At 52.0% G+C, this 57,671-nt stretch carries 45 protein-coding genes and 3 pseudogenes; 22 read left to right on the plus strand and 26 right to left on the minus strand.

Going from position 1 to position 57,671, the window contains the following annotated elements:
* Positions 1–807 (plus strand): RNA-guided endonuclease TnpB family protein (locus G6M89_RS20620; protein WP_165163791.1); only part of this gene is annotated, 807 nt, incomplete at its 5' end.
* A 364-nt stretch (positions 808–1,171) separates the two neighbouring features.
* Here G6M89_RS20620 and G6M89_RS20625 read toward each other — a convergent pair.
* Complete coding sequence (locus G6M89_RS20625; RefSeq protein WP_165163792.1) at positions 1,172–1,432, minus strand: AbrB/MazE/SpoVT family DNA-binding domain-containing protein; 261 nt, start codon at positions 1,430–1,432, stop codon at positions 1,172–1,174.
* A gap of 171 nt (positions 1,433–1,603) precedes the next feature.
* Here G6M89_RS20625 and G6M89_RS20630 point away from each other — a divergent pair, with 171 nt between their 5' ends.
* Positions 1,604–4,636 carry a CFI-box-CTERM domain-containing protein gene (locus tag G6M89_RS20630; RefSeq protein WP_165163793.1) on the plus strand — a complete coding sequence of 1,011 codons (3,033 nt, stop codon included), beginning with the start codon at positions 1,604–1,606 and terminating at the stop codon, positions 4,634–4,636.
* 410 nt (positions 4,637–5,046) lie between these two features.
* On the opposite strand, the gene G6M89_RS20635 is transcribed toward G6M89_RS20630, so the two are convergent.
* Entirely contained in the window at positions 5,047–5,577 is a 531-nt protein-coding gene (locus G6M89_RS20635) for a hypothetical protein (RefSeq protein WP_165163794.1), read from the minus strand.
* A gap of 285 nt (positions 5,578–5,862) precedes the next feature.
* Here G6M89_RS20635 and G6M89_RS20640 point away from each other — a divergent pair, with 285 nt between their 5' ends.
* On the plus strand, positions 5,863–6,177 hold the full coding sequence (locus G6M89_RS20640) for a hypothetical protein (RefSeq protein ID WP_241175484.1): 315 nt from the start codon (positions 5,863–5,865) through the stop codon (positions 6,175–6,177).
* 459 nt (positions 6,178–6,636) lie between these two features.
* Here the strand turns inward: G6M89_RS20640 and G6M89_RS20645 are convergent, their stop codons facing one another.
* The 6 genes from G6M89_RS20645 to G6M89_RS20665 form a co-directional block, all read right to left on the minus strand.
* Positions 6,637–7,032 (minus strand): hypothetical protein, encoded by a 396-nt coding sequence (locus G6M89_RS20645; RefSeq protein WP_165163795.1) that lies wholly within the window; start codon positions 7,030–7,032, stop codon positions 6,637–6,639.
* The gene (locus G6M89_RS20650) at positions 7,025–7,294 is read right to left on the minus strand and encodes a hypothetical protein (protein ID WP_241175486.1); all 270 of its coding nucleotides are present in this window, start codon (positions 7,292–7,294) and stop codon (positions 7,025–7,027) included. Before G6M89_RS20650 ends, G6M89_RS20645 begins: the two co-directional genes overlap by 8 nt.
* Positions 7,295–7,398: 104 nt before the next feature.
* On the minus strand, positions 7,399–7,752 hold the full coding sequence (locus tag G6M89_RS20655; RefSeq protein WP_165163796.1) for a winged helix-turn-helix domain-containing protein: 354 nt from the start codon (positions 7,750–7,752) through the stop codon (positions 7,399–7,401).
* Between the two features lie 112 nt (positions 7,753–7,864).
* Positions 7,865–7,996, minus strand: a complete 132-nt coding sequence (locus tag G6M89_RS22650; protein WP_255488589.1) for a hypothetical protein — start codon at positions 7,994–7,996, stop codon at positions 7,865–7,867.
* 46 nt (positions 7,997–8,042) lie between these two features.
* A complete protein-coding gene (locus G6M89_RS20660; protein WP_165163797.1) occupies positions 8,043–9,380 on the minus strand; it encodes an RNA-guided endonuclease TnpB family protein in 1,338 nt (445 codons plus the stop codon).
* A gap of 255 nt (positions 9,381–9,635) precedes the next feature.
* Entirely contained in the window at positions 9,636–10,034 is a 399-nt protein-coding gene (locus G6M89_RS20665; RefSeq protein ID WP_165163798.1) for a hypothetical protein, read from the minus strand.
* Positions 10,035–10,313: 279 nt separating this feature from the next.
* Here G6M89_RS20665 and G6M89_RS20670 point away from each other — a divergent pair, with 279 nt between their 5' ends.
* Positions 10,314–11,480 (plus strand): ISH3 family transposase, encoded by a 1,167-nt coding sequence (locus G6M89_RS20670; RefSeq protein ID WP_165163799.1) that lies wholly within the window; start codon positions 10,314–10,316, stop codon positions 11,478–11,480.
* Positions 11,481–11,627: 147 nt separating this feature from the next.
* Here G6M89_RS20670 and G6M89_RS22655 read toward each other — a convergent pair whose 3' ends face one another.
* Together G6M89_RS22655 and G6M89_RS20675 are read right to left on the minus strand one after the other, a co-directional pair.
* Positions 11,628–11,762: a hypothetical protein gene (locus G6M89_RS22655; protein WP_255488593.1), complete on the minus strand. Its 135-nt coding sequence runs from the start codon at positions 11,760–11,762 to the stop codon at positions 11,628–11,630.
* Between the two features lie 2,549 nt (positions 11,763–14,311).
* The gene (locus G6M89_RS20675) at positions 14,312–18,052 is read right to left on the minus strand and encodes a hypothetical protein (protein WP_206335656.1); all 3,741 of its coding nucleotides are present in this window, start codon (positions 18,050–18,052) and stop codon (positions 14,312–14,314) included.
* A 467-nt stretch (positions 18,053–18,519) separates the two neighbouring features.
* Between G6M89_RS20675 and G6M89_RS22830 the strand changes: the two are divergent.
* Positions 18,520–18,750, plus strand: a pseudogene (locus tag G6M89_RS22830) (RNA-guided endonuclease TnpB family protein); the annotation flags it as partial.
* Positions 18,751–18,983: 233 nt separating this feature from the next.
* On the opposite strand, the gene G6M89_RS20685 reads toward G6M89_RS22830, so the two are convergent.
* Positions 18,984–20,150, minus strand: coding sequence for a sensor histidine kinase KdpD (locus G6M89_RS20685; protein ID WP_165163800.1), 1,167 nt, complete (start codon positions 20,148–20,150; stop codon positions 18,984–18,986).
* Between the two features lie 131 nt (positions 20,151–20,281).
* On the opposite strand from G6M89_RS20685, the pseudogene G6M89_RS20690 reads away from it, so the two are divergent.
* Positions 20,282–20,650, plus strand: a pseudogene (locus G6M89_RS20690) (zinc ribbon domain-containing protein); the annotation flags it as partial.
* Positions 20,651–20,681: 31 nt separating this feature from the next.
* Here the strand turns inward: G6M89_RS20690 and G6M89_RS20695 are convergent.
* The 3 genes from G6M89_RS20695 to G6M89_RS20705 all read right to left on the minus strand — a co-directional run bounded on the left by G6M89_RS20695 (position 20,682) and on the right by G6M89_RS20705 (position 24,708).
* Positions 20,682–22,619, minus strand: coding sequence for a hypothetical protein (locus tag G6M89_RS20695; RefSeq protein WP_165163801.1), 1,938 nt, complete (start codon positions 22,617–22,619; stop codon positions 20,682–20,684).
* A gap of 1,025 nt (positions 22,620–23,644) precedes the next feature.
* A complete protein-coding gene (locus G6M89_RS20700; RefSeq protein ID WP_165163802.1) occupies positions 23,645–24,154 on the minus strand; it encodes a metal-dependent hydrolase in 510 nt (169 codons plus the stop codon).
* The gene (locus tag G6M89_RS20705; protein ID WP_165163803.1) at positions 24,154–24,708 is read right to left on the minus strand and encodes a hypothetical protein; all 555 of its coding nucleotides are present in this window, start codon (positions 24,706–24,708) and stop codon (positions 24,154–24,156) included. The genes G6M89_RS20700 and G6M89_RS20705 overlap by 1 nt, the downstream gene beginning before the upstream one ends.
* Before the next feature lie 465 nt (positions 24,709–25,173).
* Here G6M89_RS20705 and G6M89_RS20710 point away from each other — a divergent pair, with 465 nt between their 5' ends.
* The gene (locus G6M89_RS20710) at positions 25,174–25,860 is read left to right on the plus strand and encodes a hypothetical protein (RefSeq protein ID WP_165163804.1); all 687 of its coding nucleotides are present in this window, start codon (positions 25,174–25,176) and stop codon (positions 25,858–25,860) included.
* Between the two features lie 235 nt (positions 25,861–26,095).
* Positions 26,096–27,394, plus strand: a complete 1,299-nt coding sequence (locus tag G6M89_RS20715) for a DUF4365 domain-containing protein (RefSeq protein WP_165163805.1) — start codon at positions 26,096–26,098, stop codon at positions 27,392–27,394.
* Between the two features lie 242 nt (positions 27,395–27,636).
* Here G6M89_RS20715 and G6M89_RS20720 read toward each other — a convergent pair whose 3' ends face one another.
* The 3 genes from G6M89_RS20720 to G6M89_RS20730 all read right to left on the minus strand — a co-directional run bounded on the left by G6M89_RS20720 (position 27,637) and on the right by G6M89_RS20730 (position 29,409).
* On the minus strand, positions 27,637–28,011 hold the full coding sequence (locus tag G6M89_RS20720; protein WP_165163806.1) for a hypothetical protein: 375 nt from the start codon (positions 28,009–28,011) through the stop codon (positions 27,637–27,639).
* Positions 28,012–28,324: 313 nt separating this feature from the next.
* Positions 28,325–28,843: a metal-dependent hydrolase gene (locus G6M89_RS20725; protein WP_165163807.1), complete on the minus strand. Its 519-nt coding sequence runs from the start codon at positions 28,841–28,843 to the stop codon at positions 28,325–28,327.
* Complete coding sequence (locus G6M89_RS20730; RefSeq protein ID WP_165163808.1) at positions 28,843–29,409, minus strand: hypothetical protein; 567 nt, start codon at positions 29,407–29,409, stop codon at positions 28,843–28,845. The genes G6M89_RS20725 and G6M89_RS20730 overlap by 1 nt, the downstream gene beginning before the upstream one ends.
* A 267-nt stretch (positions 29,410–29,676) precedes the next feature.
* Between G6M89_RS20730 and G6M89_RS20735 the strand changes: the two genes are divergently transcribed.
* Positions 29,677–30,894: an RNA-guided endonuclease TnpB family protein gene (locus G6M89_RS20735; RefSeq protein WP_165163809.1), complete on the plus strand. Its 1,218-nt coding sequence runs from the start codon at positions 29,677–29,679 to the stop codon at positions 30,892–30,894.
* Positions 30,895–31,227: 333 nt separating this feature from the next.
* On the opposite strand, the gene aglM is transcribed toward G6M89_RS20735, so the two are convergent.
* Entirely contained in the window at positions 31,228–32,514 is a 1,287-nt protein-coding gene (gene aglM, locus G6M89_RS20740; protein WP_165163810.1) for a UDP-glucose 6-dehydrogenase AglM, read from the minus strand.
* Positions 32,515–32,616: 102 nt separating this feature from the next.
* Here aglM and aglF point away from each other — a divergent pair, with 102 nt between their 5' ends.
* Both aglF and G6M89_RS20750 read left to right on the plus strand, forming a co-directional pair.
* Complete coding sequence (aglF, locus tag G6M89_RS20745; protein WP_165163811.1) at positions 32,617–33,369, plus strand: UTP--glucose-1-phosphate uridylyltransferase AglF; 753 nt, start codon at positions 32,617–32,619, stop codon at positions 33,367–33,369.
* A 375-nt stretch (positions 33,370–33,744) separates the two neighbouring features.
* A complete protein-coding gene (locus G6M89_RS20750; protein WP_165163812.1) occupies positions 33,745–34,716 on the plus strand; it encodes a sugar phosphate nucleotidyltransferase in 972 nt (323 codons plus the stop codon).
* Between the two features lie 89 nt (positions 34,717–34,805).
* Here G6M89_RS20750 and G6M89_RS20755 read toward each other — a convergent pair whose 3' ends face one another.
* Both G6M89_RS20755 and G6M89_RS20760 read right to left on the minus strand, forming a co-directional pair.
* Complete coding sequence (locus tag G6M89_RS20755) at positions 34,806–35,744, minus strand: NAD-dependent epimerase/dehydratase family protein (protein ID WP_165163813.1); 939 nt, start codon at positions 35,742–35,744, stop codon at positions 34,806–34,808.
* Positions 35,745–35,859: 115 nt separating this feature from the next.
* On the minus strand, positions 35,860–37,122 hold the full coding sequence (locus G6M89_RS20760) for an ABC transporter permease (protein WP_165163814.1): 1,263 nt from the start codon (positions 37,120–37,122) through the stop codon (positions 35,860–35,862).
* Positions 37,123–37,467: 345 nt separating this feature from the next.
* On the opposite strand from G6M89_RS20760, the gene G6M89_RS20765 reads away from it, so the two are divergent.
* Entirely contained in the window at positions 37,468–38,655 is a 1,188-nt protein-coding gene (locus G6M89_RS20765; RefSeq protein ID WP_165163815.1) for a sugar phosphate nucleotidyltransferase, read from the plus strand.
* A 44-nt stretch (positions 38,656–38,699) separates the two neighbouring features.
* Here G6M89_RS20765 and G6M89_RS20770 read toward each other — a convergent pair whose 3' ends face one another.
* The gene (locus tag G6M89_RS20770; protein WP_165163816.1) at positions 38,700–39,617 is read right to left on the minus strand and encodes an NAD-dependent epimerase/dehydratase family protein; all 918 of its coding nucleotides are present in this window, start codon (positions 39,615–39,617) and stop codon (positions 38,700–38,702) included.
* Between the two features lie 202 nt (positions 39,618–39,819).
* A complete protein-coding gene (locus tag G6M89_RS22695) occupies positions 39,820–39,987 on the minus strand; it encodes an HVO_A0556 family zinc finger protein (RefSeq protein ID WP_305080117.1) in 168 nt (55 codons plus the stop codon).
* Positions 39,988–40,182: 195 nt separating this feature from the next.
* Here G6M89_RS22695 and G6M89_RS20775 point away from each other — a divergent pair, with 195 nt between their 5' ends.
* Complete coding sequence (locus G6M89_RS20775) at positions 40,183–41,412, plus strand: glycosyltransferase family 2 protein (protein WP_165163817.1); 1,230 nt, start codon at positions 40,183–40,185, stop codon at positions 41,410–41,412.
* A 232-nt stretch (positions 41,413–41,644) separates the two neighbouring features.
* Here the strand turns inward: G6M89_RS20775 and G6M89_RS20780 are convergent, their stop codons facing one another.
* A complete protein-coding gene (locus G6M89_RS20780; RefSeq protein ID WP_165163818.1) occupies positions 41,645–42,631 on the minus strand; it encodes a GDP-mannose 4,6-dehydratase in 987 nt (328 codons plus the stop codon).
* Positions 42,632–42,991: 360 nt separating this feature from the next.
* Here G6M89_RS20780 and G6M89_RS20785 point away from each other — a divergent pair, with 360 nt between their 5' ends.
* Entirely contained in the window at positions 42,992–43,171 is a 180-nt protein-coding gene (locus tag G6M89_RS20785; RefSeq protein WP_165163819.1) for a hypothetical protein, read from the plus strand.
* 258 nt (positions 43,172–43,429) lie between these two features.
* Here G6M89_RS20785 and G6M89_RS20790 read toward each other — a convergent pair whose 3' ends face one another.
* The gene (locus G6M89_RS20790) at positions 43,430–45,304 is read right to left on the minus strand and encodes a hypothetical protein (RefSeq protein ID WP_165163820.1); all 1,875 of its coding nucleotides are present in this window, start codon (positions 45,302–45,304) and stop codon (positions 43,430–43,432) included.
* 516 nt (positions 45,305–45,820) lie between these two features.
* On the opposite strand from G6M89_RS20790, the gene G6M89_RS20795 reads away from it, so the two are divergent.
* The 5 genes and pseudogenes from G6M89_RS20795 (at position 45,821) to G6M89_RS20815 (ending at position 52,235) form a co-directional block, all read left to right on the plus strand.
* Positions 45,821–47,260, plus strand: a complete 1,440-nt coding sequence (locus tag G6M89_RS20795; protein ID WP_165163821.1) for an oligosaccharide flippase family protein — start codon at positions 45,821–45,823, stop codon at positions 47,258–47,260.
* A gap of 159 nt (positions 47,261–47,419) precedes the next feature.
* Positions 47,420–48,288, plus strand: a pseudogene (locus G6M89_RS20800) (IS1595 family transposase).
* A gap of 97 nt (positions 48,289–48,385) precedes the next feature.
* Entirely contained in the window at positions 48,386–49,585 is a 1,200-nt protein-coding gene (locus tag G6M89_RS20805; protein WP_165163822.1) for a glycosyltransferase family 4 protein, read from the plus strand.
* 74 nt (positions 49,586–49,659) lie between these two features.
* Complete coding sequence (locus G6M89_RS20810; RefSeq protein ID WP_165163823.1) at positions 49,660–50,616, plus strand: FkbM family methyltransferase; 957 nt, start codon at positions 49,660–49,662, stop codon at positions 50,614–50,616.
* Between the two features lie 5 nt (positions 50,617–50,621).
* Positions 50,622–52,235: an alkaline phosphatase family protein gene (locus G6M89_RS20815; protein ID WP_165163824.1), complete on the plus strand. Its 1,614-nt coding sequence runs from the start codon at positions 50,622–50,624 to the stop codon at positions 52,233–52,235.
* Between the two features lie 9 nt (positions 52,236–52,244).
* Here G6M89_RS20815 and G6M89_RS20820 read toward each other — a convergent pair whose 3' ends face one another.
* Both G6M89_RS20820 and G6M89_RS20825 read right to left on the minus strand, forming a co-directional pair.
* The gene (locus tag G6M89_RS20820) at positions 52,245–53,375 is read right to left on the minus strand and encodes a glycosyltransferase family 4 protein (protein WP_165163825.1); all 1,131 of its coding nucleotides are present in this window, start codon (positions 53,373–53,375) and stop codon (positions 52,245–52,247) included.
* 4 nt (positions 53,376–53,379) lie between these two features.
* Positions 53,380–54,645 (minus strand): sulfatase, encoded by a 1,266-nt coding sequence (locus G6M89_RS20825; protein WP_165163826.1) that lies wholly within the window; start codon positions 54,643–54,645, stop codon positions 53,380–53,382.
* A gap of 204 nt (positions 54,646–54,849) precedes the next feature.
* Here G6M89_RS20825 and G6M89_RS22660 point away from each other — a divergent pair, with 204 nt between their 5' ends.
* The 3 genes from G6M89_RS22660 (at position 54,850) to G6M89_RS20840 (ending at position 57,460) form a co-directional block, all read left to right on the plus strand.
* Entirely contained in the window at positions 54,850–55,986 is a 1,137-nt protein-coding gene (locus G6M89_RS22660; protein ID WP_165163827.1) for a glycosyltransferase family 4 protein, read from the plus strand.
* A 212-nt stretch (positions 55,987–56,198) separates the two neighbouring features.
* On the plus strand, positions 56,199–56,807 hold the full coding sequence (locus G6M89_RS20835; protein WP_165163828.1) for a hypothetical protein: 609 nt from the start codon (positions 56,199–56,201) through the stop codon (positions 56,805–56,807).
* Between the two features lie 65 nt (positions 56,808–56,872).
* A complete protein-coding gene (locus G6M89_RS20840; protein ID WP_165163829.1) occupies positions 56,873–57,460 on the plus strand; it encodes a metal-dependent hydrolase in 588 nt (195 codons plus the stop codon).
* Positions 57,461–57,671: the final 211 nt, after the last annotated feature.

Genomic DNA, 57,671 nt, shown 5'->3' on the forward strand with positions numbered 1-57,671 from the left:
GTTCTCTCCGAGGATTACGAGTTCCGCGAGAGTACGCTTCGGTACGACGCGGCCACCGACGAGTTTTACCTCAACATCTCGACTCGGCGGACAAACGGCAACGACGCAGGGGTTTCGGAAGATACCGGGCACCCCGACCAAACGGTCCTCGGTATCGACCTCGGCGTCAACTCGTTGGCTGTCTCCTCAACCGGCACGTTTTGGCAGGGAGACGACTACAACCATTGGTGTCGTGAGTTCGAGAAGCGTCGGGGTGAGTTGCAACAGCGCGGCACGCAAGCCGCGCACAACGCTGTGCTTCGACTCGGGAAGCGCGAAGAAGCATGGCGAAAACAGTACATCCACACCGTCGCTAACGAACTTGTGGGGGAAGCCGTCGAACACGACTCTGATGTTATCGCGTTCGAGGACTTGACCGATATTCGAGAGCGGCTTCCGCACGCGAAGTGGCATCACGTCTGGGCGTTTCGACGCCTGTTCGAGTACGTCGGGTACAAAGCGCCCGAGCAGGGCGTCTCCGTGGAGCAAGTCGAGCCCAACCATACGTCCCAACGCTGTTCGCGGACGGACTGTGGGTTCACGCATGAGGACAACCGCCACGGAGAACACTTTGAGTGCCAGAAGTGCGGCTACGAGGTGAACGCGGATTACAACGCCGCGAAGAACATCGGGCTACGCTATGCTCGGAAGCGGACACACAGACTCCGTTCCTCGCCCACGTCGAGGAGCGGAGACGCACAAGTAGACGTGCGTATAACTGGTGGGACGCTGAACGGCGAGAGTCACCAGCCTATTGCTGGCGACTAATCGCCGGGAGTCCACATCAAAGCCCCATCCTCAAGGACCGAGGCGCGTATGCGCCGAGGGAGTAGGGTGGGGTAGTTTACCGAGTTGTTTTGACTGCTTGTATATACAACTACCCCATCACGAAAGGCTACGCCAGCGTCTCGAGGCGGTCGCCACGCTCGAGGACTGGTTGGACGATGTTGGCGCCTCGAGTCTCTGACGGGAACCTGTATCACCAATCGCCGCCCGAAGAATGTTGACACCCCCAACTCAGGAGTCGAACCACGTTCAATCGACGAGATACTGTCGCCTAAACGGCACGGCGATTGTGGTCGGCGTGTTTTTGTTCCCGACGTCGTTTTATCACCGCGATGTACGTGCATGGTCAGTGCTCCCAGGCGGGTGCGTCACCCAGTGTGGAATCGGCTTCCTGCGATATATCCTCCATTTCCGCAGTGAGTTCCCGGTCACGATCGGCGCGTCGTCGATACCCCTCTGCAAGTTCCTCACGTGATGTGGGTTTCTCGATCACGATTTTATTGCCCTCCTCGCGAATCGTCACTTCGTCACCGCCCGAGATACCGAAGTCTTCACGCAGGTGTTTCGGCAGTGTAACCTGGCCACGCCCTCCCGCTTTCCGTGTCATAGCATATACATACCGAAAACGTTGTTGCCGGGCTTTCTCAGGCAAATTGACATGCGTGCTGGTTTCGCTCCCAGCGGCGAGTGCTTTCATTGAGTGTTGGAAACAATCACATTTAAGTTATAATTCAGAATATATGATAAATCTTATTAACTTTCACTATTTGGTATCGGCATGGTCGATATCGAGGACAGTAGTTTTGCGGAAGTTCGTCAGTCGGGGAAGAAACGAGTCACCACAAGTAGGCGGAACGTATTAAAAACCACGGGGGTGGGCGTACTCGGTGCAACCGGCCTTGGTGCGACCGGCGGGACCATGTCGGTTGCGGCGTCCTCCGACCACGAGATCGAAATTACGGAACGACCCGATCCAGGTGACGAGTCCATTGAAGTAGAGGTCGATGTGCCGTCGGACGAGGATCCGGTAGACGTCCGCGTGTTCCACTGGTTGGGGGACGATTTGACGGATGAAGTCATCACTGTCGAGTCTGGAGAGACCGACACCGAAACCGTCGAACTGATCCAGCCGCTCGAGAGAGGGGATAGCTTGGATATCGCCATCCTTGAAGAAGGGGCTACTGACCGTGATGAGGCGCTCAGTATGGCTGGCATAACAGTAGACGCCACATACATCGATTTCTACGCGTCTCCATCTACAAGCGACACCGACGTCGAATTCTTTGCATCGTCCTCTGAGGACCACGTGGACGAGCACGAAGGCGGCATTGAGGCACGCGTTGTGAATGAGGCAGACGAGGAACTGTCCGATGGGCCGGTTGATATTAGTCTGTTCTTCAGCGGGGGGATCGACCTGACTGATCCCCTCGCCGAAGAGGATGAGATATCCGTTATCCTGCAACCTGAGAGCGACACATACGATCCCGATGAAGTGATAGCTTCGGCAAGTACCACTGCCACTGCGGATCTAGGTATCGCGGTCACGGAACGTCCAGACATCGAGGACGAAGAGGTCGAAGTAGAGGTCTTCGTTCCGTCGGACGAGAATTCAGTAGACGTCCGCGCATTTCATTGGGATGAGGGCGATATAACAGATGATGTCATCACTGTCGAGTCTGGAGAGTCCGTCACCGAAACCGTCGAACTGACAGAACCCCTCAAGAAAGGGGACAGACTAGATATTGTTCTCCTTGAACAGGGAGTCACAGACCCCGGTGAGGTTCTTCGTGAGACTAACACGGTAGTGGACGCAACTCACATCGAGTTCCACGCGTCTCCGTCTGCAGGCGACGATGTCATCGAAATTTTTGCGGTAGTCTCTGAGGAACACTGGGACGAGCACCAAGGGGACATCGAGGCACGCGTTGTAGATGGCACAGACGAGGAACTGACCGACGCGGCGGTTGAGATTTTCCGGGCTGACGGCAGGCCGATCGACCTGACTGAGTCCCTCACCGAGGGAGAAGAAATATCCGTCATCCTCCAGCCAGAGGGCGATAAATACGATCCCGATGAGGAATTGACTTCGGCAAGTGCCACCGCTAGTGTCGATCTAAGTATAGAGGCCCCACAACGTCCAGACGCCGAGGACGAGGACGTAGAGGTAGAGGTCACCGTTCCGTCAGACCATGATCCAGTAGACGTCCGCGCATTTCATTGGGATAAGGGCAATATAACAGATGAAGTCATCACTGTCGAGTCTGGAGAGTCCGCCACCAAAACCGTCGAACTAACAGAACCCCTTAAGAAAGGGGACAACCTAGAGATCGTCCTCCTTGAAGAGGGAGTCTCAGATCACGATGAGGCACTCCGTTGGGCTGGCACAGTGGTGGACGACACATACGTCGAGATCACACAACAGTTGACCGATGGTGACGAAGATGTCGAGGTATTTGCGACCGTCTCCGACGACGACTTAGATACGTACGAGGAAGGCCTAGAGTTGCGGATTGTAGACGCCGATGGCGTTAATCTGAGTGACGAGCCCGTGGATATTGAGCTTTTCTGGGGTGGATCGGTATCGGTGACTGAAGAACTTGTCGGGGGTGACGAGATCACGGCGGTCGTCCAGGAGGCTGCGGACGGATACGATGAGGAGAAGGTACAAGCTTCGGCAACGACCACCGTCGTCGGTGACATAGGATTTACCGTCCCGGAACGGCCCAACATCGGAGCCAAGTCCGTCGAAGTAGATGTGGACGTTCCAGCTACTCGTGGCGACGGGGTGGATGTACGAGCATTCGGGCTCGATGGATCGGACCTGACAGCAGACGTTCTGACAGTTACTCCGGGCGAGGATATCCAAGACGAGGTCACCCTGACCGATGAACTCGAAGAAGGCGATATCCTGGAGGTTGCTCTTTTCGAGGAAGGAGACGAGGACCACAATGACGCATTCCAAACAGTGGTGGCTGCAGTTGATGCGACGTATGCAATGTTCACGCAACAGCCGTCCGACGGTAACGAATTCGCCTCCATCCACATTACCGTGTCCGACGAGGACTTTGACGATCACGACGAGGTAGAGGTGCGCATCGTGGACGAGTTAGACGACGAACTCATCGAGGAACCACTACCGCTACCGCCCGAAGAACCCTTTGGCTATGGTACGATCGAACTGACGAGTGAGTTGACTGAAGACGAGGAGATTACGCTTGCTGTCCAGCCCCAGGCTGAGGAGTACACACCCGGCGAAACGTTAGCCTCCGATCCCGTTACTGTATCCGAGGATGTAGGCCCAACCGTCTCGTTTACGTTCTCACCGGAGTCCCCCGACGTCGAGACTGAGGTGACGTTCGACGCCAGCGACTCCGAACCGACCGAGGAGATTGAGGATTATCTGTGGGACTTCACGGACGACAACGACTTTGACACCACTGGGATCGAAGCAACCCACACGTTCACAGACCCAGGCGACCACGAGGTCACACTGTACATTCTGGACGACACGGGCGAACCTCTCGGCATAACAACTGAGACGGTCAACGTCCGAGAGGGGTGTTTCATCGCAACGGCGGCCTGTGGAACGCCCGACCATGATCAGGTTGAGACGCTTCGAGCATTCCGTGACACGACCCTGAAAGGGAACGCGATCGGGGAACTATTTGTCAGACTGTACTACGCAACCAGCCCACCAATCGCCGATTGGATCGCCCAGGGCCCACGTCGGCGTTCGATTGTTCGCTCGACGGTCGTTCGACCTGCAGCTCGGATCGCCTCTATGTTCGGATTTGACGGGTCGGACGCATAAGAGGTGAATTGCCCGGGCAACGATGTCAACTGAGGGTTCCCTGAGACACGATGCCTCTACGTGGGTATCCGCGTTTGACTCGTCTAGCAGCGGGTGGAAGTGTCGGTCGTCTGGGGGAGCTGAAAAGTCGTGAGGGTGGATATCCCGCCGGAGGTTGTGCCCGGACGCATCCGAGTAGTGTATATTGTAGTCGCCCGCCGTCGTCCATCGAACCGGGAATATGGTTGTATCTGCCTCCCCAATGCTATAGGGTATCGTGAGCTGTAGTTCGCGGGGATTGAGTCGGTCATCGATTTCGCCTGAGCCCATCGATTCGATGGCGCTGAACGCATCTCGGAACGCATTGAGTTTCGTCACGTCGATAGTGCTTCGAAGTGCGTGAGAGTCGCCATCTCCAGTGTCGAACTGCATCAGACTGCTTCTGCATCATCAGTGAGGTTTTCGACCGCGCTGAGTGCGAGCGCTACCTCAGCGAATGCGAGGTTCCGCCGCGTCGTTCGCCACTCCAGGAGCGCCTCTGCGTCGATATTCGCGTGGGATCGGACGGCGTCATCGGGCGAGGTAGCGCCGGACCGGTCGCCGTACTCTCGAAGGTCCTCGCGCATCTCCAAAACGCGTGTTGAGAGCGTATCGGTGTCCGTCTCGTCGAGGATACGCCGAGTTTGTTCGAGGACGATCGAGTCCTTGGCCCGCTGATACAGCGCCCCCCTCGAGTCTGGCGATGTGGTCTCTGCCACGTAGCTGTGTTCGACAAGCGAGCGAAGGTGCCTGCCGGCAGTCTGTTCCGACGTAAGGGCGGTCTCGGCAACGGTCGCCGCGCTCATAGGCTCGTATGCCGTGCGCATCACTGACCGCACACGGTCGAACGGGCTGGTATCACGTTTCCAGTCCTCTTTGGCGCGCTCGTTCACATTCTCGAATGCCGGGGCAGATTCTGGCATCGAATCAACGTACGATACATGAGTAGATCATTTTTCGGGATGTCATTTCCACCTTCTTAGGCTGTCGGGTGCGTGTCAGTATAGAGTCAGTTCGGGAGAGTTTCGAGTTTTGCTCACATTAGCCGTGTGAATTGTTCTGCTTTCCGTAATGTTATTAGACAACCATGTGAGGTGCGGTCTCGTGTCACGCAGACCCAAGGCATCTGGATTCCTTGGACTGGCGATAATGATGAGTGTCGGAATGTACCAGAACTATCTGAACGCAACGGCACAGGGGACGCCAGCGTGGATGATCGGGGCCACGCCCACCTAGGCGTCCTCTCGATTCTGGCCATCGTCCTCGGCTTCGCTATCCCGGCCCTCGGCGTGAGCGGGCGACTCGAGCAGATGGTGACGTGGACATTCATCCTCGGACAGTGGGGGCTACCGATGGTTCCGTGGCTCGCCGTCGGCGGCGGCCTGAGCTTTTTGCACCCGACCGCGTTCCTCTGGGGCGGGCTGTTGCTCGTCTCAATGGTGATTATGACCTGGCAGGCCGCCGTGCAGCCAGCAGGGGTTTCTGGCAAGCAGCGATCCGAACCGATGGTTGCTGACGATTAGCGTGGCGGTGAGGGCGCTAAGCCCCCGTCCTCTAGGAGCGAACGGAAAGCGCGAGTGAAGTACCTCGGGGACAAGCCCCGAGGCTTCACCGTTTTGCCCATGCCGTCCAGAAATGGACGGATGGGCGCAGGCGAATTTAATTCCCCTCGACCTTCCCGAAATGGGTCGGTTGGAATTAACACCCGAACGCCCGGTGCGTCCGTGAGGGTCGGTCGCTCCACCACGGCCCGACAACACCCGTCTCACCACGTCAAGGACGCAGGTTTTGAGAGGTGTCGCATTCGTCGCAACTGCGCGCAGTTGCTTCGGATTAAGGTCTTTAATCCACGTTGCAACTGTACTCGTCAATACGGTGGGGTGCGTCATATAGCTTACACGATTCACCCTCGGGGTCAAGTCCCGAGGCACTCTCGCTGTATCTCTGTAGAGCGGGGTAGTTCACTGGACTTTTGAGACGCTTCAGACGTGTACTCCGTCATCGTCTTCGTCGGACGACTGCGACTCTCCCCAGTCGGGGACTTCCCCGTCGTAGAACACGTCATTACTGGAGATACCGTCCTCGAGGTGGGGCTCGGGCGGTGTTCGATCGATCGACTCTCGGAGGAATTTGATTCGCATCGCCTCCTCACGGCCGAGGATTGCTTCGACGGTGTCGTAGTCGACGTGATCGTCGTAATACGCGTCACTAAGACGTCGACGAAACTCCTCGTCGTTCGCGAGCTCCTCGAGTTCATCCTCGAGGGCATCGGTGAGGAGCCGCGTCCGTGAGATATCCAGGACCTCAACGACGCTGTCGGCGCGTTCGACCAGCGACTTTGGGGCATTGAAATCGACGCGTGTTTTCTCTTCACCCATCTTGCCATGTATAGACACTACACATACTTAGTTCGTCGCTGATTTCCTTCGCCACAGCGATAGAAATATCGTCGCCATGGGCAAACTGATAGGCTTTTGAACCAGTATTGGCGAACTCGTTGCCGAAGTCGATCCGAGCGAGGACTCGCTGGAAGTCCTTGCTCAGATCGGTGCCATTCGCACCGATCCCAAATTTTAGTTCCGGAAACAGCAGTGATGAAGCCGCGCGAGTCAGCTGCGTTGCCTCGGTTGTCTTGACCATTGCGAGACAACGACTACGACGACAATCGTCGCTTGGCTACGCCTGACTACCTGAGGAATCTTCGATCTCTCTCTGTTTACAGCGAGGAGGAGGCCACACTCCGGTCAGCTATCTTCAGTCTGGTTCCCGCTATCGCCTCGAGCGAAACTCGCTTGCGGACCACTGGTGTTGTCTGGAGTGATCTGGGTGCCTTCGATGAGCGCTTCAAAATCGTCTACCTCGTCGTACTGGTCTTGATGTACCAACGCTGTTTTGCCAAGCGTTGCAATCTCGTACAGTCCAGACCGTTCGGCTGGGCCAATTTTTCGGACGAGGCCATAGTCCTCGAGCACCGGCAGTCGTGTGTTGATGTTCTTTCGACTCTTCCCCGTGTGATGTGCTAGATTCGTCGCGACGTTTCGTCCTTTGTCTGCTAGCTCTTCAAGGATCAAAAAGTCGGTTGGCTGGCGTAATTTCATGGATTCTAATTATTGTGATGATATCGAGTAATACTTTTTGGCTAGAACATTCCTTCTTTGATCGCCTCTTCTAAATAGATTAACGATTATAGATTCTACGAACCTATCTAGTTCACTCGAGGTCACCGTGAAGCAAAATACTGGTGAGTTTGTCGAACTCCTCAGGCTGGAATACAGGAATCCCAGTACGGACGATCCGCCGGATATCATCAGCAAAGGTGGGGACGCTCTTGACATCCTCCACACGACTGAAGTCGTGGGATTCCCAACCGCCGTTGGGATATTGTGGTTTACGACGTGACCTGTTCTTGAGGTGCGAACACACCAGTTTCTTTGTCAAACAAGAACGTCGATGGCTGTGCCAACCAGCCGTTACTCCTATCACCGTCCTCAGAACGGTTTAGGTTCTGATGTGCGGACGAGACGTTTTGCGTCTCGTCAACGCCATCCGTGGCGAGACTCGGAGATACTTTCTGTCGAATGTTCTCAGCACCATTCACATCAGCGTTCGCCACCGCCCCGCAGTTATCGCACACGTACAACCCACGTTCAACACGGTTCGCATCACGCTTACGACCACAACACGAACACGACTTCGACGTATCCCGCTCGGATACCTGCTCGACCACGATGTCTTCCATCTCGGCCTTGTATTCGAGTAGGTCGGTGAAACGGTCGAACGCCCACGAATGCAGGTCAAGATTGCCATGTTTGCCCCAGTTCTTCGACTCACCGTTCTCCTCGTCTTCGCGGATGCCAGAGAGGTCACCCACCACGACCGTTCCAACACCTTCGTCCACACACCGTTCAACGATGTGCTTTGAGAGGGTGTGGAAGTAGTGGGTGCGGCGAGCTGACTTCGTCTGATGCAACCGAGTTGCTTGCTTGGAGTCGGCGTCGTCACACCGGGCAATTCGCTTGCTGAAGTAGTAGTCGTCCTGCTTCAAGCAGTTCAACGGGTACAACTCGGCGTGACCGTCTTCGTAGGCGAGCGCAGCGAAATTGTTGATGCCGAGATCGACGCCCACCGTCTTCTCACCGGGTGACTCGGACACCTCAATCTCGACTTTACAGACGAAGTGTAGCTCCCACTCCTCGTCAGTCCAGACAGCCCGAACCTGTTGGACGCTCTCGATTGTGGAAAGGTCAACGTCGGGACGAGTCTGGTACTCACAGAGGATAAAATCCGACCAGTGTTCCTTGAGGTTTGACCCCTTTGAGAGTCGAACGCGGTCGTACTGGGTGTCAAGTTTGAAACCAGCGGCTTTGAACGTGACCGTGCTTCGTGGGTGGTCGTCACCGTGTTTGCGGTAGCCGGGCGGGTTCGCTCGTGTGTCTCCGTTGCGTCGTTTACCGTACCAACCGTTAAACGCCTCAGCGAGTTCTTGAAGCACTCGCTGACTTGACTGAGAATGCAGGTCATCGTAGCGTTCGTGGCTCTTGAGGTACGCGGTGAGTTCGTCGTGTTCTGGGATATAATCGATTTCATCCCAGACACGACTGATTGTCCACCGTCCGATGTTCCAGAGTTTCGACGCGGCGAACCCGAGCGAATCAAGGTCGTCAGACACCTGTTGCTGATTCCTGATGGAAGCAGTATAGGTGCGGGTGACGACCTGTTTCGCCATACGTAACCTATGTATACAAACCTACTTGAAAGCACGGATTACAGAGCGTGGAATATCCTGCCGTGCCATTGAACCGTGGTCTGTGTAGTGGGTTGTCGGATTCATCCCACGACTGAAGTCGTGGGCTTTCTCCTCGATGTTCTGTAACCAGTCATCAACTACAAGGAAAGTCAGATCCACTTCCAATGAGCTGGTTGCTCCCAACTCAGACTGAACTCGAGATTTCGACCGATCACTTCATAGAATGCGCTGCTGTTAGTCATCATCTGATGTCGGTCCAACGTCCGTAGTCGGCTGGTCGGGATCGATGTCCACATCGGGGAGCGAGGGGAGATTTCCTGCTGGACCCAACATCGGATGTGGTTCGTCCATGAGTTCCATTCCCAAGGTACTCTCCGGGATGGATCGGTTGCTGATCTCAGAGAGTCGCGACTCCACTTTGTTTTGAGTCTCCTCTTCTACTCCGAAGTTTTCGATGAAGACATCCAACTTAGCGTCGATAATCTCCTGGCGGTACCGCATCTCTCGGGCATGAAATCCTTCGAGTAAGATGAGTAGGATCGCTTTGCTAGCAGAGATGTCATGGTATTCTGCGATCGCGTCAATTCCCGCGGCGACATCGTCGGGGACATGCGAACTAATATTCCTTGACATTACGATCAGATAATCTCATCCAGACTATTAAACAATTCTCGCCAAATTCCAATGTAGGCACTAGTTCTACAGACTGAACAGGCCGAGTGCCTCGGGGCTTGACCCCGAGGCGGTTCACGGTCATCGGAGTCATCCGAGACTGTCAATTCCACTCTCAAGCGAAAGTACCACCCGCCTCCTCGAGCTGGTCAAGGTGGTCGTGGAGTCGGTCACCGGTCCATTGAAAGAGGTTCAGTACTTCACAAAGCCAGTTAGTTAGAACGTCTGCTTGCTGAGGATGTGCACTCCAACAAGCAAGCAGACAACGTAATCCACGAAGACCAACTTCTTAACTTTCTCGTCAACCGGCTTGACGAGGAAGTACCGCTTTCGCTCGCTAACAACGCTGAGATCACTGCTGAAGACATCTATGAGGTCCTCGTCGGCGCGTGCGCCGACGGGACCTCAGTCTCTACGCTGTGTGCTTCGAGCAAGAACGCACCCGCTGCGAACACAATTCTCTACCATCTCCGGACGAAGCTCGAGCCAGAACGGCTCGAACGAGTCGCTAATACGCTCCTTCGGAAGGATCTCGATCAACTGCTCTCCGAGCAGGTGGAGGTCTGCGTAGACCTCCATCTGCGGCCCTACTACGGTGACGAAGATGAGACAGATGGGATCTATCACTCGCAAGCAAAGCGTGGAACCACTGCCTTTCACGCCTATGCCATACTCTACGCGCGTGTGACAAACAAGCGATTCACCCTGGCAGTGCGCCGTCTCGAAGACGGCGACACTGCCAGCAGTGTCCTCGCGGAGTTTCTCGGTGTGCTCGACGGCCTTGACTTCAGCGTCAAGGCCGTCTACCTTGACCGTGAATTCTACGACAGCAAGTGTCTCACGGTGCTTCAGGCGCACAATCACGCCTACGTGATGCCGATCGTCCGCTGGGGAAAGGCGATCAAGCAGGAACTCTCCGAAGGCTGGAGTCGCGTCATCCAACACGAGCTGACGGGCAAACTCGACGGTCACAGCTGGACCGTCGAGTTTCCCGTCTACATCGACTGTACCTACCAGAACGGACGCTACGATGAACACGGCGTGGCGCGTCACGGCTACGCCGCTGACGCGCCGTTCATCGACACGCCACGGGACGCTCGATACCACTACGCGAAACGCTTCGGTATCGAGGCCAGCTACCGACTCTCCGAGCAAAGCATTGCAACGACATCAACACAAGATCCGGTCGTACGGCTGTTGTACGTTGTGGTGAGCCTGCTGTTGCAGAACGTCTGGCGGTATCTCCACTGGGAATTTGTGGCGACGCCGCGCCGTGGCGGGCGTCGCCTCTGGTCCTGGTCGTTCAAGGAGTTCATTAACATGGTCCGACGGGCAGCGTGGACGGCCCTCACGGTGCGTCGGGCCGTCCCCGCGAACCGGCCACCTGATGATCGGTTCCACCGGTAACCGGTGACCGAGGACGCCCTATTCGACCAGTGGCAACACCGTCGCGTCGGCGGCTGATCGCCGCCGACTGCGACAGCCTCTCGTCTCTTGTTGCCGGTTAGATTGTCGGAGAACAGATCCGGCTCTGATTCGTCGGCAAATCAGGCTTCAACACCGTTGGCTGAGACTGAGTTGTGAGGTACTGAGGTTGTCTTTATCCGTCCCTCCAAGGAGGAGGACCGGTGCATCGTCATACGACCAGTACCACGGGTTCTCGGGACTTCGACGGACTCGATCAGTCATATCTCGTTACTCCCGAGTAGAGGGGATAAATCATTTGATGCGTACAATAGGAGTAGAACCTGACAGTATACGTAGTGGGGTTGGTGGACTGGTGACAGACACGTTCGAGTCAAGAACGAAGCGATAGATAAGCAGCTCTCATTGGCCGACTGTTTCAGATGAGAATATGTCTAAAGTCAGTAACTACGAAATCGAATCGAAAATCCATTTCTCACTCCAATATGGACTTCTATGCAGACCTTCTCTTGACGAAATGTGTGGATGTCAACAACGTGTGAGTCGGGTGGGAGAGTTAACGATCAGCAGTTGTACAGATCTCTTGAAATGGGAAACCGCTTTTCCTCTCCCGATACTACTGTCTCTGCGTCCGCCGCCTGCAGCTACCCTACTTCCCACATCTCTCCTGAAAATGTCTCCTCCGGAAGAGAGATTGCATCTTCCTTCGCAAGCTCGTGAACCGAGTTCCTTTGCGGCCCTGCGTTGGGGTTTCCACTCGTTGTCGATGATTCATTGTTGGCGACCATCGGCGGTACTTCCTGACCTATACCCACAACTCGAGGACGGCCAACCTTCCTCGCTGCGTTGCTGCCAGTTCGATGCTGCATCGACCCTCGCGATGATTCGGCCGGGTGGCAGTTTCTCGAATTGTGCTGACCAGCGCTACTCCTCATCCGGTACTCGTACTGACTACTCGAGGTTGAACTTCTCATCCTACCTCGAGTAGGTGAATCCTCACACTGCCACGACCCAGTCAAATCCTCCACGTCGCTAACTGAGGTTGAATCCTCCACGTCGCCAAGCACCTTCGGGAATCCATTGCAACCCTGTAGCCTAATCCCCCACTCCCCAAAGCCAGGCAGACCCCCCTACCGTCGCGCGCGGCGGCGGCGTTGTTCTCCTCCCCCTTCGACGCTGTTGGAATCTCACCCCTCCCAATGCAGACTGTACTTCGGCGGTCGTCGCGATGAGTCGGTCCCGGTCTCGAGTTGTCTCCAGACAGTTCCATCTCGAGTCGTCGCCGGTTGGTCCAGTCTCGAGTCTACGTCAGCTCAAGGTGTCCCCTATTCTCGTCGACGGCCCGACCCCACCTGCGTCTGTTGCCTCCACCTCGAGTTTTCTGTGACTCCTCTGTCCTCGAGTCAGTGTTCACTCGTTCACCTTCCATCCTCCTCGGTCGACCCTCTCGAGGAGTACCCCCTGTCCTGGCCGTCCCGATCGCGTCGGTTTTCGATCTAACATCCACTCTCGACCATCCCCCAGGCACACGTCATTGACCTCGCCCAATCAAACGGCCCCCTCCTCGAGCTAACAGCGGAACTACTGGGGTCGCTGGCATCAACTTCTCATGTCCAATCCTCGCAAATCAAAACTCCCCCACCTCTGTATCAGATAACTGAGAGGCTCAAAATTTAGTATCTCCCCCGACTCCCAAATCAACCATCGGTCACTCGGCTCCGCCTGATTCATTCGCTTGGCGTCTCACCATCTCATGAGGTCTACCCTTGAACAGTAATACTGTAATTTCCAAACCTTATGAGATACGGGTCGTGTGCCATATTAGAGAGTCTATAAAGCCCTCTGAGGCCGTAAAACCTTATGAGATAGGATTATGGGGTAGGGGTCGTCTATAGAAAACCCCTCGTATTGCACCGCCGTATGGCTATTACAAAATTGGTAGAATATAATTAGTAAAGTATATGGGGTGCGTCTTAAGTCACCCCCGTACTACTATAACCACTACAACTGGAGTCGTAATTATATTCTATAGGAGAACGCCTCAAATCCGACCACGTCCCCCTATATCGTATCCTATAGACACACCCCTCTATTGGATCCCCGTATGGCTATTACAGAATTCGATTTTTGAACGAACACCTTTGGACACCTGAAGCCAATGGCTATAGAGAAGACCCGCTATCTGGACCCCGTCTTGCTATTACGGATTCTATAGAAAAAGGTGCAAAACGCGGCCCCGTCTGTCTATAGAAATATATCCTCAAATCGACCATCACACGGAGAGGGTTAGATTCGTCCCTATAGGAAATACCTCCAAACGCGCCGCCGTATGGCTATTACAAGTTCTATAGAATAACCCCCATATTACAACTACGTCTTGCTATTATTGTAGATATGAGTCTATCAGTTTACCATATTTCTTACACAACCTCCGATTTCTGATATCCGCGACGCCTGAATTGCGATTGTGATTTGGATTTTTTTAAACTAATTCCGCTATAGGAATACCATGGTATTGGATAAGGAATGGTCTATGGAACAGGGTCAGGAATGGTCTATGGAACAGGGTCAGGAATGGTCTATGGAACCGGGTCAGGAATGGTCTATGGAACCGGGTCAGGAATGGTCTATGGAACCGGGTCAGGAATGGTCTATGGAACCGGGTCAGGAATGGTCTATTGTGACTCACTGAGCCTCTTTGTAGCCATATAGAAAATCAGTCGTGTGAATGCGTTAGCCCAAGAAACAATATTGGGATGGGAAATGAAGAAGCGAGTCGGGTATCTAGTGTGTGTTAATGTAGAGGGTGCATCTCACTCAACCATCTCTCGGAGGTTGTTTATGCCCAGGATTTTGCTTGCCCCGGGATCGTCCAAGGTTTCATTGATCTTTTCGAAGCTTCGGGTGCCTTTGGATGGTGTGTCTTCGAGCTTGTTAGACAGACTATTGAGGAGGGTTTCCGCCCCATCGTAGTTCTCCACGACCCAAATGGCATCCCCATACCCTTCCGCGAGTTTCTCGTAGTCTCCTTCTACGTGTGGGCGATGTTCAGGAGTGATCTCAACTTCCACTAACTTGGCAGAGTTGTCTGGTGACTCTTTGGTGTCCTTCGCATAGACATCCAACTTTTGACTGTTGTCTCCATTTTCGAGGGTGTGGTACATGGAGACGTCGTAGCCCTGTTGATCATAGTAGGTCGCTATAAGCCGTGTACCTATCCGGTGGAGAGGTGACTCCCCACCATATTCACCTCCTTCTTTAGGTGAGAGGTCTCTGTCGAGTTCCACTTGCGCTTTTTCTGTGGGATAGTAATATACTTGGTAGCGCCCAAGATGAATCTTCTCAAGGTACTCTTGGTCAACGAGGTCTTCTGCATACTCACTCCAGTGAAGCTCTTTCATCGGCTGTGCTAGAGTATAGTTTTTCACTCCGTCTGTGAGGGCGTCAAAGACCATCTCGAGGAAAGCAATTTCTTGGTGGGAGAGTTCAGTGTTCGATGCTCGAGCAGACTTTGTGGGTTCATCAGGTTCGTTCTCCTCACCAGCTGTGGCGATCCGAGTCCCACTGGTGTCGTCGATTGCCTCGTGGTCCCGACTGAGACAGTGCCGTTCACGGCTGCGCCTTCGGACTAGTTTGGTCTTAGGGGAGACCTCAAAGGGGCCTTCTTTGTGACCTGGGGGAATAGGGAGGGGGCGGAGTGTCAATATCTCGGGTTTGGACTCATGGAACCCTGTGGATGGGAGTTGGACAACCCATTCCCCACGGCGAAGGCCGGCAATCCGATCTTTGATCTCCTCTGTTTCCAGATCTTCATGGAACAAGGACTCGGCTAGCATATCGTCCGTCGCGATGTTGCCGATGATCTTGGTGTTGACGTTGTTGAGAATCTCCTTGTAGGCCCGACGGTTGGCATGTGGATCTTCTCCCAACACTTGTTCAGGGTACTGCATGATCAGCCCCAGGGACAAGTTGAATTCACGCCCTTTGGGGAGGAGTTCGTTGTAGACGATTTCGTTCCGGGCCACGTCCGAACTCTCTTCGATGATGACGTTGGTGATGTAATCTTCACTGTTGGGCGTCCAAATGGATTGCACCGACGTCCACAGGTGCGAGAGAAAGAGAACGGTGAAGATCTGACTACTCTGTGATCGCAGGTTCCCGGTGTCGAGGATCAGCACCTTGTTGGAATTGAGGATGTTCTTCAGGTCGAGCATTGGTATTTCCGAGTGGTCATACCAGTTGTTCTCATCGTCCCAGTATTCCTCACTGATTGTGTACGAGAGCATATTCCAGATGAAGTCCCGCTCCTTGAGTTTCCGGATCCGGTTTAGTACTGCGTCTGTCGTGTTCATGAACTGGGTCTGGTCCTTTGTGAGGTGGGACTCGAGGATGCTCCTGACCTGACTGTCGGTGGTGCGAGGGATGGCCTTGTTGACCTTGTCTGCGTCCTCTACAGCATCTTCAACTTCTTTCCCCCACTGTTGGAATTGTTGTGCAGCTTCCATCAGTTCACCAATGGAGAAGTAGTCGGTGCCGTAGTTGCGGTCGAACTTGGCTTTGATGAGGTTCTTGAGGATTTCATTGGCAACGAATGCCTGATCAACGGTGTCTCTCCCAAGGACGAAGCGCAAGACCTGAAAATAGTGATCCGTGATATCTTGAATAGCCGCTTCACGTTCTCGGCCTGCACCTCGAGTAAGGGGTCGCAAGTCGAAGAAGGGCATCCCTGGTATCTTCCCATTCTTTTCAGGGATTTGGATGTACTCGACGTCCTCTAGGCTACCGAAGAGTGTCCGGTGGCACCGGAGATAGTTCTCACACATGTCCCCGTTCTTGGGGTCGATCAAGATGAGGGGTCCATCGAGGTCCTGATGGGCAGTGAGCATATCGTTGATCGTGGCGACGGTTTTCCCACTCCCGGTCGTTGCCGCTCTGATGTAGTGGTGGGTGAGGTCACTAGCTGACAACGAAAGGGCATCCCTATGGTTGATCTTTTGGGTCCATTCGTTTTTGCTTTCGATGGCGCTGATGTCAATAGTGTCCTGGTCATTATCACGGATGGCGGTGACTGCATGACCGATGGTCATCCCGTTGGAGAATTTTTGGAACACCTCTTCGTTAGGAGAGGTAAGTGGGGATTGGGCTGCCGGAAGTCCACCTGTCCCTCCTCGAGAGGCTTTTGGGAGGGAGTCAATCGAGGGGACCGTGATGAAGCTGGCGAGTTCTTTGATGTTGCATACCAGCATAGGTTTCCGTCGGGTGATCATCTCCCACCCAGTGGGGTACGTCAGAGCGTGCTTCAGCATCCGCTCATACTCATTTTTATGCTTGCCCAAGTATTTGCCTTCGATGGAGTAGAACTGGCCACTGAGTTGGTTCAGTGAGTCCTGTAGGTTCTGAGCGCATTTCTCTTGGGAAGTTGCTGCCCGAATAGTCAAGTTGTACGTGTGTGCGGGGTCCTTCAGGTCAATCTGAGCCATTCGGCTGGTCCCTGATCGCGGACCTGCTGTTTGTGAGTCGTGGATGGTGCCCCCGATCTCATGTGGAGTGTCCCCACGGTGACGTTCTTGTTTCTCCTCTTGGCTGACGCCGAAGAGGGCGTCGATAAAAGACCGAAGCATGAGGCCGGCTGTGCTGTGGACGCCTTGCTTGAGGTTGCCTTTGTGCCGTTCTGCTTTCCGAGACCAATCAGCTCGTGGCTCGAAGACCATTTGGATTAGCACCGTCCCTTTCGACTGGACAATGGTCTCGAGCATGTTCGAGAGAGGGGATCGGTCACTGAGGTTGAGGTCGAAGGTGGTGAGTGTGGTCATCCAGTCCTTTCGCCTCTCTTCAATGCCGTCAAACCGAACCATATGCGGAACTGATTCGAACTTGTTAGTGATGTCGAACTGATCTCGGTCAAATTCGAAGTTTTCGGGATACTGTGAACGGGTTACGGACTCGAGGCGATCACAGTCGACGTCCCCCTTCTCACCGGGTCCAAGGTAGAACTTGAATTGGGGTTCTCCTTTGGGTTTGTAGATGATGAATTCAAAGTTGGTCATCCCCTCGATGCTGTCGATGTGCTTTTCCATATCCAAGGGGAGTTTTCGCCCCGATCCGTATCGATGAAGCCCATAGAGTTCTCTGGTTACGGTTTCAGAATTAATCTCCTCTCTCACAGGAGTTATCCTGATATACTCTTGGTTTGATTCGATTTCTTTGATGAAATCTTCAGTGTCATCGTTTTCGCTGCCTCTCTCTTCCTCACCCGGCAGGTGTGGGCTAATAGGAGACGATTCAGGAATATCTTTTCTAGACTGTCTCGAGGGTGGGTTTTCCCACTCCCCTTCTACATCTGATGAGGGATCTTGGTCGGGCGATCCTTGATTAGGTGGGTTGTCTGGGGCCGCCTGTGGGTCTGAAGATGGGGAATCATCTTCAAGACTAGCTAGGTATTCACCTTGCTTGAAAGGGTCAATCAGATCGTTTGATTCGGACCTTTGAGTCTCAGTCGAGCGCGGTTTTTGAGATGGGCGATCATCTTTCTTCTCTTCTTTTTCTCCTGTCACGTTTGACTCTGAGTTCGAAGGCCATTAATAAATTACGGCCAACTTATGTAAGTATAAATTCGTTAGCGAATTGGAGATTCACCTCTATGAATCTCCCACAGATTGTTTCCCGTTCCCGTATAACGGATCCTATTGAGAAAATCCCCCGATCCGACCCTATACTGCTATCGTATTAGGTGTCTAATCTGATGTGGAGGTTCCGCCTTGAGGGTGGAAAATTCTCCTCGAGGACGATGTGAAATTTGTTGGAGTTGCATTGCTAGTAATTGAGGGTCGCGCGTGAATCAGAATTAGGCTGGTCACCCTCAAGATAGGGCAAACGTTCACCCAGAGAGTAATGTTCAATGAAATTTTTAGTTTTTGTTACAGCCATACAGACGTAAATAAGCTGTTGTGGGTTGGACAAGTGCAAAATCTCGTTGTCCACAGAATTGCGAGCCAAGTGCCACGAGATTTGACCTCGAGATGGGACACTGCAGGGACGGCGGTTCCGCTGTACGAACGACGAGTGTAACGTAGTGCAAGACCACGCCGACCGGAACGCATCGGTGAACATCGCGTGGCGCGAGAAGGCAAAACTCGACGGCAACGATTCGGATTACCGGACTCACAAAACCCAGCCGCAGGTGCGGTTGGTGCGTCTGTCCGGGTCGGGGCGTGTAAGTCGCTCACCCTCATCCCGTTCCCTCGCGGAATAGGGAGTGCTAGCGCACTGCTGAGGGAATCTAGAAAAGCCTCGAGCCATCGTGCCCGAGGCTGTTTACTTAGGAGACTGTCGTTGGTATCGTGGCTTCCACCACAGAGTTGTCCAGGGGTGACGACGATTAAAGCGAGTTCGACCTCGAGGACGGTAATTGCTTTCCCAACTACAGACGTTGCTCCTCTGTAGCCTTCCCGACGTCGTCCTTTCAGCATTCACTATATCACCGAATCAAGCGGCGGTCGACCCACCATCCTCCTTCGCTGGGCGACCAAACTCAACCTTGAACTCAGTACCATTGGTGCCGGTCTCGACAAGTTTTATATTACCACCGTATCGCAACAGCAACTCGTGGACGAGATACAGGCCGATACCGTGGTTGGCTTCCATACTTGACTCGAACAGCGATGCTTGCTTGGACTCTGGAATGCCGGGCCCATTGTCTGCTACACGAACTTCGACGGTATCAGACCATTCCTCAACGGCAACCTCTATCTTGGGCATCGGGCTGTCATTGTGTTTGACCGCGTTTGAGAACAGGTTCCGAAAGACGCGGGGAAGGAGATCGTCCGCCTCGACAAAGATATCATCCGGGATGTTCGCCGTCACCTCAACCTCCTCCCTTGCCTGTACCTTCTCCAACTCCTCGGTCAGCACCCGCGACAGGTTTCGCGCTTCGAGAGAGCCCGTCCCCTGTATTGATGCGATGAGGATTCGTACATCAGTGATGATCGTGGCCATCTCCTCACTCTGTTGGTAAATAACCGATAAGGCCCCTTCTTGAGTGCCCTCGCCCTCAAGGCCATGTTCGGCATATCCTTGAATGATGTTGACGTTGTTCAGCACCTCATGGCGAAGCACACTGTTCAGATACTCCAATTGGTCGGCATGATACTCGGCGGCGGCCCGCTCCGTCCGGAGGTGCTGGTTGAGCTGTGCCCGCTCAATGGATCGCGCCTCGATGGTTCCGACGACCGCACCACCAGTGGTGCTGATCGCTACGATCGACATCACCCACCCAAAAAGGAACTCAGTGTTCATTTGATCAGCCAAGAGGGCCATTACGGGGGCGTTGAGGAAGAAGAGGAATACAACGGCACAGAGGATCCAAGCAGCCGCTCGCGGGTACCGCGATCTCGAGGTGTCTCCCCGATACAAGAAGACGCCACAGAGGACAATGACAGCGCTCAGTGTGCCGTAAAAGCCGACGTTGATCACTCCCAAGGCTGAGAAGAGGTCGCTGACACTGTTGAATATGAGAAAATAGCTGTTCCCGGCAAGGAGGATGCAGATACCGACTGCGTAGAAGATGCGTGGGCCAGCCCGTTGTAACACCCGGTAAAGGAGGCCATCTTCTCCCAGCCCCTCGCTCCCTATTTGTTCGGTGAATTGTGCCATATCAGATGGTCTAGGTGCGAGCTACAAAGTGATGTGAGAAAACTCTGGTGGCGAACAAGAAACCGACAACGCACGACTTCGACTTCGGAGGATATCACTACTGTCGTGAGAAATGGTTAAATTCCAATATATTCACCCACCGTCTCGCGTGCGTCTGTGAGGAGTACGGTATCAGCCTCGAGGTCAAGTCAGAGTCGTGGACGAGTCAGACGGATCCCGAGTGTGGCGACCACGAGGAGACGATTCGCCACGGGAATACGCTAACGTGTCCGTGTGGCTTTGAGGGGAACGCTGACCTCGTGGCTTCAGAATCGCTCCTGAGACGGCAGACAGTAGAAGTACGGTCGATGGCACGGCCTGTGTACCTCAAGTGGAACAATCACGATTGGCGGGAACACCATAGCCCGCCCTCCATCGCGGAGACAACGGCCAACGAGGAGTACACAAACCAAAGTACCGCTTTGGGCAAGAATATCGCTCTCGGGGACTCGGACGCCTGAGACTCCCTCGAGAGGAATCCCGCGACTTCAGTCATGGGTGGATGTCAATCGTGTCGCCTTCCTTGCGATCTTTGTACCACCAATACCCAATCATCAGAGGAACGACAGGAATGATGTGGATGACCCACAACAGTAAAAGGTGGTTGTCCCCGCCGATCCGCTGGAGAGATCGGTAGAGCAACGCCTCGTACTCGAGGGCGAAGTGCCACGCCGCGGGGATCATCAGGATAGCGGGGACAATTGCGCCAATGAATCCGAGCGAGAGGACTTCTGGTGAAAGTCCGATCCGGATGAGAACCTCCGTAACGACGACCTGTGGAATGCCGAGGTACGATAGCCCCACGAGGAGAACGTCCTCAGCAGGTAACATTGAGGCGTAGGCCGTCGCACGCTCCGGATACAGCTGGTGGTACGCGAGAACAGCACTCGCCCAGAGGTAGCCAGGAACGAAAAGCACCGCACCTAGCCGTCTCGAACTTGGCAACGAATGGGTTCGCACCTCAGAAATCGAACGGGGTTCATACCCAAGGTACGTCCCGCCGAAATTGACATCAGCAGTACTGTTCAATTCGACGCTTGTGTGTTCGTGACCGGAAACCGGGAGGTAGTCTCGCTTCTTCGCTCCACTACTTCCCTCTCGAGACGGCGTCAGGCCGGATTCCTTGCCGAGCAATTCCACTTGCGTCGTCAGTTGCTCGAGGAGGTATGGAAATGTCTTGAACCACGGGAGCAACCGGAGCGGCATGACGAACACGACTGCGAGTGGTAGAATGAAAAATGAATAGAGCATCCCCAGACCGAGCGCATTCGCGAGATCGGCCGGTAAAATCAGGGTGACGAAGAAGGCGATTGGAACCAACAGTACAAACAGAAGAACGGTGGCAGTAATCAATGCACCATAGGCGGCAAGAACGCGGATAGAGAGATCACGAAGCCCGATATCGATGTGTCCTTTGACCTCACTGTCCGCGTACCGACGGAGGTACAACACGATCATTGGTAAGAAGAAGAGAAGCAGAGCAATCAGACCAAACACAGGATTCCCCTCGTTGAACAGGCCAGTAACGGGGAAGAGAATGAGCCAGGTGAGAAAGACCGTCGACACGAGCACCCCAAGGCCGACGTACACGGACTTCACGAAGTCGACAGGATCTGATAGAACCCCCCTCACCCAGTCGACTCGTAGTAAGGTTCGTCCGTAGTGAGAGACTTCTGTCCGGTTCACGAGGTACGCGGTTACAAAGAACAGATTGAGTCCGGGTATCACTGATAGTATCCAGTAGTGAGCACCTCGAAACCGTGGCCAGGATTCCGCCTGATACATACGTTCAGCGTCTTTGTACATCGACCCAATGAGGAGAGATATAACGGCGAACATTATTCCCCAAGCACCTATTGGGGAGAGCTGTTGTAAGGGATCGAAAACGAGGAGGAGGGCGAACATTCCGACGAGAGAGGTAAGCAACGTCACGTACCAGATTGACACCTGAGACTCTCGAGGATCGAACCACAACTCCGGCTTGGAGTCGCCGCTCTCCCTCGTCTCGTCTTCCGCCATTCCTTCAGACTCGGCAAACGTGAAGCGTTCATCCTTAATTCCGGTTGACTCCGCCGTTCCACCATCGGTGAGGTCTCGAGACGACGCGGCGACCTCCGTCAGGGAGATGCGTTCAATCTCTTGTTCTTCAAGTGCCTTGTCGGCCACAGGTGTCACGTTGACGTCGGTCACCAGTTGCACCACGTCGGCGTCGTTTTTCCCCTCAAGTTCCGAAAGGCGCTCGACATTCTCTACGGTGACCTGTTCAACTGGCTTTGTCACGACCAGAGCGACCAGCGTCTGGACTCCACAATCGGTCTCTCTGACGCCGCCGATCCCTCCGATCCCGTCACGGTACTGCTTCGATTCCGTCTTCCACCCCCTTCCCCTGAGGTGATTAGTGACCTCTTCGATAACCCCCGTTACGATCATGTCCTCCAGTTTAGACATATAGATGATAATATTTCTGATCGAGACGGATTACGCCCATCGACTTTCGCGGAAGCGATCGGACAACTTTGGCTCGGCACCTCGAAGGAACAGCCAAAAACCACACAAATGAAGGTGTCAACCGATGGTCTCGGTACTCATAGGGTTACGGAGAATCAAGGAGAAAGCCCCGTCCTTCAGGGTGGAGAGGATGTCAACCAAGATTCCATGGGGTTGGATCGGATAGGCCGGTCATAGTAGATGAGGCTGATTTTCACTCTCATAGTAATGTTCACAGAAGATTGGTTTCGTTTTACGGCCATACATGCGTAAATAATCTACACCCAGCGGTTCTGAGTGATTTCGCATTGGTGACGCTACTTAGCTCGAAAGTTGCAGTCTGTGTTTCGCGTATGAACCGGCAAAAATCCGCTCAGGACTCATCACACAGTTGTTCGAGTCTGCTGTCGACCAAGGGGTCGTCAAGACTCGTCCGGTGTGTTTCGGATGCCTGGTCTGTAGATTCGGGGTGGCTTACAGTCCTATTACCAGGACGCCCGTGGTGGCGATCAACCACATACGTGCGGCCACCGGTCGCTGCTGCGGGAGAGATTGGATGAGGATGGATGATAGCTCGGAGTGGCCAGAGTACGGCGTATGAGTAGCCCGAGGCGTTGACGAGCGCACAGAGCAGCGCTATGATGACGGAACTTCCGAACGTGCGCACTGGATCTTCCAGAGCGTTCGCATGGTCGACTCCAACGTATTTTCATGATGTACAAATAATTGCATAGTATGCAAAGTTCGAAAATCAGTCTCGATTTTCCGTTTCCGGAAGAGCGTACTTTCGGATACCAAGCAATGCAAGATATTCTGCACCCCCCGTGAACAATCTCCTCGAAGCGTTCACACAACAGGAAGTTGTGACGATTATCAACCTTGGTGGGCAATCGCATGAGTGTGTCTGCGACTAGTACTCCTCGAGTTGTGAGACAGATGACGGTCACGGGTCGCTGAGAAAAGACGACCTACGCTCCGGATGAACTAGACTGCGCCGGCCGTCGATACCGAAGATACCACACGAGGACTGCAAGCACAGTTACGACGAGCGCAGGCCATCGATCACTGCTGCGATAGAGGTTCGGTGAGGGTGGATGGTAGTTCGAGAGTGGCCAGAGCACGGCGTATGAGTATCCCGAGGCGTTGACGAGCGCCATATCCAACACGTGGTGGGAAGTAGCGCCGATGAGGAAGAGGGCAATCGCCTGGGTGCGATACTGTGGGGCGAGGACGAGCGCACAGAGTAACGCCATGATGACGGAGCCCCCGAGCGTGTGCAGTGGGCTCCACGAAAACGGTATTCCGAGTGTTGTTGCGACGGTGGCATCAGAGATGACGAGATTGATTTTAACAAAGTCTGGTGCAATTGCGCCGAGGACGACCAGTGAAATGTGGGCTGGGCACATCCAATCAACCCACCAGGAGAGACTGACGCCGATGATGAAGCCAGTCAGGGCGTGAGTGAAGACATCTGCCATTAGTTTCCACCTCGAGTGTCCTGCGGTGATTCTCGGTATGAGAGCGACAGTGGCTGGTCTCGTGGGACAAACACGAGTTGTCTGCGGTCGAATCGCCAATGGCGGATGAAGTGGCCAAGTGCGAAGAGGCCGCCGATGAACGAGATGATGTACATATAGATGCCTTCCCAGGGTTCGCGGGTTAGCGCTCGCTCAGCCTCGAGTGTGTCCGTGCTGGTGAGCGTCCCGAAGGCAGTGACGGGGTCGCCGTCCTCGAGGGTATCACTTTCGTGGAGATTTTCGTCGGCGTATTCGACTGTAACATGGTGTTGGGATGGGTGCTCGAGTTGGATGACAACCGGATCAGTGTCGACGGCCGTGCCCTCGAGGGATGCTTGGTCGCCAACATATGCATCTGGGTTCGGACTGACGTGGCTCTCGTCGGGATAGTCGTTTGCTGCGGTGTCGTAACCCGGTAGCGTCCCGTACCAGATCATGAGTCCGCCAAGAGCACAGAGGAGAACGAGTGCAACAAGAAGTCGAAGTCGGTGTTTGGACAGGTCCAACGGAGTCATCGGAGTTCAGTGTCGGTGTATGTCGGCACCAGCGTATGGCTTTTGTGGAACAGGTCTGGACGTTGTTTTTGTGAATGGGATCGGTGATACCCACCGATTCATATGTATTCTTCACATCACCCGGTATACGAAAGTTAAAGTGTTCTCGGCCAAAAGATTCAATAAGGGATGTCCCAAGAGCAAGAGACGGCGTATTGTGAACGGTGTGGTGAGCAGCAACCGGTCAAGAAGACGGTTCCGTGGCAGCCGGATCTCTGTGGGACCTGCAGCACCGAACTCGAGGATTAGTCCTAATTGGTGTTCAATCCTTACTAGAGAAGTTATTACCGCTGAGCTTGGAATATAATTAACAAGTCGATGTGAATAACTCACAGTGTAGTGATTTGGGAGGGCCAGTTCTGCACTCAGTGTTGAATGACATAGATGGCCCAAGAATTAATCATACACCAAAATAATGTGTGTAGCATGTCAAATACGACAGATGGCGATGTCTTCACTCAAACTCTTCAAAACCTCCATTCTGATTTTCAAGCTAACCCCTTCGAGTACGGAAACGAAGATATGATTCTCCCCGAGTTGTATCATCGGTTGAAGCTGGAACTGGACCAAACACGACTTCCGGCTAAGTTCGGAGTTGAATATGGAGACGACTCCTGGAAGGTTCAAAAAGCGTCTGAATCGACAGAGGCAGGCGAGGTAACCCGAACTCGAACAGAAACAGCCTTTATACATGATAGTGATTCCTGGATCCCATCAAATCGATCAATGACGTTCAAATTTGATTTGACTATCTTTTCGGAATCCGAATCGTTGCTTCTACAGAGTAAGCGCACTGGCCCAAGCAACTATTTTGATTCTGGGAATGAAATCTCTGTTCTGGCCGAAGTGAAACACTCAAAGAATCTAAGCGGGAACGATTTTTACTCACAGGAGAAAGGAATCAGTGATATCGTTGCTCTCTCAGAGTTCCCTGGAGAGGTTCATGAGCGCACGTTTCTGTTCTTTGATTGGTGGCCCGAATATCAAGATGGTACTGAGCGATTCAGCAAGTATAAATCTAAACTACTCGCTCAACTACCAACTCTTTCATCACCAGTCACTATTCGATACCTTCCTCGTATAGGTGACGAGCAGACGTTTACCATTTCATAACTAAATCCGTAATCCACATTCTGTCTGTTTTTGGGTCGAGGTGGCCGATCTGGCGGTCCCTGTCTTTTGCCTCTATGAATTCATTTCGAAGATGGTGTGGGAAGCGCCTCATTCAAATGGGTAGCGAGGCCGATTCCGCCCCACCTTGGGCAGGGTTGAAGCCGACACTCGCCACTACTAACCTCGAACTATCTTGACCCAAACATTCAGTTTTGATTATCTGTTAATAGAAACAATGGGTAAGCGCAAGGACTCGAATCACGTGTTGGAAGAACAATCGAAAGGAAAAGTACGGACAGAACTCGCTCAGTGGGTGGTAAATGCGCTGGATGATGAGGACTATGCGTTTGATTATGAAATCCGGCCGGTTGGTGAGTTTGTGGATTCTGGTATCGTCGATCCGTCACCGTTCTACGCTCAGCTCAAGGCTTCTCGGTGGTTTGATGACGAAGACGACATCTGGTGGGACTTCAATACCGAGTATCTCCTCGAGGACTGCTTGCAGGCATCGGTTCCAGTCGTACTGCTTGTGTATGAACGCTACGGTGACACCCTGCATTGGTGCGTCATCCAAGAACATTGTTGGGATGTTTTAGACGAGGAACGACCGGGATGGCAAGAGCAGTCCTCCGTCCGTATCAGGTTCGAACGGGATCCGATCACCGACGTGAAAGGACGGAATCACCTTCGAACTGCCATCGAGAGAACCCAGCGTCGAATCTCAACGAGAGAGTATATTGCTACGTCGCAGCGAGAAACGTTCAGTCACTCTCAGGGAACGACACTCGCATCGTCCGAGGAGGTACTCGATCACAAGCACAAACTCATCGGCGAGGCGAAATCGTTCATCGAAGCAAATCAAACCGCACGGGCTCTCCAGAAACTGATGGACGTCTATCAGCTGCCTGAAGTGGATGATCCGACGCTTGAAGCGATTAAACATCTGATAGCGCTCCGTGAAACGACTGATGTCAGCGTCGCCCTCTCTAAGATTCGATTCGCGAGTAAAGGGCTACAACTCGCCGAGGAGTACAACCGGGCGGAACTACGAGAGTCACTCGAAGACGAACTCACGAACGCACAGGAGTACGTCTCCGAGCGATTCGTCGGCGCGAAATACGATCACACGAATGCGAAACGCGAACTATTAGTTCTCACTATCGAAGATTGGGGGATATCAGATGCCGGCGCTGATATCATTGCCCAAATCCAGTGGGGCAACGGTGAGTTAGACACCGAGATGGCTCACGCGATCGCAGGCGACGATTGCATCAAATTGAAACAGTCAGGCGAATCTCGAACTCCACAGGGTATCGCCTGTGCGGAGCGAGAGCACCGGTTCGAAACCGATATGTTAGCAGAGTTGCCGTGCCTCGCGAAATGTACTGTGTGTGGGCTCTCCTGTGAGACACTCGAGGACGTCCTTGAGCAAGAGATTCCCGCTGTCTGTGATGAATGTGGGTCTCTCGGATACGATATTACGTGGCAGCGAGACACTAAATACTGTCCCGATTGCAGGGGGTCTTCGTCGTAGTTCCTGGTTCGAGCGATTCGCGTACCGACGAATTAGCGTACTGCCGTGCCGTACTACTGCATCCGTTTCGACGCCTCTCGGTCGTGTCGACTCGCGGTTATCCAAATCGACTCCGTCGATCTGCTGGACCTTCTCCGTCGTTCGGTGGCCTCCGGTCCCGTACGAGTATTCGACGGCACCTTTGTCTTCGTCGAAAGCGATCACTGCTTATATCTCCCCCTAATAACTATGATCTTACACTTTTAATTTTCTCCCGAATACGTGTAGTATATCTCTGGTTCTACCAATTCCCAGTAGTCCGAGTCAGAGCTAGGAACCTCCCGGGATTCGACCAAACCTTTCTCCTTCAGGTCCCCTAACCGAATTTTAACTATCGTGAGTAAATCCTCTTTACGGCGCATATCTCTCGTCTCTTTAATAAGGTCTATGAGTCGGCCGTACTCATGATCGGCGTCCAAAGTATACTCGGACTCATTGAAATTAAAGAGTTCCTCGGCCAACTCGTTAACGGTATATGCTATATTATCGTTCTCTTTCAAAAACTCGAGTGCAAGATCACCAACACGGGACGGGGGGTCTGATTCAAGCCATGGGTCAGAATTCGTTTTGATTGGCACGATTCTCCAGTTGCAAACTATCCATAAGAATACTTCTGAAGCAAACTGTCTTTCGCCGGTTGGCTACGGGCTCCACGAGGCCTTTTTGAGACTTCGATGATCCTTGGAGATTTGAGTGAATCGTACTCGTTTGATTGGGTAATCGTAGGGTCGTCGAAGAATCGAGACTCATTGCCTGTGATAGAAGCGTCTGACCGATCCATACCCAGAAATTGATCTAGCCTAAGCTGACGACTTCATCGTCCTCATGATGTCCAGGAGTTTACTAACCGTTTATGTACCCTGATATGCATGTTTTCGTATGAATTGTAAGTTAGGTATTCAGATCTCCTGTAGATGAAGACCGCCGTGGCCACTGGTATCGAAGATACCAGACGCTGATAGCAAGCAGCGTTGCGATGATCGCGGGCCATCGATCGCTGCTGCGGTAGAGATTGGGGGAGGGTGGGTGGTAGCTCGAGAGCGGCCAGAGGACGTCGTACGAGTAGCCCGACGGGTTGACGAGCGCCATGTCTAGCACGTGGTGGGACGCAGCCCCGAGCAGGAAGAGGGCGATCGCCTGGGCGCGATATTGGGGTGCGAGGACGAGTGCACAGAGCAGCGCCATGACGACGGAGCCTCCGAGCCTGTGCAGTGGGTCCCACGAGAACGGGATTCCGAGTGTTGTTGCGACCACTGCATCGGGGATGACGAGGTAGATTTTGATGAAATCCGGTGCAATAGCGCCGAGCACAACGAGCGAAACGTGGGCTGGCCGCATCCAGTCGACCCACCAGGAGAGGCCGACGCCGATGATGAAACCGGCGATGGCGTGGGTGAAGACATCCGCCATTAGTCGTCACCTCGTATCGGGTCGTAGGTGTGGTCCGACGGCTCGTGGCGTGGAAGCGACAGTGGCTGGTCGCGTGGGACAAACGCGAGTTGCCGGCGGTCGAATCGCCAATGGCGGATGAAGTGGCCAAGCGCAAAGAGACCGCCAATGAACGAGATAATGTACATGTACGTGGCTTCCCAGGGTTCTCGGGTGAGCGTTTGCTCGGCCTCGAGTGTGTCCGTGCTGGTGAGCGTCCCGAAGACGGTGATGGTTTTGTCTCGCTCGAGGGCGTCGCTGTCGTGGAGGTTCTGGGTGGCGTGTTCGACTGTGACGTGGTGTTGGGATGGGTGCTCGAGTTGGATAACGACCGGGTCCGTGTCGACGACGGTGCCCTCCAGGGAGGCCTGTTGGTCGACGTACGCATCCGGATCCGGACCGACATGGTCTTCGTTGGGATAGTCGTTTGCTGTGGGATCGTATCCGGGAAGCGTCCCGTACCAGACCATGAGCCCGACGAGAGCGCAGATGAGGAGGACTGCAGCGAGGTGCCGTATTCGGTGTTTGGTCGGGTCCAGCGTCGTCATCTCGAGTTAGTATCGATGCATGTCGGCAACGGCGTATGGCTTTTGTGGAACAGGTCTGGAAGTTGTTTTTGTGGATGGGATTGTTGAGACCCACCTATCCATATGTATTCTTCACATTACCCGATATACGAAAGTTAAAGTGTTCTGGGCCAAAAGATTCAAATAGGTATCAAGTCGGATCCCCCGGCCACCGTGCCCGGGGTTGAAGCCGACACTCGCTGCCACTGACCACTACCTATTAAGTACCTCTATCATCTATTGAAGCCTGTGGCAGACGGCTACCTGAGACGTACCGCAATCACCCGCCCTATTCTCACCACCGAGCAACAGGACTTGCTCGATGCCACCATCGATGAGTGGAAAGCTGCCTGCAACATCAGCAGTCGAATAGGATGGGAACACGGTGAGACGCGGAAAACTTCCCTCCAAGACCTTGCCTACGACAAGGTGTTAGGGGAAACACGTCTCGGAAGTCAACATGCAATTCTCGCCACTCATCAGGCCGCAGCCGCGCTTGATGGTGTCGAAGCAATCGAAGACCTTGATGAACACTACAAAACGTCTCGACCGGAGTTCAGCAGTAACACGGTGAAATACGACACGCGGACGATGACGCTGTTCGATGACGGGTCTGTTTCGCTCTCCACGGTCGATAGTCGGATTCAGTGTGATCTGAACCTCCCTGACGAAGTAGACGGTTATCAACACGAATACATTAACGACGACGAGTGGGAAGTAACGGAGTCTACGCTGTCGAAGCGCGATGGCGAATACTATCTCCACATCGGGTTTCGCAAAGACAAGCCCGAGAAACAGGTCGAAATACAGGATGACGACGAGGACAGGACAGTTCTCGGCGTTGACCTCGGCATCGTCAACATCGCCACCACCAGCACGGCGTACTTCGCGTCGGGGAGGGAACTTCGACACCAGCATCGAGAGTTCGAGCGGATTCGCGGCAACATTCAGCAGACCGGTACACAATCTGCCCATCGAACGATTCAGCAGATGAGCGGAAGGGAGTCACGGTATCTTCGTGACGAACTCCATCAAGCCGCTAACCGGATTCTCGAAGAAGCACGCACACACGACTGCGAATACATCGCGTTCGAGAACCTGAAACATATCCGAGAGCGTGCGCCGCCCATCAAGGAGTTCCACCAGTGGGCACACCGACAACTCGTTGACCTCGTGGAGTACAAGGCCGAAGCCGAAGGGATAAGCGTCGAGTTTGTCAATCCGAAGAATACGAGTCGGCGGTGCCCGGAGTGTGGGCACACAAGTAAGGGGAACCGGGTGCGACAGGCGGAGTTCGAGTGTGAGTCGTGCGAAGCGACTCAGAATGCGGATTACGTAGGTGCGAAGAATGTTGGGTGGCGGTTTGTCCGTCGTGGGCTACAGTCCTCGCGGCGGACGGGCGACAGTCAACTCGCCCTGAAGTCAGGAACGGTGACGCCAAATCGGGGATTTGTCCCGTCCGACTAACCGTCGGCAGAGGCCGGGTTCACTGACAAGCCTCACGTCACCGTGCGCGGGGCAGTTGACATAAGGAATGTCCTAAGAGCAAGAGACGGCCTACTGCGAACAGTGTGGTGAGCAGCAACCGGTCCAGAAGACGGTTCCGTGGCAGCCAGATCTCTGTGGGACTTGTAGCGCTGAACTCGAGGATTAGTTCTAACGCGGTCGTATGTAGCTGGATATTGGCTTACAGTCAGTAGTTAGTTCTCGAGACTGGTTGATTGGCACTGGATTCAAATGAAATTCACCAGCAGCGTCTACTAAAGATCAGGGTTTCGTCTGGTGAATAGGGCTGTCTGCTTACCAGGTCAAGCCCTCGTAGATAATGCCGTTACGGCGTTCGATGCAGCGACGGCCGTCAACGACGACTGGTGTTGCCATTGCGTCGAATTCTTCGTCGAGTTCGCTGAATTCATCCCAATCAGTGACGACAAGTGCGCCATCAGCCCCCTCGAGTGCATCCGCGGCGGACTCGGCGTACTCGATATCGGGGAACTTGTGGGACATCTCGTCAGCAGCGACCGGATCGTAGGCGGCGACATTAGCGCCACGAGACTGGAGTGCATCGATCACTGGAATCGCCCTCGAGTTCCGGATATCGTCTGTATTTGGTTTGAACGCAAGCCCAAGGACTGCAATGCGTGCGTCCTCAGGATTGACGTGGCTCATTAGGCACTCGAGCATCCGGTTGGGTTGGCGGTCATTGACCTCAACGGTTCCCTCGAGTACGGCTGGATCGTAGTCGACTGCTTGTGCGGCTGCAATGATCGCGTTCACGTCTTTTGGGAAACAGGAGCCACCCCAGCCAACGCCGCTGCGGAGGAAACGCTCCGAGATGCGATCGTCGAGGCCGATTGCATCCATCACTTCGTATGCATCGAGGTCGAACTCTTTGCAGATGTTCCCGAGGTCGTTCACCAGTGATATTTTCGAGGCAAGGAAGGCGTTGTTCGCGTACTTGATCATCGACGCTGTCTCGGGATCGGTCTCGACGACCGGTGCGTCGTGGTGCTCGAGTAGCGGCTCGAAGACGTTGTGCAGGCGCTCGGTCGCCCACTCAGATTGGGTACCGAAGACGAGTTTGTCCGGTTGCTGGAAATCGGTGACGGCGCTGCCTTCTCTGAGGAATTCAGGATTCATCCCGACCTCGATGGCGTCGTTCTCGTTTGCTCCGCTGTGAATTGCCGGCTCGAGGGTGGCCGGAATGCTCGGTGGCGTAACTGTACTCTTGATGACGACCAGGTGACGGTCGGTTTTGTTTGCGAGTGCGTCTCCAGTTGCTTCGGCGGCTGCCTCGAGTGCACTTAGATCGATACTCCCGTCATTGTTCGACGGCGTGCCAATTGCGAGAAAGGTGACGTCGGAGTCGGGAACTGCGTCGTAGGACGTGGTCGCGGTGAGCCGGTCTCCGGCGTGGGTCTCGAGGAGGTCATCCAATCCTGGTTCGGTGATCGGTGCACGTCCGTCGTTGAGGGTATTGACGATCTCCTCGTCGATGTCAATCGCTGTGACTTCGTGACCAAGGTCGGCGAAACAAGCAGCGATCGTCGTTCCCACGTATCCACTCCCGATGACGGTGATATGCATTGGTTGGAGTGCTCGAGGCAACCAGTATGAACGTTCTGGAATTATATGCCACTGGTCATGTTCTTCGGAAAATATTTGTTGCTATGATCGAATCGGTGAGATATGCAAGCAGTTGTTCTCGCTGCAGGGAAAGGAACGCGGCTGCGTCCTCTTACGGATGACAAGCCCAAGGGGATGGTCGAAGTCAACGAAAAGCCGATTCTCACTCACTGTTTCGAGCAACTCGTTGAGCTCGGCGCGAGCGAGTTGATCGTGGTTGTCGGATATCTCAAAGAGAAGATCATCGATCACTACGGCGATGACTATCGGGGTGTGCCCATTACGTACTGTCATCAGCGCGAACAGCAAGGGCTGGCCCATGCGCTGGTAACCGTTGAAGAGCATGTTGAGGATGACTTCATGCTGATCCTCGGCGATAATGTGTTCCAGGCGAATCTCGAGGACGTCGTTCGTCGCCAACGCGAAGAGCGTGCGGATGCTGCGTTTTTGGTGGAGGAAGTTCCTTGGGACGAAGCAAGTCGATACGGAGTCTGTGATACGAACAAATACGGCGAAGTGACTGACGTTGTTGAGAAACCCGACGATCCGCCATCGAATCTGGTGATGACTGGCTTTTACACGTTCACGCCCGCGATCTTTCACGCTTGTCACCTGGTCCAGCCATCGGATCGCGGCGAGTACGAGATCAGCGAGGCCATTGATTTGTTGATTCAAAGCGGGCGGACGATTGATGCGATTGGACTCGAGGGGTGGCGTATTGATGTTGGGTATCCAGAGGACCGGGAGGAGGCAGAATCACGGCTGCAGGGTGATGAAGGGGACGACAACATGGTGCTCGAGTACGCGTCCAACTGAGTTATTGGCAATCTCGAGTTGGTTTGTGTTATTGCTGTTGATGTGAAATCAGAGTATGGATGTCGTCACCGTCGATAACAGGGGGAATCATTGTGAAGACAATTTAAGATGATGTTCGGTTTCGACCACTACGCTCACTTTTTCGCAAACACTGCTATATTCCATCAGCAGTTATCAGCCCAAGTCCTTGAGACGAGAAACACTGTGTGCAAACTATTATTCCAGCGCTGTGGTATGAGATTTCGACAAGTATTTGATGATATACCTAATATATGAGGTCACCAGGGGAACTAAAATGCATAATCAGTTTATGAGTGTGCGGGGGCACATTAGGATGGAAAGGGGGAATCAACAGATTCTATTTGGGCTTGTGATATGAAGGCAATTGTTCTTGCTGGCGGGTACGCAACTCGCCTTTGGCCGATCACAAAACACCGTCCAAAGATGTTTCTGCCAATCGGTGAAGAGACAGTCATAGATCGTATCTTCGCCGAGTTAGAAGCGGATAATAGAGTTGACGATGTGTTCGTTAGTACAAATGAACGATTCGCATCAGACTTTGAGTTGCATCTTGAAGAGAGTGAGTTTGACAAACCACAACTATCGATTGAAGAGACAACAGGCGAAGACGAGAAATTCGGTGTTGTTGGTGCCCTTGCACAGCTAATTGAGCGTGAGAATATCAGCGACGATCTAATGGTCATCGCTGGAGATAACTTAATTAGTTTTGATATCTCTGAGTTTATTGATTATTTTGAGAAAGTAGACAATCCAACACTTGCAGCTTACGATGTTGGATCTCGTGAACGCGCAAAATCCTACGGGCTAGTTGATCTTACAGGTGATCGTGTTGTTGACTTCCAAGAGAAACCAGATGAGCCAAACAGCACACTGGTCTCCATCGCGTGTTATGCATTCCCACAAGAAACACTCTCATTGTTCCCAACGTATCTTGAAGAGGGGAATAATCCGGATGAACCGGGATGGTTCGTCCAATGGCTTCAGAATCGTGAACCAACATATGCATATACATTCGAAGGCGCGTGGTTTGATATTGGGACGCCAGAAAGCTATCTCGATGCAGTCGCCTGGCATCTAGATGGTGAATCACGTATCAACCCGGACGCATCCCTCGAAAACACAAGGATTGGTGAAAATACACACATAATGGAAGGCGCGACTCTCGTTGATGCTGAAATTGAAAATGCAGTGGTTTTCCCGAATGCGACAATTGAAGCCACAACAATCCAGCGGTCGATTATCGATACAGAAACATCGATTGCAAACTTTGATCTGGCCAGTGCGTTGATCGGCCCACAACACCACCTCTCGAAAGAGAGCGAGTGAACTACCCCCGCCTACTCGCCGCCTTCGGCGACTCCTTGAGGAAGGGGACTTAGCGCCTACTTACAGTTAACAAAGGCGTTCGTAAACAGCTATTCGTCTTCTAGTTCGAGACCATTCACTAACTCTCGAGTCGATTGTCGGACTGCAGCATCGCTTTCGTATTCTGGTTCCCATCCAAGCGCGTCGAGTTTCTCGATAGATAGGCGCATCTTTGGAACGTCACCGGTCCATCCACGGTCACCACCAGTGTACTCGTAATCAGGATCAAGACCCAATTCGTCGCTGACAATATCCGCGATACGATTTACAGAGGTTGTGGTTCGTGTTCCGAGATTATATGTCGCGAGTGGGCCAGTTGCGTTCTCGAGGACATGCAACATAGCGTCAACACAGTCTGAAACGTGCATGTAGGATTTTTCTTGTCTCCCATTTCCGAGGATGGTCAACACATCCGGATTCTCGTCTAATTTTTCGATGAAGTCAGGGATAACAGCACCACGAAGTCTAGAACCAACGATATTCGCGAATCGGAACGTTCGAACAGTTAGATCGTGTGAATGGGCATACGTTGAACAAAGTCCTTCGTCTGCAAGCTTGCTCGCCCCATAGATGCTGATTGGCTCGAGCGGTGCGTAATCTTCGGGTGTTGGCCGTGGTGCTTCTCCGTATACTGTGGATGTGGAAGTATAGGCAAGTTCCGAGACGCCGACGTCATGCATCGTCTCGAGGACGTTGTACGTCATCTGGGTGTTCGCTTCAAACTGCTCTCTGGGACTGTCCGTGTTGACAGCCTTCGAGGCTGCGAGGTGGAACACGAGATCAAACTCTTCGGTGAGGACTCCCTCAAGTGCGTCCGATTCGGTCAGATCACGCTGTACGAAGGTTGCGTCATCAGGGACCCATTTTCGATGGCCGTTCGAACAGTCATCGACAACAGTGACTGTTGCGCCATCAGCGAGTAGTCGTTCACTGAGGTGTGTCCCAATAAAACCAGCCCCACCCGTGACAAGCACACGTCGATCTTGCATACGTACTTACAAGAGTATAGAACATTAAACTGTTCGAATTCTATGATACACCTGCCGGCAGCAATCTAAGTGTTTCAAAGGTTCATAAGCATGAAACCAACAAATGAATTTACCCTCAAAGGTGTTCAAGTGGTGGAGTCCGGCTCACACGCCAGCCCGCAAACGCTGCAGCGACCGTGCCAATAACAACGGCAATCGCAAATCCACCCAACATAATTTCGGGCGACGTTTGAACCAGTCCTTCAAACCCGACGACTGCTTCCGCCACTCTATTCAATACATTGACTGCAGGGATCGTAAAAAGGACACCTACAAGACCGCCAATAAAACCGATTGCGAGTCCTTGACCGATAACAGAGGTGATTAGCAACGATGATGAAACACCCTGGGCAGTCAATGCAGCGAAAGTTGCTCGTTGTTGAAACACGACCAGTGACAGTAGGTTAAATGTAAGTGTTATTCCAGCACCAACTGCAAGCGCGATCAACGCACCACCTGCTGCAAGTACGAGTGCTTGCTCTTGAATGACGCTCTCAAGTTGCTCTTGGTTTGACCGAATTTCATACTCAGGAAATGACTCCTCAAGATCTGACTGAACAGCTTCACTGTCAGCGCCACTTTCGAGAGTAACTGTGATGAACGTCGCAGGTTCGGTTTGAGTCGTCCCTGTTACATCGTGTAATTCACTCAGGGGCATAACAACGGTAGACGTACCAAGCATTCTCTCAAAGGTTGGTGACATCCCAATAACAGTGACCTCATTCTCCCGTGCGCTCCCAAGTGTACCACCAACATAGAGTGTATCCCCAATGTCGATCTCGAGAGCATCAGCAGTCTCCTCATCAACGACAACCTCATTCGTTCGTTCCCCATCGTAACTTCCATCGGCATAGTACGTATCGGACCCGAAGTCTTCGCCCTCAGTTACCTGAACAGATGGTCCACCCTGTGAAACCCCGGTACCAATAAACGTCTGAAAATTGTCTCCCGGATCTGTACCCACATATACAGTATCGAATGCCATTGGTATCGCGGTGTGTACCTCATCATGATCGCTGAGGTCTGAAGAAACATTCCGAGAATCATACAATGAATTCTCGAAGCCACCACCACCGGCTGTTGTTAGCCTTGTTTCGCCAGCAGACACCCACAAGTCTCGATCAGCTGCATCAAATTGTTGATAGCCAGTATCGACAACACCAATACCGGCACCGGCGAGTAACGTCATCGCTAAAACGGCAAGTCCAATCCCTACAATGGCGAGGCCGAAGCGAAGACGATGATGTCGGAGTTGAGCAATTGTGATCGTACTTGCTGCTTGAATCCGAGCAGCCCACCGAGCAAGCAGAGATCTAATCCCTGAACTGCGGTCAGACATCACAAATCACCTTCTTTAGTGGCAGACAACAGCAACAGACTGCATTAAGATGGTAGGTAGAAGATCCAGCTATTGGTTTGTTTATAGAGCAATTTGGCCGAGTATTGGACGGAGATTTTGGCTTTTGATGAGGAATATATTTTCTAATCATATTATATATTGGTGTGTCATGGGGGATCTCAATCGAAAAAACACCAGAACGACGACGACAGCGAGGGCATATCCAGTACAGATAGTTACCACCAAATGAAACTACCGTTCTAATCGGCACTAATATAGGTGAGTATACGTAGCAGGTACGTTGAACCACCACTAATAAGACGATGCTGTTCTATCAGTAGAGATATGGATTCGGTTTCCGCTGTTGTTCTTGCAGGGGGAGAAGGGGAACGGCTTCAACCACTCACTCGTAACCGGCCAAAGCCGCACTTACCAGTTACTACAACACCACTTCTTGAATACGTTTTCGATCAACTCATCGCGGCTGGTGTAGAAAGTATTACTGTCGTCGTTGGCTACAAACGAAATCGTATACAAGCACACTTTGGACCAACGTATCGTACAATTCCGCTCACGTACGTGACTCAAGAGCAATTACATGGAAGCGGCCACGCACTACTAGTTGCTGAATCTGAAGTCAGTGGCACGGTCCTAGTTGTCAATGGTGATCAGTTTGCAGAGGGCCCGATGATAACTCATGTTCTGAATGCCCACGACACTAATTCAGCAGTTGCAACCCTTACTGCCTTAGATCGAACAGATATTGAACCATATGGAGGACTTGTTCTTGAGGATTCTGCTGTGGTGGATCTCGTAGAGAATCCCATGGATGATAGACCATATTATCTAAATGCGGGCGTGTATGCATTTGAACACGATATCTTCGATGAACTTCGCCATCTCAATCCAAATGTTGGAGAGTTGTCTCTGATTGATGGCATCTTATCACTCCTTGAATCAGAAAAAACTGTTCGAGCAACTGTTTCTGAGGGAACGTGGATTGATGCAACATATCCATGGGATTTGCTCAAAATGTCGTCTGCATTTTTGGATGCTGAAATCAGTGGTAAGAATCATGAGAATAACATTGCATCCTCTGCAGCAATCCATGATTCAGCGGTCATTCATGATCCAGTTATGATTGCCAATGATTGTGTAATCGGACCAGGAGCTGTCGTTGGTCCATATACCTGTCTTGGTGAGAATGTCACTGTTGAATCAAATGCAGCTGTTGAACGAAGCATAATTGACTCGGATACACGGGTTGGTGTTAGCGCGACAGTTGTTGATTGCGTAGCTGGAACTGGTGTTCGGATTGGGAATGGAACGACGATTCCTGGTGGTTCAAGTGATATCGCTCTCGGTGATCGGATCTTTGAAAATGTAACACTAGGTGCTGTATTTGGAGACCGTGTGACAGATCATGGCAACAATACGTACTGCCCGGGTACGATCGTTGAACCAAACAGCGAGATAGAAACTGGAACAATTGTCCGTGGGACGGTTTCAGAAGATAAAACCATCAAATCGTAACACCATCTCTGTTGTGTCGTCCTAAGACACGCGCTATTTTACTATCAGTAGTACGGTTCGCACACCTGTTCAAGACCTTCGTCTAGTGTGATCAATGGTTCCCAACCGGTCTCATCATGCATTCGATTAGAATCAGCACATGTGTCATGGACATATACCGACTCGGGAATAGGGTTCTCAATATACTCTGGTTCGATATCGGTCCCAAGTTCTTCATTGAGCATCTCGACGAGTTCATTAAAGCTGTACGCTGTACCAGTTCCAAGATTGTAGACACCGGTAAGGTCGTGCTCAGCCGCAAGTTCAAGGCCGCGAACGATATCGTCGACGTGCGTAAAGTCTCGCGTCTGCGTCCCGTCACCGTACAGGACAGGTGCCTCACCGCTTGCGAGGTCGTCAGCGAATTGGGAAATTACGTTTGCATACTCTCCTTTGTGTTCTTCAGCCCCGCCATAGCCCTGATAGACGGAGAAAAAGCGCATGCCAGCCATCGACATGTCGTAGTGATTCGCGAAGTACTCGCCGTATCGCTCGCGGGCGAGTTTCGAAGCTTCGTAGCCGGTGTTGACCGCGACCGGCATACTCTCTGGTGATGGATCAGTTTGACTGCCATATATCGATGACGTTGAGGCGTAGACAATGGTATCACAGCCCTCCTGTCGTGCTTGGTCCACGACATTCACGAACCCTTCGACATTCACACGAGCGCCCGTCGTGGGGTCCTCTTCGTGCATTGCGTACGAAGACAGCGCCGCAAGGTGAAAGACGACATCGACGTCCGTCGGAAGGTCGTCCTCAAGCACACTGTGCTTACGATAGTCGACTTCCGACCGAAGATTTTCCGCGGTACCGAGATATTCGTCGTCGATTGCGATGACTTCGTTATCTGCGGAGAGATGATTTGCGAGGTTTGAACCGATGAACCCCGCCCCACCAGTAATCAAGATGGTTTGTTCCTGCATATATCGCTATCTGTAACTTATCTCTGATAACTCTATGGAATGACTATCCAGTCTTTTAACTCGTACAGGCTAAGTCTGTATCTTTGAGGAACGAGTCACGTTAGTAGCGACTAACAAGATGGTGAAGTTCAGACGGAGACGGTGAGTAAATGCGGTTTCTCGGAGAGTGTGGTTTGCTTCTATTTGTATCTGATTCGATTTTTCACCAGTTCTGGGCACCAGGAGTATGACAATTAGAGCAGACGACCGCATCGTTGTCCTTGTATGTGTTTCGTACGAGTTCCCCATCACCACAGAATGAGCACACTCCCCCTTCGAGTGCATCAAGAACTGAATGTGCCGAAGACTGGTTTTCAGTTAGTTGTCGCATGACACACTATACAGGTTATTGCTCTATTATAAAATCTCTGGTCAGTATCTTTTGGGCAGTTATCATTCATTTATTTTTCGGTTAAACCACCCTAATTGATAGCAGAATATAAGTTCTGTAGCGAAGATATGAATAGCTACTATTAATAGGTCTCTATCTAGAGATACCAGAGAACGGACAATCACGTTTGTAAATATGTCTTCAAAATCAAAACCAGATGATACTGGCTCCCTCCAACCCGAACGGGAGGGGCAAGTAATCGGCAATCAGTCGGCGGATGAGCTACTCGTCGATCGGACGAGCGAGTTCGATCCGGAACTGACCGTTGTGATGCCGACACTCAACGAAGAAGAAGGGATCGGAATTTGTCTCGAGTGGATCAAAGAAGCGATTGAGGAACTTCAGGTGCGAACGGAAATCATCGTCAGCGACAGTTCAACGGATCGGACACCCGAAATCGCACGTGAGATGGGAGCAATCGTCGTTGAACCCGACAAGGGTGGGTACGGGTACGCGTATCGCTACGCGTTCGAACGCGCCCGCGGAGACTACATCGCGATGGGTGACGCTGACACCACCTACGACTTCAAGGAAATTCCGCGACTCTTGAAGGAACTCGAGAAAGCCGATGCGGACATGGTCATGGGAAGTCGGCTGAACGGGGAGATCAAACCCGGCGCGATGCCGACCCTCCATCAGTACATTGGCAATCCGATGTTGACGCGGTTTCTGAACGCGTTCTATGGAGCCGGTGTCAGCGACGCTCACAGCGGCTTCCGGATTTTCACTAGTGAGGCCTACGAGACGATGGACCTCAAGACGAGTGGAATGGAGTTCGCCTCAGAGATGATTATGGAAGCCGGCGCGAAGGACCTCGAGATTGTCGAGACGCCAATTGTCTATCACGAACGGGAAGGCGAGGAGACGCTCGAGAGTTTCAAAGACGGATGGCGACACGTGCGGTTCATGCTGGTGAACGCGCCCGGGTATCTGTTCTTGGTTCCTGGGTTGTTGATGGGGTTCCTTGGGACGGTCGTAATGGGAACCGCCGCGAGCGGGCTTGCTGTAAGCGGTGTCAATCTCGGTATTCACTCGATGATCGCCGGCAGTCTATTGGCTATCGTCGGCTATCAGGTGGCGAGCCTCGGCGTGTTTGCTTCCGTTGCAAGCGATCCGATTCAGAAACCTTCAGATCCAATTACTGAACGTGTGACGGGGTCATTGTCACTCGAGCGTGGGGCAACTGTTGGACTCATGGTTTTCACTGCCGGTACTCTGTATGCTGGTTTGCTCGTGTATCAGTGGATCTTGAGCGGGTTCAGTTCAATCTCATTTACGATTGGATCGCTCGGAGCGTTTACTGCGATTGTGGTTGGTTTGCAGACGGTATTCTCGTCGTTCTTCTTGAGTGCAGTTGATCAGTAATAGACATTGTTGAGGTTTGACAAGATCAGTTGGCGTTTTTGAGTTGAGTGTTGCCGTCGGGATCGGTGACATCACTTCTGTTGATCCATGTCTGGACTACTGTCGCTTATATTGGCAACAGCGCTACCGGCACTTCGACATATAAAACTACGATATTCTAATTAAGTACGCGACTAACTACCTCCGAATGGTCTCCAAGTTCTATATTCTGGATATTGTGTGATGATTAGAATTAGGACAGTCTGACCAACGGGTCATACCAGTTCTGATTGTCGCGGTACCAGTCAATGAACTTCGAGACGCCCTCTCGGATATCCGTCATCGGCTTGTAGCCGAGTAGATCGTTCGCCTTCGAGATATCGGCGTGAGTGTGTTCGGCATCTCCTTCGCGCGGATCGCCGTACTTGAGTTCGAGGGAGGGATCAATCTCATCCCGGACGACTTCGGCGAGGGTTTCGATGTCGATATTGTCCGTTGAGCCAACGTTGAGGATTTCGCCGTCGGCACTGTCATCCGTAAGGAGCTGGCCGTTGACTCGTTTCACGTCATCGATGTAGGTGAAGTCGCGGGTCTGGTTACCGTCACCGTAGATGACTGGCGGCTCGCCGTGAAGGCAGCGCGAGACAAAGTTCGTGATCGCCATGTTCGGTCGCATCCGGGGGCCGTAGACTGTGAAGTATCGTAAGGAGACCGTCGGGAGTCCGTACACCTCGTTGTAGACACGGGCGTACTGTTCGGTCGCGAGCTTGGAGACACCGTAGGGGGAGACGGGGGTCGTTGGATGGTCTTCGTCGTAGGGGAGATTCTCTGGTTTGCCGTAGACAGACGAGGACGAGGCAACCACGACGCGTGTTACGTCGTGGCGGCGAGCTGCCTCGAGGAGAGTGAGAGAGCCGTTGACGTTGTACTGATTGACCTTCTGTGGTTCCTCGACGCTTGTCCGGACGCCGGCCTGGGCGGCCTGGTGATAGATGACGTCTGCGTCCGCGACGAGTTCGTCGATGAGGTCGGCATCAGTGATCGATCCCTGCTTGAGTTCGTAGGTCGACCCCGCCTCATCTGCTGCAGTGCGGGCTGCATCAACGTTGTGCTCCTTAATTCCGAGATCGTAGTAGGGCTCAAAGTTATCGAGGACGGTTACGTTGTGGCCCTCTCGAGCGAAATGTTTGGCGAGATGGCCACCGATAAACCCGGCCCCACCAGTAACGAGGACGTGCATCGGCTATGTGTCTTCGATAAGACAGCAAAAACGATTCGATTTTTCAATAAAGCGTGTCACAACTGATTTCGAATCTCATTTTGCGAACAGTAAGTATAATCCGAAACCGACCGTCTTGATGCCGACGCTCAACAAGGAAGAGAGAATTGCGCGAGTGATGGCTCAACCGTCTTCAACCCCGATCAGAGCGGAACGCGTATCGATATGCTTTCAAACATGTCTGCGGCAAGTATACTGCTGTGGGTAACACCGACATAATCAGTAATTTCAAAGAAATCTGCCAGCTATTGAAGGTACTCGAAAACCCGATCCGGATATAGTTGAGAAACCGGCTGAAGGGGGGAGATCAAACCCGGCGTGATGCCGATCCCCCACCAGCACATCGGCAATCCGCTGTTGACGCGATTTCTGAACGTGTGCTACGTCGCCGGCGTCAGCGACGCCTACAGCGGCTTTCACTTCTTCACTTGCGGGGCCTACGAGACGACTGGGATTGAGTTCGCGTTGGAGATAATCATAGAAGCCGGTGCGAAGAGATGACAAGGAATGTTCTCGACTTTCAAAAAACACCCTAATCATTACAGTAGGTTCGGAGCGCTTGCCTCTGAGCGGAACATTTCAACTGAGGCATAAACCATTGATGCCGACGGATTAACCTTGCCCACTGCGTTTTCACAATGGCAGCTCTGACCAGCCAACAATCTGCTTTTAAAGAGTGTTCGGCGCGATGGAGAGTTGGCCGACTGACTCGAAGGCGTGATCCGCATGGACAGCGGTGGCGAAGAATGAGATCTAAAGTTAGGGAATCTCAGTACTGTCGTCATCAGTCGGTTCGACACGGTAGAGATTAAACTCATCATTTGTGTATGTTCGAGAGATGTACTGGCTTTGATCAAGGTAGGCAAAATCGTTCTCCGAATAGCGGACACCGTCCCACAAATCGACATTGCGCTGCCTGTCGTTTTCGTTGACCGTGACATAGGTAGTCTTCTCGTAGTGAGTCCCGAGTGACTGGTTAGCAAAATTAAACGGTGTGTACGCCTCAAATGGGTGATCAACTCGGTCTTCATCTGGTGGTGCAGTAAGAGACTGCACATCCACATATTCACTAGTTCCGTAGTCACTGACATCGTTCCCGATTGCTCCGCCCCGGAACCGGTAGAACTGGGATGAGACAGTCGCAACTTGCATTGTGTCGGTTTCGTACTCTGCCATCCAGTCGTAACCTTCCATTGTACCCTGTGTGACATGGGGGTTTGGCTGGAACGTGTATGGGTCTTGATAAAGTCCAGGAACCATCGCGATCAGTGAAAGGATAAGGAGGGCCGCGAGTGCGATCGAGGCAAGTTGTGGACGATGATTTGATATCCGACGAGTCGTCTGCGCGAGACCAACCGATGAAATGAGTGTACCGATGACAAACACAAAGCCAATATATCTAAGCGCCTGCTCCAAGCGTCCAACAACCGCGAACACAGCAAACAGTCCAAATGCAGGAACAATCATTATACTCAAATAGAGAATGATTGGGTCCGTCGGAGTTTCGCGCCGCTGATGCAACCGGTAAATTACCGCCGCAAGCACTAACGTAGTTGTCAGGGCAAAGATAATATGTGCCGGAAACACTCTCATAACTGTCTCAAAAGTAGTCCCACCTACCTCATCAAGACGCCCTCCTTGGGTATCATCAGGCACAAAACCAAGCGCACGATAGGCACCGAGGACGACGTTCGCAACTGCTGCGCCGAAATTCTCGAGTGAGGAGAGCCACCAAGCTAGAATGACTGATGATAATGTCAGAGGGAGAATCACTGCCCTCACTGTTATATCGCTTTTACTTGGTCGAATGCTATCCGGAATCGGCTCTGGTGCATGAGAGGCTAGAGAGCCAGCCAATCCGATCAGCAAGAGCCCTCCAATAAATACAAGGGCGTGCTGCGGGTGAAGCAGAATTAATATGATTGCTCCCACTGACAAAAGTGCAGCATATCTTGTGTTCGGACGCTGGAGCAGGTTACTTAAAAACCCCACCGCAAAGGGAAGATACAAAAGTGCAACAACAGTCGGAATCGGCTGGAGGTGTGGGAGTCTGACCGTCATGATGACAAGCAACAGGTAAGAGACGGCCGCAGAGATAGCAAGCGTATGTTGATTAGCATCAACCGATCGAACTGCAAATACGACACCAGTGACGTAGACAATAACAAATATTGGGACGGTCAGTAACAATACTCGCTCTGGGCTCAATCCCGTAATTTCACCCAGAGAGAAAGCAAACAGGTGCAAACCAGGATACAGTGTGTCCAGTGTGAACAATCCAATGCCAATATCCTTGACACTACCCAAATGCTGTAGTGAGTCGAAAAAGCCCTGAAAATGATAGTTGCGCAGCAGGGGAACCGCACTGACCGACGCGATTGCTAACGTTCCAACACCGATTGAGATATACCTAACCCACTCACTGGGTGCGTGCAGGCTGACGACAGTCGCGATTATGATTGATCCAGTCAGTAGGATCCACATCGATGCCGGCGATGATGACAGTATCGAGAGTTCGTATGCAGTAGCTGGAAATGAGCGTGCAATAAATGCACCCCCAGCAAGACAAAGAGCAGAGATGCTGACAGCGATTTTTGCCAATTGGCTAGATACAGTTAGTGGAATCTCCCGCATTCAGTTACTAGTTGTATAGATCCCATTCCGGTATTTAAATATAGCGGGATTGCAAACCCTACATACGGAGAAAAGGTGAATTCCAATATTTAAATACCCATATGATTACTCCGATCGGCCGTGTTGCGATCCCGATTCTCCTGTTCCTTCACGTTAGAGGTCCGTCACGCCCCTGTACTCGGAGGTGCATATCATAGATCAACCTTCAGCGGGATTCTCATAAAGTCACGTTCCCTACGAAGCAAATGACTTAACATACTCTCAAAAACAAGAGGGAAGGAAGGCCGAACGCTAATACTATTTTGATTACTTTGAATACGGTCCAACTGAAAAAGGTACACAGTGTGTCGAATGTTAGAAAATTATTGGAACGAGAACTCATAGCCTTTCTTAGAACAAGGTTTGAAAACTCATCTATTACTACCCCACGGATAGTAGCACCTCCTACATGTGATTATGTCAACGCCTGGTAAAGTTAAAATGCTCAAAAGATTATTAATACTATGACGATATTTGATGAGTTCTAAGGAAAAGACGATTTCCGACATAATAGTGATCGGCATAATACAAATTGCGATTCGTGTTCGAGGAATAGTATTTATTCCAGTAATTTCTATCTATCTTGGTGTTGGCGCATTCGGCGCATATGCGCAAATATTGGCATTAACCTCTTTGCTTGAATTAGTCTTTGGATTAGGATTGTATGGTGGATTGGTTCGGTTTGGCCAGAAGGATAAATACGATTTATCCAACCTATATTTTTCCTATATGTTCTTGTCTTTCTTGAGTGGTCTTATAGTTGCCATATTATTTTATCATTTTTCAGCAGATCTCTCAGCTGTGACCTTGGGTACCTCTGAGTATGCAGCAGCATTTCAGATTGGGTCAGCACTCATATTAACAAATATTTTATCGCGAATTGGAAAGAACTATTTCAGAGTTGATTCGAGGATGAAAATATTTGGGTTATTAGAAGGGATAAAAGCCTATGCATCAATAATATCTGTTGCATATATTGTCTTGTTTGAAGGGATGGGGATTAGTGAAGTCATCTTGGTTATTGTTCTAGTAGAGGCTATTTTCGTGCTATTAATAAATTTCTACATAATATGGGAAGCGGGGTTTACATCTCCATCCTTTCCAGATATAAAAGATGGACTTAGGTATTCAATACCATTATCTATCTCTTCTCTCGGATCAAACTTATCATCGCGCGCAGACAGAATCCTTATCGGTGTCTTTTTAGGGGATTCGGCAGTGGGAATCTATTCTATTGCCTATGAACTCGCAACAGGTATGCGAATTTACACACTTCCTATTAGACAAACATTTTTCCCAGAATTTAGTCGATTTATTGAGAATGGTGAGATAGACACCTGCAAGGAGTATATAGATGCAGGAGTAAGGTATTTTTTGATGATTTCTATTCCTACTGTTGGAGGTCTTTATCTTATAGGTCCTACGGTTGCATCCCTCTTAGTCGGAACCGGTGAACCAGTTCCAACTGCAGCTCTAATGGTTATTCTAGCAACTGGTCTTTTACTCAGTGGAGTTGACCGGATGTATTCAGTAGTATTAGATGCGAATGATCGCACTGCTCGTGTAACCAGCGTTCGACTTCTGGGGGCTTTTTTCAATATTATACTAAATCTACTTCTTATTCCTGAATTTGGAGTTGTTGGTGCAGCATTTGCTACTCTTCTAACGTATGCTTTTACAGTATTTGCTATCTACCTGAGCATAAATATAATAAAACAATCTATTCCAACAAAAACTTTGATTTCTTCGGTACTTTCAACCATAGTTATGGTCTATACGATAAGGTTATTCAATATAGAATCGATTATTCTAGTACCTTTTCTCGGTTCCCTACTTTATTTCACATTGTTATTTGCGTTTGGCGAGTTGAACATCAAGAGATTCACATCAAATTTTGATTATGTTGGTAGAGGATAGCCATTACAATATACCATCACTTATGCTACTGAGCTACACGCAAATCGATCAAAGTAAAATATATTAATCACTGGTTTTAAAATAGTGTGTTGATGGCATCCAACTGTGGCTGTAGAATCGGGAATGGTGAGGGCACCGAGTTGACGGTCCCCAATACGTTTGATTCTGCTAGATCTGTTTGGATCGGAATTGATCACAGCCAACCTATTGCAGCAGGTTCGCTGGCATAACGGTGTCTCCTGCCCCGCTGCCGTTTTGACCGAACGTTCAAGAACGCCAGCTATGGTACTTTCAGTGCTGTCTCTGTAAGAATTGCGACCGCACGTTCAACCCCAAGACTGGCACAATCATTGCTCACTCGAAGATTGCCTACCCCAGTAGTTGACGTCAATCTACACGTTCCTCCTTTTTAATGCGAGCTTCAGGCGGTTACAGTGGGTAATCGACGTGACCTATAAGACGATTCACCGGCGCATTGAGCGCTTCCTCAGAGCGCTCGATGCACCTTCCTCGATCTCGTTAGCCCAGTTGAGATCGACGAAGTACGTTACTGCCAGGAAGAAAGGCGCGAAAGCGACCAAGAGTCGCGCTCACGTGGCCCGTTTACACGTGGACGTAGCTCGTACAACTATGACAAGCTACCTGTGTTCATTCCGTTGATCGTATCAATGGGCAGTGCTACGTGATCCCAGCGAAAGCCACCGACGAATCGACAATTCGACTCCTGCTGGCCGACCACCAGCAGGAGTCGCTCACCCTCTCCACTGACAGCTTTCGGGCGGATGATCCGTCGGAGGAGGGCGACGCATTCAACTGCGACTATGTCGTCTACGGCGACGACGAATACGTCGCTGTCGAGGTGCACGTCAATACCTGCGAGAGTCACACGTCCTTCTGCGACGATAGCTCTCGACACCGAGGCATCTCCAAAGACAAGTTGACGCAATATCTCAGAGCCTTTCAGTTCCGTCGAGAACCGAAAGCCAGGGCGAGAGACACTCAAATACGCTGTCCGTGCTACGCTCTGAAATCAACAATGTGCTACGCAAGAGCGTATACTAATACACGATATCTAATCGAAATCTTGTTAGTGGCCTACTTCCGAACAAAAACACAACTCCTCACATGCACGTTTCCATAATAGCTGGTTCGTTAGATTTGACTGGTGCTGGATCCAATATTAGTCTGGATATCTTAGCCCGAACCCTAACTGAGTATGGTCACAATGTAGAAGTGATAACAATTGATCCGACTGGGTCCAACGCCCTCACTTATGATACTCCTTATTCAGTCTCCACAATTAGTGAACTGGTTAGGAAAAAACACATATCAAGTCTATTCAATAGTAGAGAGTTTAAGCTATTGGAGGGTAAGTCAGACATATTTCACATATTTGATCCCATCTTCGCCCCAATTTTTGGATACTATCGATATTTAGGGGGCTCTGTACCAGTAGTATGTCGCCTAAATTCGTATACCATGTTCTGTTCTAACACTATGATGATGGATGGAAACTGCCATAAAAATTGCAGTACTATTGACAGGGTAAGACACTCGGAATCTAGTACTGGTAGTAAAGTTTTTAAGTCCCCATTGTTCTTGATATCCTCACTCTCAATCCCGGATGTTGTTAACTCCATAGATAAATTTTTCGCCCAAAGCCCTAGTGTGAAAAATATATATGAAGAAACAGGTATTGATCCTCAGAAGATAAAGGTGATAACTAACTTTTATGACCCGGATTTTGGAGAGCCAAATACAGAGAGAAAAGTAGACTTTGAAAGAGACTGTTTTAATGTTCTGTATGTTGGCAGAGTGAAAGAGAAGAAGGGTGTGGATTTGCTACTTGACGCTAGTCAGCACTCTGAGTTTGACCTCACAATTGATATAGTAGGTGACGGCGAAGCTCGAGCCTCATTGGAGACACAGGCAAAAAGCCTCTCGATAGGTGATAATATAAATTTCCATGGATGGGTAGATCATGATGATTTAAAAAATTATTATGGCCAATCTAATTTATTTGTACAGCCAAGTCGATGGGTAGAACCATCAGGCCGTGCTTTATTAGAAGCTATGCAATATAATTGCCCGGCAGTTGTTTCGAACATTGGAGGCCCACCTTGGATCGTTGGAAATGCAGGTCTGGTATTCGAAAAGAATAATAGCAAAGACCTGGCAAACAAAATTGATCTGCTATACAAAAATAAGGAGAAATACAAAGATTTAAGAAGGAAATGTTCATCACGAATAGACGGATTTAATCCAGAAAAGATAATAAGAGAAATAGAAGAGGAATATATTTCAGCTACTAGTAACGGATACTGATTATACTTCTAAACATTAAAATCGGTACTGTTTTGATAAGAGACTGAGAAGTGTTGTGTAATCTGGATTAGTGCATGATAACCAAGCGAAATATTCGAGACATAGTTAGATCTACAGAATTGGTCTGCGATTATTCACATGATGTTTCTTTCCGCACTATAAAACTCCTAAAGAGTGGGGAGATGATTAGAGCTATTGACTATATCATTAATGAAGTTACAGGAAAAAGTATATATGTGACTTATCTGCTATCACCTAACGATGAAAATATAACAAGTGTTAAAGTTCATGGAATTCCGATGTATATTGACCTTCTAGATCAGGGACTCTCATATGAACTATTAATACATAGAGATCGCGAACCGCTAACTGGGAAAATATTCCGAGAATATCTTTCCGATATAAATGCTACAGAGAGTAGTCCAGTAGTAATTGAAGCTGGAGCAAATATTGGATATTATGCACTCCAAGAAGCAGCGATACTAGGAAAAGAAAGTGAAATACATGCATTTGAACCTGTTCCGGAAAGTGGAAATTTACTTTCAAAAAACATAGAAAGGAATGGTTTTGAGGATACGGTAAAGATTATTGATTCAGCAGTAGGAGATAAAAATAATAAGGCTCAGATGTCAGTGGGTAATGCTCGTAATTGGGCGCGCATTTCTACAGACAATGAGGTAGGTAATAAACTCGAAGTGGATATGACAACTATTGATAAATATTGTGCAGACAATGGTATCAGTGCAGAAGAGGTGAACGTTGTCAGGATGGACGTAGAGGGGTATGAGACAAATATAATAGAGGGAATGGACAAAGTCCTCTCTGAATCAAAGGATCTCTTATTACTCATCGAACTTCACATACGAGAATTGAAATCAAGGAACAGTCTTACTCCTTTCCTTCAGTCTTTGAAGAATAAAGGGTTTAGACTGGAGGCTACAGTTCGACGACAAAACGAAATAGAAATTGACAATATAATGGAATTGACATCTGCCAGTGGTTGCCCAAATGTGTTTCTACGAAAATCATAATAATAATGAAGAGTGATCAGCCAGTTATATTGATAGGATTAGACGGTCTTGGTAGGTCGTCTATTGGCAGTTGGATACACCCGGAGAGTCTGTCGAATCTACATCAACTGAGTGAGAAAGGACTGCTAATCGACTTAGAGAGTACTCACCCCCCCTGGACACCTTGTGCCTGGCCCTCCTTTCTGAGTGGCCGTAACCCAGGTAAGCACGGCGTATTTGACTTCTTCACACGAGAGGGTTACGACAAGCGACTTATTGAGCGTCCAGATGTCGGCGCTCCTTACCTCTTTGAGGCATCTGACACCGAGGGTCAAACCTCAGTCGTAATCAATTACCCAATTACGAACCCGGCGCCATCTCTTGAAAACGGCGCGGTCGTCCCCGGCTATCTTGCACGAGAGGACGTTACGTTCTCTCCAGAACACCTCCGCGACGAATACGAGGACGAGTACGGCGAGTACGTCATCTACCCGAAGTACGGCACCGAAGACGATGCCGTCCGAGAGTACGTCGATGTCGCCCGGCACCGCCGAGATATGGCCCGATTCCTCGACGAGCGTTACGACTGGGATCTCATGGCCGTCCAGTTCCAGGTCACCGACTCGATCTTCCACGATCTCGAGGATCGCGACGAGATTCGCCAGGTCCTTGAGGCGGTCGACAAGTTCGTCGGCGATATCATCGACCTCGGCGACGACCCGACCGTCTTCATTGCGTCGGACCACGGTATGGGTGACTACGACTGGACGTTCTACATCAACTCGTGGCTGGCAGAGCAGGGCTACTGCGAGACGACGACGGGTGACGCACAGTACTTCCGTCAGCAAAAAGACGCGCTCACGGGGGCGGCCGAAGACGAAACGGAGGCCGAACAGTCGAGTGCGCTCGAGACGACCATCAAGACGACGGCGAACACGCTGTCCAGGGTCGGACTCTCACCCCAGCGAATCCATCGCGGACTCTCGACGGTCGGGCTCGCCGGGACGGTTGAACGACTCCTCCCCGAAGACGCTCTCGTGGCCGCCCAGAATCAGGTCGTCGATCATCCGAACTCGAAAGCGTTCCAGCTGTACTTCAACAGCTTGGGCGTCCACCTGAACGTCCAAGGACGAGACCCCCATGGACAGATTCCACAAGCAGAGTACGAGGAGACGCGTACGGAACTCATCGAGAAACTCGAGCAAGTTCGTGATCCGGACGGCGAACTCGTCTTCGACGCGGTACAGCCTCGAGAAGCAGTTTACGAAGGAAAACACCTCGAGGATGCCCCAGATATCGTGCTCGTTCCACGCGACTATCGATACGACGTCAGCGGCTCGATCCTCGATACGTTCCGCCGTTTTCCACACAAGAACCACAAACCCGAGGGAATCCTTCTCTCGAACCGATCGCTCGGCGACCTCGAGCATGCCGAAATCTACGATATTGCGCCGACCGTCGCGGCCGTCCTCGGGATTCCGGTCGATACGAACACCGACGGGCGAGTGCTCCTCGATGATGTCGAATCCATCGAACGAGTGGACTGGGACGAGCTCGCTGACGGATACGTTGATTCCCAGTCTGAGACCGATATGTCGAGCGTCGAGGACCGACTCGCTGATCTCGGTTATATGGAATAAGAACACCGACTACGGCGACGTGATCTGCTCGTAAATTCGGTTCGTCCGATCGGCTACTCCTTCCCACGAGTACTCTTCGCGAACGAGATCGTATGCGTTCGAAGCCCACCTCTGGCTTTCGTTCGGATTCGACAGCGCGTACTGAATCGCATCTGCGAGTTCGTCCGGCGACTCCGGAGGAACGAGATATCCGGTTTCCTTGTGATCGACGAACTCAGCGATCCCTTCGACCTCACTCGTGATGACCGGGACCTCACCGGCCCACGCCTCGAGTAGCGTCAACGGGTGTCCTTCCCATACTGAAGGCAACACGAACAGGCGAGCTCGCCGATAGTAGCGCGGGATGGCTTCGTCCGAGACACGTCCTTCGAAGTGAACACGACCGTCGAGTCCGTACCGACTGGCCTGCGCTTTCAATTCGTCGCTCTTCGGACCTGTGCCGACGATGACGAGATCGGTCTCGGGAATCTCGTCTGCAATCCTGTTGAACGCCTCAATTAAGTCGCTGACTCGCTTTTTGGGCGCGAGACGACCGAGAAAGAGGATTTCGTCGCGCCGATCGACATCAACGTTGAACCGCTCGAGATTGACACCGTTCGGTACACAGGAGAGATTTAGATGGTGTTCTCCCAGCAAATCCAGATGTTCTGTATTGACCGAAATCACATGATCATAATCGAAATTGAGCACGAACTGCCGCTCGAGGCGTCGTTTGACGTGAGCGAGCATCGATTCGTCGCGACCCACGCCGGAGGTGAGTGCTGTGCCGTGGACGGTAAAGACCGTCGACGCATCAGTGAGCGCTCCAGCAGTTCGCGTCGGAACCGCCGGCAAGAACGTGTGGCCGTGAACGACGTCAAAATCCTCCGTTACGAGATGTGGGATTGGCGTCACGAGCGACGAAACCCGACCAATCGGGTTCCAGTACTCCCTTGACGGTTTCAACCGGTGAACTCGGACGGCACCACCGACGAACGTCTCCGTGTCTGTATGAGTCTCACCATCTTTTTCGAGTGCACGAGTGTAGATATCGATCGTATGGTCGTACTGCTCTGCGAGTGCTACCGAGAGTTCTTTGACGTGGACTGGTCCGCCGCCGGTGCGTGGCCACCAGTCGTCTTGTATCATTGCGATTCGCATCGAATCACTCCTTGTACCCCAGGGCTTCTAATCGCCGATCGATCTCTTCGTCGACCTCGCCGGCGTCGACTGCTTCCTCGCCGTTCTCCCGCCGAACCCGTCCGTCGACGTGCGCTTCCAGCTCACCCCGAAGCGATCGGGACGAACAGTCGGCGAACTCGAGCGCGCCGGTCTCCCGATCCCGATCACAGAAACACGCGCCGTCGCGTGTCCGTAGCGCGTACCGCCGGCGGTGACTGTCCTCCTTTTCGCCGCGGGCCTGCATAAACACAGTCCGGTCCTCGTCCTCGAGGTCGAACAGCGACCGACCTTCGACGTCCGCGTCGGAACGGACTCCCGCCGCAATCGTCGCGGCGACGTCGAGCGTGCTCGCGGGCGTCTCCACCGTCTCCTTGGTACCGCCAGGAGGGCGAACCAGCAGCGGCACGTGCGTGATCTCGTCGTGGAGATAGCGCGGGTGTTCGTAGTAGCCGTGTTCGCCGAACGCATCGCCGTGATCGGCTGTGAAAATGAGCAGCGACCGCTCCAGTAACTCCCGTTCACGAAGTTCATCAAGGAACGCCCCGATCTGCTCGTCGTTGTACCGGATCTCGGCGTCGTAGAGGGCGATCAACAGCTCCCGTTCGTCGTCGGTGATCGAGTCGGGATCCTTGATCGCCCGCCGGTATAGCGATTGGGCGTCCCGGCCGGACAACCCTTCGTCGTGGTACAGCGTCTCGTACTCACCGGGCGGCTCGTACGGGCCGTGGGTGTCCATGTAGTGATTCCAGAGGAAGAACGGCTCATCGGACTCCAGCGAATCGATCCACTCGAGCGAGCGCTCGTTGATCTCGTCGGCACGGGCGTAATGCCGATTTCGAAGCTTGTCGATGGCCCGCTGTGCGAGCGCGATGAGTTTGTGCTTGCCGAAGTGGAGATCGTCGTCGAACGTATCGAACCCACGATCGAAGCCGTACGCCCGGGAGACGAACGGATTTGAGTGGAACCCTCCTGTTGTAAACCCGTCCTCACGTAGCATCGATGCGATCGTCTCCGTCGCGAGCCGGTAATCGGAGCCGATTGCGGTGTCGGGATACTCACCAGTCAACAGCGCCGGAACGGCCTCTCGAGTATGCGAACTCGCGCTGTAAGCGTTCGTAAAGTGCAGCGATTCGGCCGCCAAGTCGTCCAATACGGGTGACGTCTCTCGATGGTAGCCATGACATGAGAGATGGTCAGCCCGAAGGGCGTCGGCTGACAGAAGGATGATATGGTCCCAGTCAGTGGTCATCTAACTGTTACCTAATCGTGATCGCTTTTGACTCTTCCGGAAACCATAATTTGACTTCTATTGGAACTAGTCGAATTCTTTGGGCTCACATACGAGTTCGGACAATCCCGTATGCACTTTAAGTACAGCTACAAGTTCTCGACGGTGAAAATGTAGCACCTTCGACCGAAACAATATTGACTTCCCTGATCTATCGGATACACAGTGCGAATCTGTTTCGTCTCAAACGTGATTTATCCGTATGTGACTGGCGGTGCCGAAAAACGAATTCACGAAATTGGAACCCGACTTGCCGACCAAGGCCACGACGTAACTGTCTATGGCCGCCATTACTGGGATGGACCACAGGTGATAGAGCACGAGGGGATGACCCTCTACGGTGTTGCACCCGCCAAAGAACTCTACACCGACGATCGCCGATCGATCACGGAGGCGATCGATTTCTCTGTTCGACTGCTCCCCTATCTTCGACGGAATATCGACGATCACGACATTGTCGTCGCCTCCGTCTTTCCGTATTTCCCTGTTCTCTCCTCGAAACTCACCACTTTGCGAACCGAGACGCCCGTGGTCACGACCTGGCATGAGGTCTGGCTCGACTATTGGGACGAATATCTCGGTCGACTCTCACCCTTCGGCAAAGCAGTCGAGCGACTCACAGCCAAAACCCCACACTATCCGATCGCCGTCTCGAGCGTTACGGCGGATCGACTCACGAAAATCGGCCCGACGCGAGACGCGATCGAAGTCGTCCCCAATGGAATCAATATCAATCAGATCGAAACCACCAACCCGACCGACGACGGGTTCACCGTCCTGTACGCTGGCCGACTCATCGAGAACAAAAACGTCGATCTTCTTCTCAAGGCGTTCGATTGCGTCGCCAACGCCTACCCACACGCCACACTGGGTATCATCGGTGACGGCCCAGAGTACGATGCGCTCGAGCGACAAGCCGCGAATATAGACCACGCCGACCGCGTAACGATGCTCGGCTTCCTCGACGAGTATGACGATGTCCTCACGCACATGCGCGCAGCGGATGTCTTCGCGTCACCGTCGACCCGTGAAGGGTTCGGGATCACGTTCGCCGAAGCGATGGCAGCCGACTGTACCGTTATTGCGGCGGAACATCCCGAATCCGCAGCGTCCGAGGTTATCGGGGATGCAGGATTCCTCGCGGATCCGACCGCCGAAGACGTTGCGGCCACTCTCGAGCGGGCACTCGAGGGCGAACGTCCAAGTATGGATCCACGTACTCGAGCACAACGCTACGACTGGGATACTGTGGCCGAACAGGCAGAGCAATGTTATCGACAAGCGATCGACAGCAACTGGTAGTCGATCGATTTCCTTCTCAGTAATAATCGGACATCTACCTGTAAACGGTCAAAAGACCATTTAAGTGAAACTACTATTTTCGACTGTATACGCTACTGATAAGACCGATTCGGTACGTACGGAGCGGGTTTTGGTGCCTACTGAACTGCATCCGGAACGTCCTGAGACTGGGTGTGGTTTTAGTATCTCACCGAACAGTCTTTCTGACATCAATGTCAACGAGATCAGATTGGATCAATGACCGACTCGGCGAAAATATCAATAACAAACTGACGCAGGGACACGTCGTGGATACCATGCTCGAGGCGGACCGTCCCTTCTTTACGATAACGCAACTCGAGTCCCGTCTGAAACCCGACGTGGATCGAGGGACGATACGAAATCGGCTTGATGAACTCCGGGAGATCGACATCGTTGCCGAAGATTACCTCAAGGCGACTACGATCTATTATATCAACCATCCCGAGTCAAACTGGCCGCTATCTCCCGAAGGGAAGGAGGCGTTACAACATGGAACTCCTCTGGAGAATCTCTCACTGCGAGGACTCATCACGTTTAGCGATGCGGACGCAATTCGCTCGTTGGCATTGGCGAGCATGTATTTAGGGTTCATGTTGGTTTTTATTGGCGCACTTACGAGTGGAGTCGAGAGTCCAATCCACGTTGAAGCGGAGAGTCAAGTCATGATCGCGGGGATCACTGTGATGTTTCTCGCACCGACACTATTGTTCGCGTTGTCGGTTGCCAACTGGATCCGTAGCCAGAACTGGTGGCGTCCGGATCGAATTCGAACGATAACGACGGAACTCAGGTCCGACTAACGACTTGCAAATAAAACACGACTCGATCAACCGTCGGCTGATAGATACGACACAGATACAATACTATGGGAAACTTCGATCAACACTACGAAGCGGGTAAGAAGTACGCAGTTATCGCTGCCGGTATAGCCGCATTCCTCGCACTCGAGTGGGGTGCTACAGGAACTGAAACCATCCTTGCAGCAGTCGTTGCAGGAATCTACGGTATCGTCGGATCGCTTATTCCGGATATCGATCACCAGGACTCGAGGCCGCGACGTACTGCCGGGAAGTATGTGAGTATCAGCGTTATCATCGCTGTCTTTGCGCTCCCGACGCTCTCACCGGAATTTGTCCGTGGATTAGGCCAGTTTGCTCACGTTTTCGGCGCGAGTGGTGACACACTCACGATCGGTAGCGGTGTTCTCCTTGTGAGCGGTGTCGCGGTACTCCTTCTCGGAGGGAATGCGTTCGACAGCATACTCACGCACCGGGGATTCACGCACTCTCTCCCCTTCGCGTTCATTACTGGTCTCATCTCGTACTTTAGCATTGGAATTGTCGGTCAAACATTCCAACCAATCGCGTTTCTTGACGGAGAAATGGGTGTGATTATCGCGTTCGCTGCAGCTGGTGGCGTAATCGTTCATCTCGTTGTGGACCAAGAGCTGTGAGTCGGAACTGTTGTGGATGAACGACAAAATGCCGATCAAACCTCTTCTGGTGGGACCAAAGGTGCGACACATCAAGGTGGAGTGCGATCGAAAGACGGTTGAGACGAATGCAGACATCCGTGAAATTTGGTTACTGATGGATTGGAGACTTTAGTGGAAACCCTTCCATCGCGGACTGTGGGCTCGGAGCACCGGTTCCGTGAAACACTGG

The sequence above is a fragment of the Natronolimnobius sp. AArcel1 genome, from assembly GCF_011043775.1.
Classification (GTDB): Archaea; Halobacteriota; Halobacteria; order Halobacteriales; family Natrialbaceae; genus Natronolimnobius.

Bases quoted from the DNA above. Each gene is read 5' to 3' on its own strand.
- G6M89_RS20625 (WP_165163792.1), bottom strand. From the start codon at position 1,432: ATGACACGGAAAGCGGGAGGGCGTGGCCAGGTTACACTGCCGAAACAC.
- G6M89_RS20630 (WP_165163793.1), top strand. From the start codon at position 1,604: ATGGTCGATATCGAGGACAGTAGTTTTGCGGAAGTTCGTCAGTCGGGG.
- G6M89_RS20635 (WP_165163794.1), bottom strand. From the start codon at position 5,577: ATGCCAGAATCTGCCCCGGCATTCGAGAATGTGAACGAGCGCGCCAAA.
- G6M89_RS20645 (WP_165163795.1), bottom strand. From the start codon at position 7,032: ATGGGTGAAGAGAAAACACGCGTCGATTTCAATGCCCCAAAGTCGCTG.
- G6M89_RS20650 (WP_241175486.1), bottom strand. From the start codon at position 7,294: ATGGTCAAGACAACCGAGGCAACGCAGCTGACTCGCGCGGCTTCATCA.
- G6M89_RS20655 (WP_165163796.1), bottom strand. From the start codon at position 7,752: ATGAAATTACGCCAGCCAACCGACTTTTTGATCCTTGAAGAGCTAGCA.
- G6M89_RS20660 (WP_165163797.1), bottom strand. From the start codon at position 9,380: ATGGCGAAACAGGTCGTCACCCGCACCTATACTGCTTCCATCAGGAAT.
- G6M89_RS20665 (WP_165163798.1), bottom strand. From the start codon at position 10,034: ATGTCAAGGAATATTAGTTCGCATGTCCCCGACGATGTCGCCGCGGGA.
- G6M89_RS22655 (WP_255488593.1), bottom strand. From the start codon at position 11,762: ATGACTGATCGAGTCCGTCGAAGTCCCGAGAACCCGTGGTACTGGTCG.
- G6M89_RS20685 (WP_165163800.1), bottom strand. From the start codon at position 20,150: ATGGCACAATTCACCGAACAAATAGGGAGCGAGGGGCTGGGAGAAGAT.
- G6M89_RS20695 (WP_165163801.1), bottom strand. From the start codon at position 22,619: ATGATCGTAACGGGGGTTATCGAAGAGGTCACTAATCACCTCAGGGGA.
- G6M89_RS20700 (WP_165163802.1), bottom strand. From the start codon at position 24,154: ATGGCAGATGTCTTCACTCACGCCCTGACTGGCTTCATCATCGGCGTC.
- G6M89_RS20705 (WP_165163803.1), bottom strand. From the start codon at position 24,708: ATGACTCCGTTGGACCTGTCCAAACACCGACTTCGACTTCTTGTTGCA.
- G6M89_RS20710 (WP_165163804.1), top strand. From the start codon at position 25,174: ATGTCAAATACGACAGATGGCGATGTCTTCACTCAAACTCTTCAAAAC.
- G6M89_RS20715 (WP_165163805.1), top strand. From the start codon at position 26,096: ATGGGTAAGCGCAAGGACTCGAATCACGTGTTGGAAGAACAATCGAAA.
- G6M89_RS20725 (WP_165163807.1), bottom strand. From the start codon at position 28,843: ATGGCGGATGTCTTCACCCACGCCATCGCCGGTTTCATCATCGGCGTC.
- G6M89_RS20730 (WP_165163808.1), bottom strand. From the start codon at position 29,409: ATGACGACGCTGGACCCGACCAAACACCGAATACGGCACCTCGCTGCA.
- aglM (WP_165163810.1), bottom strand. From the start codon at position 32,514: ATGCATATCACCGTCATCGGGAGTGGATACGTGGGAACGACGATCGCT.
- aglF (WP_165163811.1), top strand. From the start codon at position 32,617: ATGCAAGCAGTTGTTCTCGCTGCAGGGAAAGGAACGCGGCTGCGTCCT.
- G6M89_RS20750 (WP_165163812.1), top strand. From the start codon at position 33,745: ATGAAGGCAATTGTTCTTGCTGGCGGGTACGCAACTCGCCTTTGGCCG.
- G6M89_RS20755 (WP_165163813.1), bottom strand. From the start codon at position 35,744: ATGCAAGATCGACGTGTGCTTGTCACGGGTGGGGCTGGTTTTATTGGG.
- G6M89_RS20760 (WP_165163814.1), bottom strand. From the start codon at position 37,122: ATGTCTGACCGCAGTTCAGGGATTAGATCTCTGCTTGCTCGGTGGGCT.
- G6M89_RS20765 (WP_165163815.1), top strand. From the start codon at position 37,468: ATGGATTCGGTTTCCGCTGTTGTTCTTGCAGGGGGAGAAGGGGAACGG.
- G6M89_RS20770 (WP_165163816.1), bottom strand. From the start codon at position 39,617: ATGCAGGAACAAACCATCTTGATTACTGGTGGGGCGGGGTTCATCGGT.
- G6M89_RS22695 (WP_305080117.1), bottom strand. From the start codon at position 39,987: ATGCGACAACTAACTGAAAACCAGTCTTCGGCACATTCAGTTCTTGAT.
- G6M89_RS20775 (WP_165163817.1), top strand. From the start codon at position 40,183: ATGTCTTCAAAATCAAAACCAGATGATACTGGCTCCCTCCAACCCGAA.
- G6M89_RS20780 (WP_165163818.1), bottom strand. From the start codon at position 42,631: ATGCACGTCCTCGTTACTGGTGGGGCCGGGTTTATCGGTGGCCATCTC.
- G6M89_RS20785 (WP_165163819.1), top strand. From the start codon at position 42,992: ATGCCGATCCCCCACCAGCACATCGGCAATCCGCTGTTGACGCGATTT.
- G6M89_RS20790 (WP_165163820.1), bottom strand. From the start codon at position 45,304: ATGCGGGAGATTCCACTAACTGTATCTAGCCAATTGGCAAAAATCGCT.
- G6M89_RS20795 (WP_165163821.1), top strand. From the start codon at position 45,821: ATGAGTTCTAAGGAAAAGACGATTTCCGACATAATAGTGATCGGCATA.
- G6M89_RS20805 (WP_165163822.1), top strand. From the start codon at position 48,386: ATGCACGTTTCCATAATAGCTGGTTCGTTAGATTTGACTGGTGCTGGA.
- G6M89_RS20810 (WP_165163823.1), top strand. From the start codon at position 49,660: ATGATAACCAAGCGAAATATTCGAGACATAGTTAGATCTACAGAATTG.
- G6M89_RS20815 (WP_165163824.1), top strand. From the start codon at position 50,622: ATGAAGAGTGATCAGCCAGTTATATTGATAGGATTAGACGGTCTTGGT.
- G6M89_RS20820 (WP_165163825.1), bottom strand. From the start codon at position 53,375: ATGCGAATCGCAATGATACAAGACGACTGGTGGCCACGCACCGGCGGC.
- G6M89_RS20825 (WP_165163826.1), bottom strand. From the start codon at position 54,645: ATGACCACTGACTGGGACCATATCATCCTTCTGTCAGCCGACGCCCTT.
- G6M89_RS20835 (WP_165163828.1), top strand. From the start codon at position 56,199: ATGTCAACGAGATCAGATTGGATCAATGACCGACTCGGCGAAAATATC.
- G6M89_RS20840 (WP_165163829.1), top strand. From the start codon at position 56,873: ATGGGAAACTTCGATCAACACTACGAAGCGGGTAAGAAGTACGCAGTT.